This is a genomic window from Flavobacterium sp. (genome assembly GCF_032153895.1).
Taxonomy (GTDB): domain Bacteria; phylum Bacteroidota; class Bacteroidia; order Flavobacteriales; family Flavobacteriaceae; genus Flavobacterium.
In genome coordinates, this window is the sequence record NZ_JALDYN010000009.1 from 1 (window position 1) to 56,843 (window position 56,843).

Annotated in this window: 60 protein-coding genes (1 of these 60 running past the window's edge); 21 read left to right on the forward strand and 39 right to left on the reverse strand. The window is 39.4% G+C overall.

All coding sequences use genetic code 11. From position 1 onward, the window contains the following. The 4 genes from RUH60_RS05115 to recA all read right to left on the reverse strand — a co-directional run. On the reverse strand, positions 1 to 1,187 hold a 1,187-nt coding region (locus RUH60_RS05115; RefSeq protein WP_313806091.1), incomplete at its 3' end, for a hypothetical protein. Then, on the reverse strand, positions 1,184 to 1,729 hold the full coding sequence (locus tag RUH60_RS05120; protein ID WP_313806093.1) for a sigma-70 family RNA polymerase sigma factor: 546 nt from the start codon (positions 1,727 to 1,729) through the stop codon (positions 1,184 to 1,186). The genes RUH60_RS05115 and RUH60_RS05120, both read right to left, overlap by 4 nt. Positions 1,730 to 1,741: 12 nt before the next feature. Then, entirely contained in the window at positions 1,742 to 2,158 is a 417-nt protein-coding gene (locus RUH60_RS05125) for a hypothetical protein (protein WP_313806095.1), read from the reverse strand. Positions 2,159 to 2,256: 98 nt separating this feature from the next. Beyond that, the gene (gene recA / locus RUH60_RS05130; protein ID WP_313806097.1) at positions 2,257 to 3,261 is read right to left on the reverse strand and encodes a recombinase RecA; all 1,005 of its coding nucleotides are present in this window, start codon (positions 3,259 to 3,261) and stop codon (positions 2,257 to 2,259) included. A 190-nt stretch (positions 3,262 to 3,451) separates the two neighbouring features. On the opposite strand from recA, the gene RUH60_RS05135 reads away from it, so the two are divergent. From RUH60_RS05135 to RUH60_RS05170, 8 genes are all read left to right on the forward strand, one after another. Beyond that, entirely contained in the window at positions 3,452 to 4,819 is a 1,368-nt protein-coding gene (locus RUH60_RS05135) for a rhodanese-related sulfurtransferase (RefSeq protein ID WP_313806099.1), read from the forward strand. 194 nt (positions 4,820 to 5,013) lie between these two features. Then, positions 5,014 to 6,357, forward strand: coding sequence for a regulatory iron-sulfur-containing complex subunit RicT (locus RUH60_RS05140; protein WP_313806101.1), 1,344 nt, complete (start codon positions 5,014 to 5,016; stop codon positions 6,355 to 6,357). Then, positions 6,332 to 6,832, forward strand: coding sequence for a gliding motility lipoprotein GldH (locus RUH60_RS05145; protein ID WP_313806103.1), 501 nt, complete (start codon positions 6,332 to 6,334; stop codon positions 6,830 to 6,832). The genes RUH60_RS05140 and RUH60_RS05145 overlap by 26 nt, the downstream gene beginning before the upstream one ends. 2 nt (positions 6,833 to 6,834) lie before the next feature. Further along, the gene (locus tag RUH60_RS05150; RefSeq protein WP_313806105.1) at positions 6,835 to 9,132 is read left to right on the forward strand and encodes a PBP1A family penicillin-binding protein; all 2,298 of its coding nucleotides are present in this window, start codon (positions 6,835 to 6,837) and stop codon (positions 9,130 to 9,132) included. Between the two features lie 29 nt (positions 9,133 to 9,161). Next, positions 9,162 to 9,863, forward strand: coding sequence for a CoA transferase subunit A (locus tag RUH60_RS05155; protein WP_313806107.1), 702 nt, complete (start codon positions 9,162 to 9,164; stop codon positions 9,861 to 9,863). A gap of 2 nt (positions 9,864 to 9,865) precedes the next feature. Next, complete coding sequence (locus tag RUH60_RS05160) at positions 9,866 to 10,525, forward strand: CoA transferase subunit B (protein WP_313806109.1); 660 nt, start codon at positions 9,866 to 9,868, stop codon at positions 10,523 to 10,525. Positions 10,526 to 10,540: 15 nt separating this feature from the next. Then, positions 10,541 to 11,560: a polysaccharide pyruvyl transferase family protein gene (locus RUH60_RS05165; RefSeq protein ID WP_313806111.1), complete on the forward strand. Its 1,020-nt coding sequence runs from the start codon at positions 10,541 to 10,543 to the stop codon at positions 11,558 to 11,560. 20 nt (positions 11,561 to 11,580) lie between these two features. After that, positions 11,581 to 12,747, forward strand: a complete 1,167-nt coding sequence (locus RUH60_RS05170; protein ID WP_313806113.1) for a class I SAM-dependent rRNA methyltransferase — start codon at positions 11,581 to 11,583, stop codon at positions 12,745 to 12,747. 51 nt (positions 12,748 to 12,798) lie between these two features. Here the strand turns inward: RUH60_RS05170 and RUH60_RS05175 are convergent, their stop codons facing one another. The 15 genes from RUH60_RS05175 to hemA all read right to left on the reverse strand — a co-directional run bounded on the left by RUH60_RS05175 (position 12,799) and on the right by hemA (position 26,758). Further along, positions 12,799 to 14,400 carry a fumarate hydratase gene (locus tag RUH60_RS05175; protein ID WP_313806115.1) on the reverse strand — a complete coding sequence of 534 codons (1,602 nt, stop codon included), beginning with the start codon at positions 14,398 to 14,400 and terminating at the stop codon, positions 12,799 to 12,801. A gap of 129 nt (positions 14,401 to 14,529) precedes the next feature. Continuing rightward, positions 14,530 to 15,669, reverse strand: coding sequence for a DUF6438 domain-containing protein (locus RUH60_RS05180; RefSeq protein WP_313806117.1), 1,140 nt, complete (start codon positions 15,667 to 15,669; stop codon positions 14,530 to 14,532). 21 nt (positions 15,670 to 15,690) lie between these two features. After that, positions 15,691 to 17,130 (reverse strand): nucleoside recognition domain-containing protein, encoded by a 1,440-nt coding sequence (locus tag RUH60_RS05185; protein WP_313806119.1) that lies wholly within the window; start codon positions 17,128 to 17,130, stop codon positions 15,691 to 15,693. Positions 17,131 to 17,190: 60 nt separating this feature from the next. Continuing rightward, complete coding sequence (locus tag RUH60_RS05190) at positions 17,191 to 17,904, reverse strand: 3'-5' exonuclease (RefSeq protein WP_313806121.1); 714 nt, start codon at positions 17,902 to 17,904, stop codon at positions 17,191 to 17,193. 62 nt (positions 17,905 to 17,966) lie between these two features. Continuing rightward, positions 17,967 to 19,124, reverse strand: coding sequence for a serine hydrolase (locus tag RUH60_RS05195; RefSeq protein WP_313806123.1), 1,158 nt, complete (start codon positions 19,122 to 19,124; stop codon positions 17,967 to 17,969). A 161-nt stretch (positions 19,125 to 19,285) separates the two neighbouring features. Beyond that, on the reverse strand, positions 19,286 to 19,756 hold the full coding sequence (locus tag RUH60_RS05200) for a methylated-DNA--[protein]-cysteine S-methyltransferase (RefSeq protein ID WP_313806125.1): 471 nt from the start codon (positions 19,754 to 19,756) through the stop codon (positions 19,286 to 19,288). Between the two features lie 17 nt (positions 19,757 to 19,773). Continuing rightward, complete coding sequence (locus tag RUH60_RS05205) at positions 19,774 to 19,974, reverse strand: helix-turn-helix transcriptional regulator (RefSeq protein ID WP_313806127.1); 201 nt, start codon at positions 19,972 to 19,974, stop codon at positions 19,774 to 19,776. Further along, complete coding sequence (locus RUH60_RS05210) at positions 19,964 to 20,443, reverse strand: hypothetical protein (protein ID WP_313806129.1); 480 nt, start codon at positions 20,441 to 20,443, stop codon at positions 19,964 to 19,966. Before RUH60_RS05210 ends, RUH60_RS05205 begins: the two co-directional genes overlap by 11 nt. 110 nt (positions 20,444 to 20,553) lie before the next feature. Further along, complete coding sequence (locus RUH60_RS05215) at positions 20,554 to 20,940, reverse strand: c-type cytochrome (RefSeq protein WP_313806131.1); 387 nt, start codon at positions 20,938 to 20,940, stop codon at positions 20,554 to 20,556. After that, positions 20,940 to 21,938, reverse strand: a complete 999-nt coding sequence (gene hemB, locus RUH60_RS05220) for a porphobilinogen synthase (RefSeq protein WP_313806133.1) — start codon at positions 21,936 to 21,938, stop codon at positions 20,940 to 20,942. The genes RUH60_RS05215 and hemB overlap by 1 nt, the downstream gene beginning before the upstream one ends. 11 nt (positions 21,939 to 21,949) lie before the next feature. Next, positions 21,950 to 22,852: an oxygen-dependent coproporphyrinogen oxidase gene (hemF, locus tag RUH60_RS05225; RefSeq protein ID WP_313806135.1), complete on the reverse strand. Its 903-nt coding sequence runs from the start codon at positions 22,850 to 22,852 to the stop codon at positions 21,950 to 21,952. 26 nt (positions 22,853 to 22,878) lie between these two features. Next, positions 22,879 to 23,904 carry a uroporphyrinogen decarboxylase gene (gene hemE, locus RUH60_RS05230; RefSeq protein ID WP_313806137.1) on the reverse strand — a complete coding sequence of 342 codons (1,026 nt, stop codon included), beginning with the start codon at positions 23,902 to 23,904 and terminating at the stop codon, positions 22,879 to 22,881. A gap of 16 nt (positions 23,905 to 23,920) precedes the next feature. After that, entirely contained in the window at positions 23,921 to 24,583 is a 663-nt protein-coding gene (locus RUH60_RS05235) for a uroporphyrinogen-III synthase (protein WP_313806139.1), read from the reverse strand. Then, positions 24,583 to 25,506: a hydroxymethylbilane synthase gene (hemC, locus tag RUH60_RS05240; RefSeq protein WP_313806141.1), complete on the reverse strand. Its 924-nt coding sequence runs from the start codon at positions 25,504 to 25,506 to the stop codon at positions 24,583 to 24,585. Before hemC ends, RUH60_RS05235 begins: the two co-directional genes overlap by 1 nt. After that, on the reverse strand, positions 25,499 to 26,758 hold the full coding sequence (gene hemA, locus RUH60_RS05245) for a glutamyl-tRNA reductase (protein WP_313806143.1): 1,260 nt from the start codon (positions 26,756 to 26,758) through the stop codon (positions 25,499 to 25,501). The genes hemC and hemA overlap by 8 nt, the downstream gene beginning before the upstream one ends. A 229-nt stretch (positions 26,759 to 26,987) precedes the next feature. Between hemA and RUH60_RS05250 the strand changes: the two genes are divergently transcribed. Next, a complete protein-coding gene (locus tag RUH60_RS05250) occupies positions 26,988 to 27,854 on the forward strand; it encodes an AraC family transcriptional regulator (protein ID WP_313806145.1) in 867 nt (288 codons plus the stop codon). A gap of 25 nt (positions 27,855 to 27,879) precedes the next feature. On the opposite strand, the gene RUH60_RS05255 is transcribed toward RUH60_RS05250, so the two are convergent. From RUH60_RS05255 to RUH60_RS05265, 3 genes are read right to left on the reverse strand one after another with little or no spacing between them, the layout of a single operon-like run. Next, positions 27,880 to 28,701, reverse strand: a complete 822-nt coding sequence (locus RUH60_RS05255; protein ID WP_313806147.1) for a hypothetical protein — start codon at positions 28,699 to 28,701, stop codon at positions 27,880 to 27,882. A 6-nt stretch (positions 28,702 to 28,707) separates the two neighbouring features. Further along, positions 28,708 to 29,463, reverse strand: a complete 756-nt coding sequence (locus RUH60_RS05260; protein WP_313806148.1) for a hypothetical protein — start codon at positions 29,461 to 29,463, stop codon at positions 28,708 to 28,710. A 12-nt stretch (positions 29,464 to 29,475) separates the two neighbouring features. After that, positions 29,476 to 30,225, reverse strand: coding sequence for a hypothetical protein (locus RUH60_RS05265; protein WP_313806149.1), 750 nt, complete (start codon positions 30,223 to 30,225; stop codon positions 29,476 to 29,478). Positions 30,226 to 30,611: 386 nt separating this feature from the next. Here RUH60_RS05265 and hemH point away from each other — a divergent pair, with 386 nt between their 5' ends. The 5 genes from hemH to gdhA all read left to right on the forward strand — a co-directional run bounded on the left by hemH (position 30,612) and on the right by gdhA (position 35,864). After that, the gene (hemH, locus tag RUH60_RS05270; protein WP_313806151.1) at positions 30,612 to 31,634 is read left to right on the forward strand and encodes a ferrochelatase; all 1,023 of its coding nucleotides are present in this window, start codon (positions 30,612 to 30,614) and stop codon (positions 31,632 to 31,634) included. Beyond that, positions 31,634 to 32,191: a CopD family protein gene (locus RUH60_RS05275; protein WP_313806153.1), complete on the forward strand. Its 558-nt coding sequence runs from the start codon at positions 31,634 to 31,636 to the stop codon at positions 32,189 to 32,191. The genes hemH and RUH60_RS05275 overlap by 1 nt, the downstream gene beginning before the upstream one ends. Continuing rightward, positions 32,192 to 33,664, forward strand: coding sequence for an ATP-binding protein (locus tag RUH60_RS05280; RefSeq protein WP_409559653.1), 1,473 nt, complete (start codon positions 32,192 to 32,194; stop codon positions 33,662 to 33,664). 3 nt (positions 33,665 to 33,667) lie between these two features. After that, positions 33,668 to 34,450 (forward strand): enoyl-CoA hydratase/isomerase family protein, encoded by a 783-nt coding sequence (locus RUH60_RS05285; protein WP_313806155.1) that lies wholly within the window; start codon positions 33,668 to 33,670, stop codon positions 34,448 to 34,450. A 70-nt stretch (positions 34,451 to 34,520) separates the two neighbouring features. Then, positions 34,521 to 35,864 (forward strand): NADP-specific glutamate dehydrogenase, encoded by a 1,344-nt coding sequence (gdhA, locus tag RUH60_RS05290; protein ID WP_313806157.1) that lies wholly within the window; start codon positions 34,521 to 34,523, stop codon positions 35,862 to 35,864. A 90-nt stretch (positions 35,865 to 35,954) separates the two neighbouring features. Here the strand turns inward: gdhA and RUH60_RS05295 are convergent, their stop codons facing one another. Next, positions 35,955 to 36,473, reverse strand: a complete 519-nt coding sequence (locus RUH60_RS05295) for a hypothetical protein (protein WP_313806159.1) — start codon at positions 36,471 to 36,473, stop codon at positions 35,955 to 35,957. Between the two features lie 288 nt (positions 36,474 to 36,761). On the opposite strand from RUH60_RS05295, the gene RUH60_RS05300 reads away from it, so the two are divergent. Then, complete coding sequence (locus RUH60_RS05300; RefSeq protein WP_313806161.1) at positions 36,762 to 37,721, forward strand: hypothetical protein; 960 nt, start codon at positions 36,762 to 36,764, stop codon at positions 37,719 to 37,721. 324 nt (positions 37,722 to 38,045) lie between these two features. Here RUH60_RS05300 and RUH60_RS05305 read toward each other — a convergent pair whose 3' ends face one another. From RUH60_RS05305 to RUH60_RS05330, 6 genes are all read right to left on the reverse strand, one after another. Continuing rightward, a complete protein-coding gene (locus tag RUH60_RS05305) occupies positions 38,046 to 38,690 on the reverse strand; it encodes an HD domain-containing protein (protein ID WP_313806163.1) in 645 nt (214 codons plus the stop codon). Between the two features lie 65 nt (positions 38,691 to 38,755). Further along, on the reverse strand, positions 38,756 to 39,754 hold the full coding sequence (locus RUH60_RS05310) for an acyl-ACP desaturase (RefSeq protein ID WP_313806165.1): 999 nt from the start codon (positions 39,752 to 39,754) through the stop codon (positions 38,756 to 38,758). A gap of 5 nt (positions 39,755 to 39,759) precedes the next feature. After that, a complete protein-coding gene (locus tag RUH60_RS05315; protein ID WP_313806167.1) occupies positions 39,760 to 40,494 on the reverse strand; it encodes a lysophospholipid acyltransferase family protein in 735 nt (244 codons plus the stop codon). Positions 40,495 to 40,582: 88 nt separating this feature from the next. Then, on the reverse strand, positions 40,583 to 40,993 hold the full coding sequence (locus RUH60_RS05320) for a BrxA/BrxB family bacilliredoxin (RefSeq protein ID WP_313806169.1): 411 nt from the start codon (positions 40,991 to 40,993) through the stop codon (positions 40,583 to 40,585). A 70-nt stretch (positions 40,994 to 41,063) separates the two neighbouring features. Then, on the reverse strand, positions 41,064 to 41,534 hold the full coding sequence (locus tag RUH60_RS05325; RefSeq protein ID WP_313806171.1) for a DUF255 domain-containing protein: 471 nt from the start codon (positions 41,532 to 41,534) through the stop codon (positions 41,064 to 41,066). Further along, the gene (locus tag RUH60_RS05330; protein ID WP_313806173.1) at positions 41,534 to 43,798 is read right to left on the reverse strand and encodes a TonB-dependent receptor; all 2,265 of its coding nucleotides are present in this window, start codon (positions 43,796 to 43,798) and stop codon (positions 41,534 to 41,536) included. Before RUH60_RS05330 ends, RUH60_RS05325 begins: the two co-directional genes overlap by 1 nt. A gap of 100 nt (positions 43,799 to 43,898) precedes the next feature. On the opposite strand from RUH60_RS05330, the gene RUH60_RS05335 reads away from it, so the two are divergent. From RUH60_RS05335 to RUH60_RS05345, 3 genes are read left to right on the forward strand one after another with little or no spacing between them, the layout of a single operon-like run. Beyond that, on the forward strand, positions 43,899 to 44,546 hold the full coding sequence (locus RUH60_RS05335; protein WP_313806175.1) for a metal-dependent transcriptional regulator: 648 nt from the start codon (positions 43,899 to 43,901) through the stop codon (positions 44,544 to 44,546). A gap of 1 nt (position 44,547) precedes the next feature. Next, complete coding sequence (locus RUH60_RS05340) at positions 44,548 to 45,366, forward strand: ZIP family metal transporter (protein ID WP_313806177.1); 819 nt, start codon at positions 44,548 to 44,550, stop codon at positions 45,364 to 45,366. 1 nt (position 45,367) lies between these two features. After that, the gene (locus tag RUH60_RS05345; protein ID WP_313806179.1) at positions 45,368 to 45,757 is read left to right on the forward strand and encodes a hypothetical protein; all 390 of its coding nucleotides are present in this window, start codon (positions 45,368 to 45,370) and stop codon (positions 45,755 to 45,757) included. A gap of 129 nt (positions 45,758 to 45,886) precedes the next feature. Here the strand turns inward: RUH60_RS05345 and feoB are convergent, their stop codons facing one another. The 3 genes from feoB to RUH60_RS05365 form a co-directional block, all read right to left on the reverse strand. Beyond that, on the reverse strand, positions 45,887 to 47,989 hold the full coding sequence (gene feoB / locus RUH60_RS05355; RefSeq protein WP_313806181.1) for a ferrous iron transport protein B: 2,103 nt from the start codon (positions 47,987 to 47,989) through the stop codon (positions 45,887 to 45,889). After that, positions 47,986 to 48,228, reverse strand: coding sequence for a FeoA family protein (locus tag RUH60_RS05360; protein ID WP_313806183.1), 243 nt, complete (start codon positions 48,226 to 48,228; stop codon positions 47,986 to 47,988). Before RUH60_RS05360 ends, feoB begins: the two co-directional genes overlap by 4 nt. 94 nt (positions 48,229 to 48,322) lie before the next feature. After that, the gene (locus tag RUH60_RS05365; protein ID WP_313806185.1) at positions 48,323 to 49,000 is read right to left on the reverse strand and encodes an SCO family protein; all 678 of its coding nucleotides are present in this window, start codon (positions 48,998 to 49,000) and stop codon (positions 48,323 to 48,325) included. 217 nt (positions 49,001 to 49,217) lie between these two features. Between RUH60_RS05365 and RUH60_RS05370 the strand changes: the two genes are divergently transcribed. Next, on the forward strand, positions 49,218 to 51,275 hold the full coding sequence (locus RUH60_RS05370; RefSeq protein WP_313806186.1) for a M13 family metallopeptidase: 2,058 nt from the start codon (positions 49,218 to 49,220) through the stop codon (positions 51,273 to 51,275). A 39-nt stretch (positions 51,276 to 51,314) separates the two neighbouring features. On the opposite strand, the gene RUH60_RS05375 is transcribed toward RUH60_RS05370, so the two are convergent. The 4 genes from RUH60_RS05375 to RUH60_RS05390 are packed head-to-tail and all read right to left on the reverse strand — an operon-like array spanning position 51,315 to position 54,011. Continuing rightward, entirely contained in the window at positions 51,315 to 52,175 is an 861-nt protein-coding gene (locus tag RUH60_RS05375) for an EamA family transporter (protein ID WP_313806247.1), read from the reverse strand. A 58-nt stretch (positions 52,176 to 52,233) separates the two neighbouring features. Continuing rightward, a complete protein-coding gene (locus tag RUH60_RS05380; RefSeq protein ID WP_313806187.1) occupies positions 52,234 to 53,055 on the reverse strand; it encodes an SDR family NAD(P)-dependent oxidoreductase in 822 nt (273 codons plus the stop codon). Beyond that, entirely contained in the window at positions 53,048 to 53,653 is a 606-nt protein-coding gene (locus tag RUH60_RS05385; protein WP_313806189.1) for an NUMOD4 domain-containing protein, read from the reverse strand. Before RUH60_RS05385 ends, RUH60_RS05380 begins: the two co-directional genes overlap by 8 nt. Continuing rightward, positions 53,631 to 54,011, reverse strand: coding sequence for a hypothetical protein (locus tag RUH60_RS05390; protein WP_313806191.1), 381 nt, complete (start codon positions 54,009 to 54,011; stop codon positions 53,631 to 53,633). Before RUH60_RS05390 ends, RUH60_RS05385 begins: the two co-directional genes overlap by 23 nt. A 169-nt stretch (positions 54,012 to 54,180) precedes the next feature. Here RUH60_RS05390 and RUH60_RS05395 point away from each other — a divergent pair, with 169 nt between their 5' ends. Both RUH60_RS05395 and RUH60_RS05400 read left to right on the forward strand, forming a co-directional pair. Then, on the forward strand, positions 54,181 to 54,504 hold the full coding sequence (locus RUH60_RS05395; protein ID WP_313806193.1) for a single-stranded DNA-binding protein: 324 nt from the start codon (positions 54,181 to 54,183) through the stop codon (positions 54,502 to 54,504). 1 nt (position 54,505) lies between these two features. Continuing rightward, on the forward strand, positions 54,506 to 54,967 hold the full coding sequence (locus RUH60_RS05400) for an HRDC domain-containing protein (protein WP_313806195.1): 462 nt from the start codon (positions 54,506 to 54,508) through the stop codon (positions 54,965 to 54,967). A 37-nt stretch (positions 54,968 to 55,004) separates the two neighbouring features. Here the strand turns inward: RUH60_RS05400 and RUH60_RS05405 are convergent, their stop codons facing one another. The 3 genes in view from RUH60_RS05405 to RUH60_RS05415 are tightly spaced (at most 2 nt apart) and all read right to left on the reverse strand, a layout consistent with a single transcriptional unit that may run on beyond the window. After that, entirely contained in the window at positions 55,005 to 55,907 is a 903-nt protein-coding gene (locus RUH60_RS05405; protein ID WP_313806197.1) for a histone deacetylase, read from the reverse strand. Continuing rightward, entirely contained in the window at positions 55,908 to 56,534 is a 627-nt protein-coding gene (locus tag RUH60_RS05410) for a chloramphenicol acetyltransferase (RefSeq protein WP_313806199.1), read from the reverse strand. Between the two features lie 2 nt (positions 56,535 to 56,536). Further along, on the reverse strand, positions 56,537 to 56,843 hold the 3' end of the coding sequence (locus RUH60_RS05415) for an HAD family hydrolase (RefSeq protein WP_313806200.1). The gene runs 383 nt beyond the window's last position; only the last 307 of its 690 coding nucleotides appear in the window; its start codon lies off the right edge, out of view; the stop codon is at positions 56,537 to 56,539.

Below are 56,843 nucleotides of genomic sequence, written 5' to 3' on the forward strand. Positions count from 1 at the left end.
CCCATGCCGTAGCTGAAAGTGGTTTTGTAATTTCTGCTGTTGTTGTCAAATTGACTGTCTAAAGTCGAATTGCTTCCACTGGCACCCATGAAAACAGGAGTTGCTTTGGAACTGACAACCCATTTGCTGTTTGTTGTTGCTTTACTGTCTTCTTTCTTGTTTTTTTCTTCTTTTTCTTTCAAAAGCTTGTCCAACGGGTTTTCTTTCCCGTTAGCTAACTGCGAAGAATCTACAGTTGTAATACCAAGGGTTTTAGGTAAAGTCGATTTCTTAAGTAATTTTTCGTCTTTTACAATTACTGCCGATTGATTGTTTGCGAAAACTGGATTGCTTTTGTTCGGATTTTTTGCCTGAATGCCTCGGTCGGATAAATTGCTGTAACGCTCTTTGCCCACTTCAAAGGCAACTTTTGATTTGTTGTTTTGATATAATAAATCGGCACTGTTTTCTTTCACAAGTTCCGAAGTGTTTTTAGCGTCAGAATTTGTATTTGCAATGCCATTGTTGTTCGCGGCAGCAATTTTTTCTTCAGCAGTTGCATTGTTAAGGATAGACGGATTTCCAGTATTGGTAATCGTTGTTTTTTCACTTACAGAAGTTACGCTGTTAGTAGTGTTAATCGTATTGTTTTCTTTTAAGTTGGCAGAAGATTGTACTGCTTTTTTTCTTTCAACAGAAGCTGTTGCTTGTTGTGAAGAAGGGTTGTTTAAATTTGTTCCTTTCCAACTGTTTTTAATATTGTTTTCAGAAGAAGTTGTCTTTTCTGAAGCTGTAATTTCGTTTAGTTGTTTTTTAGAAACGATAGTATTGTTTGATTCTTCGCTGTTAACTAAAGAATTGTTGTTTTGAGAATTAAGTTGATTTTCTAAAACAGAAGAGTTCGTTGTAGAATTTATAGTTTCAGTTTTGCTTTTAGTTTCTGAAGCCACTCCGTCTGTTGTATCGATTGATTTGTTTTTAGGATTGAATAAATAACTGTTTCCTACCGAAAAACCAATAAGGAAAACAGCGGCAACGCCGCAAACTTTTAACCATAACGGCAAAAGAACCGGTTCTTTTTTTCCTTCTTCTTCTTCTTCTTTATTCATCTGACGTTGAATGTTCGCCCAAATTTTATCGGACGGAGCAGCTTCAAAGTCTTTGAATTTTTCCTGAAAGAGTCTGTCTATGTCTTGTCTTTCGCTCATTTCGCTGTTGGAAGTTTATGATTTGCTTGTTGTGTTTCTATTTTATCTTTTAAAATCATTCGGGCTCGTGCCAAATTCGATTTTGAAGTTCCGATGGTAATGTTCAACATTTCTGAAATTTCTTTATGCGAGTAATCGTCTATAACATAAAGGTTGAAAACAAGCCGATACCGGTCGGGCAATTGTTGAATGATATTAATCAGATAATCCATTGAAACGGATTCCTCATCCACTTCAACCATCGGGACATCAGGAATATTCTCGTGTACTATCTCAAAAACACCTTCGGTCCTATACTTTTGCAACACATTGTTAATGACTACCCTTTTCGCCCAGCCTTCAAAAGACCCTTTAAACTGAAACTGATGGATTTTATCAAAAATCAATAAGAATCCGTCTTGTAAATTATCTTCTGCTTCAACCTGATTTCGGGAATACTTCAAACAAACTCCAAATAATTTAGGTGCAAGCAATCTGTATAGCTGCTCCTGAGCAACTACATTTTTGTCTTGACAGCCATGTATTATTTGTTCAATTCCCAAATCGGTTAATGGTTATGGTTGTACAATAATATCATAGGTGAGAAAAATATCTTCACCATTATCGTCTTTCCCTTGCCAGAATTTGAAGGTGTATTCTCCTGCAGTTTCCGGTTTGAAATTAAGGGTTTGTACTGCTATATTATCTACTGTTAAAGGTTCACAACCGTTATTAGTGTAGATTATTGATTCTATAGCAACAGTCCTGATGTTACCGGTCTTATCATAGTAAAAACTATTGAAAGCATGACAACTTGTCGGTCTGATAAATTTTATTTCAATTGGATTTTCCTTGTTCGCTTTGAATGATTCAGGCATTACAACTTGATTTACCGGTAACAACTCATAGCTCACATCTTCTTTACCATCGTCTAAAGAACAAGAAGATAAGGTAAAAACAAGACCAATTAATATATAAAATAAATTCTTCATGTGGTACTTATAACGTCTTCATTTCTTAAAAGATACAAAAAATTAAAAAGGTTGCGTTGTAGATAAAAAAAACCCGAAAAAATATTCGGGTTTGTAAATTAAGCATTTTGCTGTTTGATATGTTCTTTGATGTTTTGTTCCAATTCGTCCATCAATTCCGGATTGTCTTTAATCAACGCTTTCACGGCATCACGACCTTGTCCTAATTTGGTATCACCGTAGCTGAACCAAGAACCGCTTTTTTTGATGATTTCAAATTCCACTGCCAAATCTAAAACTTCACCGGTTTTTGAAATTCCTTCGCCGTACATAATGTCAAATTCTGCCGTACGGAAAGGTGGCGCCACTTTATTTTTAACGATTTTCACTTTCGTACGGTTACCCAATACGCTTTCACCGTCTTTAATTTGAGTCGATTTACGAATATCGATACGAACGGAAGCATAAAACTTCAACGCATTACCTCCGGTAGTCGTTTCCGGATTTCCGAACATTACCCCGATTTTCTCACGCAATTGGTTGATGAAGAAAACAGTACAGTTCGTTTTATTAATAGTAGCGGTTAATTTTCGAAGTGCTTGTGACATCAAACGCGCGTGTAATCCCATTTTGGAATCACCCATTTCGCCTTCAATTTCGCTTTTCGGTGTTAAAGCAGCAACCGAGTCAATTACTACCAAATCAATCGCTCCCGAACGGATTAGGTTCTCGGCAATTTCCAACGCCTGTTCTCCGTTGTCCGGTTGTGAAATGATTAAGTTGTCGATATCAACTCCTAATTTTTGCGCATAAAAACGGTCGAAAGCATGTTCTGCATCGATAAAGGCAGCTAAGCCTCCCGCTTTTTGAGCTTCAGCAATGGCGTGTAAGGTTAAGGTGGTTTTACCCGAAGATTCCGGTCCGTAAATTTCTATGATTCTTCCGCGTGGATAGCCGTTAACGCCAAGCGCTAAATCTACTCCTAAGGAACCCGACGGAATAGCGTCTACTTCTTCTACTGCAGCATCACCCAACTTCATTACGGTACCTTTTCCGTAGGTTTTATCCAACTTGTCTAAGGTTAATTGTAAGGCTTTTAATTTTGCTTCTTTCTCTGAACTCATGGTTTATATTTTTTGCTAAAAATACTGCTTTTTTTTGAGTTTGAACAAAGTTGTTAGTAACTCGACAAAATATTTTTAACCAACTGATAGTCAATAGATTTTGAAATTATTTTAAAAGATGTACCTTTGCCCCGAATTCTTCCAATTAGAGTTCGAAACTTATTGTAAATTCTCACTTAACGTTTATAGCATGCAACTGTATAACACCTTAAGCGCAGAAGAAAGAAAAGAGCTAATCGACCAAGCCGGTCAGCAGCGTTTGACTTTGTCTTTCTACCAGTACGCGCATATTGAAGACCCTCAACAATTTCGTAACGATTTATTTGTAGCCTGGAATAAGCTGGATGCGCTTGGCCGTACCTACGTGGCTAAAGAAGGGATTAATGCGCAAATGTCTGTCCCTGCTGAAAATTTCGAAGCTTTCCGCGATACATTAGAAGCTTACGATTTCATGAAAGGAATCCGATTGAATGTAGCGGTAGAACACGACGACCATTCTTTTTTAAAGCTAACGGTAAAAGTTCGTAATAAAATTGTAGCTGATGGTTTGAACGATGCCACTTTCGACGTTACCAACAAAGGTGTTCACTTGGATGCTAAAGGTTTCAACGCCATTTTAGACGATCCAAATACGATAGTGGTAGATTTCAGAAACCATTACGAAAGTGAAGTTGGGCATTTCCGAGGCGCGATTACACCGGATGTGGAAACTTTCCGCGAATCCTTACCGATTATCAACGAACAACTGAAAGATTTCAAAGAAGATAAAAACCTGGTGATGTATTGTACCGGAGGTATCCGTTGCGAAAAAGCTTCGGCGTATTTCAAACACCAAGGCTTCAAAAACGTGTACCAGTTAGAAGGCGGCATCATCAACTATGCTAAACAAATCAAGGAAGAAGGTTTGGAAAGCAAGTTCATCGGAAAGAATTTCGTATTCGATCACCGTTTGGGGGAAAGAATTACCAACGATATCATTGCGCAGTGCCATCAATGTGGAAAACCATGTGATAATCATACGAATTGCGCGAACGATGCTTGTCATTTGTTATTCATTCAGTGTGACGAATGTGCTGAGAAAATGGAGCATTGTTGTTCCGACGACTGTCAGGAAACTATACACTTGTCATTGGTAGAGCAAATTCAGAAACGCAAAGGTATTCAGGTTGGGAATAAAATCTTCCGCAAAGGAAAATCGGAATCGCTTAAATTTAAAAAATCGGGCGTTTTAGAAGGGATTTCTTTAGCCATTGCCACCGATGAGGAAGCGCCGAAAAACATCCGTCAGCGCATCAAAACCAAAAAAACGATTTTAGGAACTGCGGAACATTATTTCACAAAAGCCGGTGTGGCGCAGTTTTCACTAACCCACAACGAAATTAAAATCGGAGACAAAATTTTAATCGCCGGACCAACCACCGGAAATCAGGAGTTGATTGTAGAAGCCATGCGTGTTAACGGACAGGAAAATGCTGTTGCCACAAAAGGGGATAAAATTACGTTTGCCGTACCTTTCCGAGTTCGTTTATCGGATAAATTATATAAGATTTTAGACTAATCGTCGTTCTAAAATACTAATACTAAACCTGCTGCGTTTTGATAATGGAGCAGGTTTTTTTGTTTGCAAAATTTAAGACGATTACAACTTTTCAGATTGTAGCATTGCAATTAAAAAATGCTATCTTTACACACAAAACTTAATTACGAACAAAGTAGTTCGCTCTGGCGGACGACCACTATATATTCAAATTTATGGCATGTACCAACTGTTCAACGGGTTCCAAGGACGGAACACCGCGCGGATGTAAAAATAACGGGACTTGCGGCACCGATAGCTGCAATAAATTAACGGTTTTCGATTGGCTTTCCAACATGAATTTGCCGGGAGGACAAGAGCCTTTCGACTGTGTGGAAGTGCGTTTCAAAAACGGAAGAAAAGAATTTTACCGCAACACCGAAAAATTAACGTTGTCCATTGGTGACATTGTTGCTACGGAAGCTTCTCCGGGACACGACGTCGGAATTGTTACTTTAACAGGGGAATTGGTAAAAGTTCAGATGAAGAAAAAAGCGGTCAATCCGGAAGGCGAAGTGCCGAAAGTATACCGCAAAGCTTCCCAAAAAGACATCGACATCTGGAGCGAAGCCCGCGACAAGGAAGAACCGATGAAAGTGCGTGCACGTGAAATTGCGATTGCATTAAAACTGGAAATGAAAATTTCCGACATCGAATTTCAAGGCGATGCATCGAAAGCGACGTTTTATTATACAGCGAATGACCGTGTCGATTTCCGTCAGTTGATTAAGGATTTTGCGAAAGAATTCAGCATCCGTATTGAAATGAAACAGGTTGGTTTCCGTCAGGAAGCAGCGCGTTTAGGCGGAATTGGATCTTGCGGACGCGAATTGTGTTGTTCGACCTGGTTAACCGATTTCAGAAGTGTGAATACTTCGGCAGCGCGTTATCAGCAATTATCCTTAAATCCACAGAAATTAGCCGGACAATGCGGTAAACTGAAATGTTGTTTGAACTACGAATTGGATACCTATTTGGATGCTTTAAAAGGTTTTCCGGAAATGGACACCAAATTGTACACTGAAAAAGGGGATGCGGTTTGTCAAAAATTAGACATTTTCAAAGGCTTAATGTGGTTTGCGTATACTGATAATTTTGCGCATTGGCATACGTTGAAAGTTGATCAGGTGAAAGAAATTGTAGCCTTGAACAAAGAGAAGAAAAAGGTTGCTTCGCTGGAAGATTTTGCTGTGGAAGATACACCATCAGCAGAAAAGAATTTTCAAAATGTGGTAGGACAGGACAGTTTAACCCGTTTCGATCAGCCGAAGAAAAAGAAACGTCCGAACAACAATAAAAAACGTACCGGCGCCACAGTGGAAAAATCGGATAAACCGGAAAGACCGCAAAACGATAAAACCGCAAGGGCAGAAAGACCGGAACGTAGAGAGCGACCGGAAAAGACAGAACCAAAAGATACAACAGGAGCAGCTTCATCTGACGCTCCAAAACGAAACAAAAAGAGATACAAACCGAACCGTAACCGACCTTCGAATGACAACAACACGCCTAAAGAATAGCGGATTTTTATTTGCTTTAGCAGTTTCGATATCGTTGTTTTCTTGTGATAAGAAACGAGTTTTTGACGAGTATCGCGAAATCGATGGTTCTTGGCATCAAAAGCAAAAAATTGCCTTTACGTTTGAACAACAGGACACCGTTACGAAGTACAATATGTTTGTCAACGTTCGGAACAATAACGATTATCCGTTTAACAATTTGTTTCTGATTGTATCGATGCTGCAGCCCGATGGGGTTACCAAAGTGGATACCTTAGAATACCAAATGGCAAATCCGGATGGAAGTTTAATGGGTGACGGTTTTTCCGATGTAAAGGAAAGCAAGTTATGGTACAAAGAAAAAGCGAAATTTTCCAAACCCGGAAAGTATGTCGTAAGCATCGAACAAGCAGTTCGTGAAACCGGAAAAGTTGCCGGAATGGAACAACTGCCGGGTATTTCAGAAATAGGTTTTAGAATAGAAAACACAAAATAACAATGGCTCAAATCAACAACAAAAAAGACGACTTTTCACCTTACGTTAAGAAGTTTTGGAAACTGTTTTTTTACTGCTTTGGCGGGGTAATTTTATTTTTCCTTTTTGCTTCATGGGGTTTATTCGGTTCCATGCCGTCGTTTGATGAATTGGAGAATCCGAATTCCAATGTGGCAACGGAAATTATTTCTTCAGATGGCGTTACCATCGGTAAATTCTATCTTCAAAACCGAACTCCTGTAAAATACGCAGAGTTACCAGATCATTTGGTAAAAGCCTTAATCGCAACGGAAGACGAGCGTTTTTATGAGCATTCCGGAATCGACACCAAAGGAACATTACGTGCCGCTTTAAGTTTGGGAAGTAGCGGAGGAGCGAGTACGCTTACCCAGCAGCTGGCGAAAAATCTTTTCCATGGCGAAGGTTCTAAATTTATTTTGTTCCGTATTGTTCAGAAAGCCAAAGAATGGATTATCGCTACCAAATTGGAGCGTCAGTATACCAAACAGGAAATCATTGCGCACTATTTCAACACCGTTGATTTTGTTAGTAACGCGTATGGGATTCGTTCGGCTTCCCGAGTGTATTTTAACAAAGAGCCTAAAGATTTGAGCATTGAAGAAGGCGCTGTTTTAGTAGGAATGCTTAAAGCACCTTCGACTTATAATCCTAAGCGAAATCCTGAAAATTCAAAACGCAGAAGAAATGTCGTTTTAGGACAAATGGTGAAGAATGGATTTTTGGAAGAAAGCAAAAAAAACCAATTAGAAGATAAACCGATAAAATTAGATTTTGTTGCAGAAAGCCACATCGAAGGAACTGCAACCTATTTTCGTGAATATCTGCGTGATTTCTTGAAAAAATGGGTGAAGGAAAATCCTAAAAAAGATGGCGATGGCGAATATGATATTTACCGTGATGGTTTAAAAATTTACACGACGATTGATTCCCGTATGCAACAATATGCGGAAGAAGCCGTAGCCGATCATTTGGCGAATTTACAGCAGGAATTCAACAAGCGTTCCAAAGACAATCCGAATGCACCCTTCTTAGGAATCACACCGGAAGAAACCAAACTGATTATTACCCGCGCGATGAAAAATTCGGAGCGTTGGCGCATTATGAAGGAGAAAGGTTTCGACGAAGATAAAATTGTCAAATCGTTCCAAGTGCCTTCAAAAATGACCATCTTTACCTGGAAAGGGGAAAAAGATACGTTGATGACACCACATGATTCCATCATCTATTACAAACACTTTTTGCAAACCGGTATGATGGCGATGGAGCCGCAAACTGGTCATGTAAGAGCTTGGGTTGGAGGGATTAATTACAAACACTTCCAGTACGATCACGTTGGGCAGGGAGCGCGTCAGGTAGGTTCTACTTTTAAACCGTTTTTATATGCAACAGCGATTGAGCAGTTAAAAATGTCACCTTGTGATTCGATTTACGATTCCCCTTTCACGATGCCAAAAGGGCGTTATGGAATTGACGCTGATTGGTCTCCTAAAAACTCCACCGGCAATTACCGTGGAATGGTTAATCTGAAATCCGCTTTAGCGAACTCTATCAATACGGTTTCGGCAAAATTGATTGACAAAGTAGGACCAGATGCCGTAGTGGATATGACTAAAAAGTTAGGTGTAACTTCGGATATTCCCGTTCAGCCGTCCATTGCTTTAGGAGCTGTAGATATTACGGTTGAGCAAATGGTGGCAGCATTCAGTACGTTTGCCAATCAAGGGATTTATATGAAACCGCAGGTTATTGAAAAAATCGTCGATAAAAACGGAGTTGTTGTTTACCAGCCAACACCGGAATCTAGAGATGTGATGAGTAAAGACGTAGCGTATACCATGATTAAGTTAATGGAAGGCGTTACCGAATACGGAACGGGTTCCCGTTTACGTTGGGGAAGCGCACCGGAATCAGCACGAGTAACAGGCGTGCCCTATAATTTAAGAAATCCGATAGCCGGTAAAACAGGAACATCCCAAAACAATTCTGATGGTTGGTTTATTGGTATGGTGCCGAATTTAGCGGCCGGGGTATGGGTCGGTAATGAAGACCGAGCCGCGCATTTCAAACAAACCAATATGGGACAGGGAGCAACGATGGCCTTACCGATTTGGGGTATTTTTATGAAGAAATGTTATGAAGACAAATCCTTGAATGTTTCTCAGAAACCTTTTGAAAAACCAGAGAATTTCAACGTAAAAGTAGATTGCTGGACACCGAGAAAGGCAGTTGTAGATTCCACAAAAGTGGATGAACCAACTACAGAAGAATTTGATTTTTAAACGATAACAAACACAAACTAAATTAATAAATGATTACCCGAAAAGTAAATAACGTACAAGAAGCGTTAGACGGAATTCAGGACGGAATGACCATCATGTTGGGTGGTTTCGGACTGAGCGGAATTCCCGAAAACAGTATAGCCGAATTAGTTCGCAAAGGGACGACCAATCTAACCTGTATTTCCAACAATGCCGGAGTAGACGACTTCGGACTAGGGCTATTGCTTCAAAAACGTCAGATTAAAAAAATGATTTCTTCCTACGTTGGAGAAAACGCCGAATTCGAACGTCAGATGTTGAGCGGTGAATTGGAAGTGGAATTAACACCACAAGGAACGTTAGCCGAAAAATGCCGCGCTGCACAAGCCGGAATTCCAGCATTTTTTACACCTGCTGGATACGGAACCGAAGTAGCCGAAGGTAAAGAAGTACGTGAATTCAATGGTAAAATGCACATCATGGAATTGGCGTACCAAGCGGATTTTGCCATCGTAAAAGCATGGAAAGGCGACGAAGCCGGAAACCTTATTTTCAAAGGAACTGCGCGTAATTTCAATGCACCAATGGCAGGGGCTGGAAAAATAACGATTGCTGAGGTAGAAGAATTGGTGCCAGCCGGGACTTTAGATCCGAACCAAATTCACATTCCGGGAATTATGGTCAACCGTATTTTCCAAGGTGAGAAATTTGAGAAACGAATTGAACAACGAACCGTAAGACAAAGAAGTTAATCATGGCCTTAGATAAAAATCAGATTGCAAAACGTATTGCCAAAGAAGTAAAAGATGGCTACTACGTGAATTTAGGAATTGGGATTCCAACTTTGGTGGCTAACTTTGTCCGTGAAGATATTTCTGTGGAATTTCAATCCGAGAACGGTGTTTTAGGCATGGGGCCTTTCCCGTTTGAAGGAGAGGAAGATGCTGACATCATCAACGCTGGAAAACAAACCATTACCACTTTACCAGGTGCAAGTTTCTTTGATTCAGCATTCAGTTTTGGAATGATTCGCGCTCAAAAAGTAGATTTAACGATTTTAGGAGCGATGGAAGTTTCCGAAAACGGTGACATTGCCAACTGGAAAATTCCAGGAAAAATGGTAAAAGGAATGGGCGGTGCGATGGATTTGGTAGCTTCTGCGGAAAATATCATCGTAGCTATGATGCACGTGAACAAAGCCGGAGAATCCAAAATCCTTAAACAATGTACACTACCGTTAACCGGAGTAGGCTGTGTCAAAAAAGTAGTAACCGAATTGGCTGTTTTAGAAGTAACACCAAAAGGCTTTAAACTTTTAGAAAGAGCACCAGGTGTTTCGGTTGAAGATGTTATTCAAGCTACAGAAGCCGAATTAATCATCGAAGGCGATATTCCAGAAATGGCAATTAATTAAACAAAAAGTAAAAATATGAGAGAAGGTTTAATGACAATTGAGTTTACAGACGGACGTTTGAATATTGGAGATTATGTTCAAAGTATCGCTGCAAAACAGTTTTTAAAGGATAAAAACAATTTTGTTTACGTTGACAGAGAGCATTTGGACAGTTACGATGGGGAAGAACTTAAGTTGATTTTCAACGGTTGGTTTTTGATGCGTCCGGAAAACTTTCCGCCTTCTCCAAAAATTAAGCCTATTATCGTTTCACATCATTTGAATGTTACGGTTCAGAACAAATTCGACAATAATCCAAAAGTACTTGCTTTCTACAAAGCAAATGAACCTGTAGGATGTCGTGATTTTTTCACTCTTGATTTTATGAAAAAACATGGAATCGAGGCTTATTATACGGGTTGTTTGACTTTGACATTGGGTAACACATACAGCTCAGATGAAAACTCAGACAAAGTGTATTTTGTAGATCCGCGTTATAAGAAGCACAAAGGATTTGCCGCAAAAACAGAAACAATTCTTATCGCGCTTTCTAAATACAACACTATCAATACGATTCGTAAGCGCTTTAAGAAAGAGAACAATTGGAAAAGTTGGTATAAAACGGTTCAGTTTTATAAATCATATTCTCAAATTTTTACAGATGAGGTATTGATGAATGCTGAATATGTAAAACATTTTATTCCGGCAAAACAGTTTAAAAACGAAGACGAAATATTTGCTTTTGGAGAGGATTTATTACGCAAATATGCTAAAGCTAATTATGTGGTAACGTCTAGAATTCACTGTGCTTTGCCAAGTGTATCTATGGGAACTCCAACACTTTATATTGATATTCCGGATGACAATGATGTAAGCGATTGCAGATTGAACGGAATTAAGGAGTATTTCCATGTGGTTGAAAATCATAAAGGAAAATTAAGTACTGGTTTATTAGCACAGAATGAAAAATTTCAATGGAAAGTAAATTTTGAAAACAAGAAAGATTTTATTCCAATTAAAGAAAACTTAGAGCGAATTGTTCGAGAAAGAATGTAATTTCTGAACAGATATTAAATATGAGTTATCCGAAAGTAATTTTAAAACCGGGAAAAGAAAAATCAGTACAACGTCGTCACCCTTGGGTTTTTAGCGGAGCCGTTTACGGTGTAAGCCAGGAGTTGAACGATGGGGAAATGGTTGATGTGGTGGATGCCAATAACAAACATTTAGCAACCGGATATTTCAGTGATCGCGGCAGTATTGTGGTGCGTATTCTGACTTTCGGAAAAGAAGAGTTTAATGCGAATTTCTGGGCTGATAAACTACAATCCGCTTGGGCATTGCGTTTGAAATTGTTAAAACTGGAAGAAACCAATGCTTTCCGTTTAATTCACGGAGAAGGCGACGGAATTCCAGGCTTAATCATCGATTATTACGATAAAAACTGGGTCTTGCAAGCGCATTCTTCCGGAATTTATTTTCAGATGGAACAAATTGCCGAAGCCATTAAAAATACTTTCAAAGACAATTGCGAAACAATTTATTGCAAAAGTTCAGGAACGTTACCGAATACCGGAAAAGATTATTTTTTACATGGCGACAAACCTGAAACCGTAGCCAAAGAGAACAATATTTTATTCGCTGTAAACTGGGTGGAAGGCCAAAAAACAGGCTTCTTTTTAGACCAACGCGACAACCGAAAATTATTGGCACAATACGCACATGGCAAAAGAGTTTTGAATACGTTTTGCTATACAGGAGGTTTTTCGATTTATGCGATGAGCGCCGGAGCGGAATTGGTAACTTCAGTGGATATTTCTGAAAAAGCAGTAGCCTTAGCCGAACGCAACATGGAATTGAACTTCGACGATTGCAACCACGAAGCTGTAGCGTCTGATGTGTTTGATTTCCTGAAAGAGCACAACCAACAATACGATTTGATTGTTTTAGATCCGCCGGCTTTTGCTAAAAGTATCAAAAGCAAACATACCGCAACGCAAGCCTACAAACGTTTGAACATCGCTGGGTTGAAAGCTTTAGCTCCAAAAGGGATCTTGTTTACGTTTTCGTGCTCGCAAGTAATCGACGATGTGTTGTTTTACAATACGATTGCAGCAGCAGCCATTGAGACCGGAAGAAATATTCGCGTGTTACACAAATTATCGCAAGGACCTGATCATCCGACAAACATTTACCATCCGGAAGGACATTATCTTAAAGGATTAGTGCTATATGTAGAATAAAAAAAGACCGTCAATTTAGACGGTCTTTTCTTTTATAGTAACTAGTTCGGATTACAAATTCTCGAAAAAATCATTCCCTTTATCATCGGTAATAATAAACGCCGGGAAATCTTTGATGGTGATTTTTCGAACGGCTTCCATACCTAATTCCTCAAAATCAACGACTTCTACGGAAAGGATATTTTCTTTGGCTAAGATGGCAGCTGGTCCACCAATCGAACCTAAGTAGAAACCGCCGTATTTGTTACAAGCATTGGTTACTGCTTTGCTTCGGTTTCCTTTGGCCAACATAATCATGCTTCCGCCAGCCGCTTGGAACTCATCCACATACACGTCCATACGTCCGGCTGTGGTGGGTCCGAAACTTCCCGATGGCATGCCTTCCGGAGTTTTTGCTGGCCCTGCGTAATACACAGGATGATTTTTAAAGTACTCCGGCATCGGTTTTCCGGCATCCAATAATTCTTTAATTTTTGCGTGGGCGATGTCACGGGCTACAATCAAGGTTCCGTTTAATTTCAAGCGCGTTTTGATTGGGTATTTGGTCAATTCGGCTAAAACTTCTGCCATTGGACGGTTCAAATCGATGGTAATCGGTTCTTCCAGATGCGGAGCCGTTTCCGGTAAGAATTGCTTCGGATTGGTTTCCAATTGTTCCACAAAAATACCATCTTTTGTAATTTTTCCTTTGATGTTTCTATCGGCCGAACACGAAACGCCCATCCCAACCGGACAAGAAGCAGCGTGACGCGGCAAACGAATCACACGAACATCATGCGTTAAATATTTTCCGCCAAATTGCGCTCCGATGTGGCTTTCCTGGCAAATTTGCTGTACGCGTTTTTCCCATTCCAAATCACGGAAGGCCTGACCAGCCATGTTTCCGGAAGTAGGTAAATGGTCGTAATAACCTGCAGAGGCTTTCTTAACAGCAGCCAAATTTGCTTCCGCAGAAGTACCGCCAATTACGATGGCTAAGTGATACGGAGGACACGCCGAAGTTCCCAAATCCATGATGCGCTCGCGAACGAATTCGTCCAAGGATTTTTCGTTCAACAACGATTTGGTTTTCTGATATAAGAACGTTTTATTCGCAGAACCTCCACCTTTTGCTAAGAACAAGAATTCATATGAATTTCCTTTTTTAGCATAAATATCGATTTGCGCCGGTAAGTTTGAGCCCGAGTTTTTCTCCTCGAACATCGAAATCGGAACAATCTGCGAATAACGTAAATTTCTTTTTTGGTAGGTATTGAAAATTCCTTTGGATAAGGCTTCACCATCATCGGCACCGGTGTACACGCTTTCGCCTTTTTTGGCCATAACAATGGCAGTTCCCGTATCTTGGCACGAAGGCAATTGTCCGTCTACAGCAACTACAGCATTCTGTAATAAATTATAGGCTACGAAACGGTCGTTGTCAGTCGCTTCTGGATCGTCAATGATGTTTCTTAACTTTTGTAGATGGGAAGAACGCAACATAAAGGAAACGTCATTCATCGCTTCTTCGGCTAATAATTCCAAGGCTTTCGGATCAACGGTAAGTATTTCACGGTCACCTAATTGTTCAACTTTTACGTAATCGGAAGTGATTTTTCGGTATTGCGTATCGTCATTTAAAATCGGATACGGGTCTTGGTATAGAAAGTCCATGGTTTAGTAATTTTTTGGAGCGTAAATTTAATGAAACTAATTGAAGACTGAAAACGTGATTGTCTGATTCGCTTCGATATAGAATGAATCTAATTTAGATTGCAAAAGGATTTACAATTTAAGTAATGATTACTCTATACGCTTCTGGGTAATAATTGGATTTTGTTCAATGAAATTATAACCTAAATCGACAGTCGTGGTTGTGTTGTCTAAATAGTTTATTTTATAGTGTCGACCATCTGTAAAGATGTTTTTAATTTTTCCTTCTTTATATACAAACTGTGGTTCAATAAAAGTAAGACGGTATTTTTCTGTAAATGATGTCTGAGTTTTTTTAGCTCGGTTTAAACAAATTTGCAAATAGGAAAACTCTGAATCATTTAATCTGTAATTAATCTTGTTGTTTTTAAATCCGCCCATTTTCAGTTCAGCATCAAAAAGATTGTCTTCAAGATTGTTGACTTCAGCCTTTTGGTATAAATAACTTAATTCTTCCATAGCTAATAACAGATCAATCGGGGCGCTTTCTGCATAATCTCTAATTGTCTTGATTATTTTTCCATTTTTTAGGAAAGAAATAGAAGTAGATTTTGAACAGGTTACAGGCTTAAAATAGTTGTTGTTTAGTGATTTAATATCAACTTTTGAAAAATCATGAAATATTTTAGAAACAGTAGTTCCGTTCAGTTTACAGTAAAAATTTTCATTAATGGTATTGTGCTGTTCTCCCGTAAAAATAAAATCTCCATTTTTATGAAGGTATGTTGAATTTATTGGGCATGAGCCAAAACAAGCGCCATTTTCAACCACAATCGCATCATAGTCTGAAAAATTATGGTTGAATATCTGAGGTACCTTCTTTTTTAAAAGATATTTCCGTTTTTCAGTATCTTGAATAATTAATTCAGTAGCGTTAAAATTTACTATTGTTAACGTGTCTAAATCATTATTCGTTAAATCTTGATAAACTAGCAGATTGTTTTTAAAAGTGTACTTGGTTTCATTTCCTAAGTAATAAAATGATCGAACAAAATCTGTTTTGCTGGCGCGCAAAGAAACAAAATGGTAAAAGCCTTGTTTGAATTTAATATTTCCGCCTTTTAAAATCTCAAAACTTAGATTAGACACGTAATGATTAGGATACTCTTTCAGTCTTTCTGACGGAAGTTCTTTGTCAAAATACCAATTCCCATACAAATCATTTTCTTCATTTTTAGAACATGAAAAAAGCATAAGAATAAGTAAAACACAAAAAAATGATTTAGCCATAAAACGTTTAACGAAATCAGATTAAAAAAACCAACTCGCCACAAAAATAGCCGTCAAAACACAAATCAGATCCACCAAAAGCATCATCCAAAGGGTGTAACGGGTATCTTTAATGTTTACGGAACCGAAATAAACGGCAATTACATAAAATGTCGTTTCGGCACTGCATTGGAAGATACAGCTCAAACGTCCGGCGAAGGAATCCGGGCCATAAGTACGCATCGCATCAATCATAAAACCTCGGGAACCACCTGATGAAAACGGTCGTAACAAAGCTACCGGTAACGAATCGATAATTTCTTTGCCAACACCTAAATGTGAAAAGATGAAAGCAATCCCTTGTCCGATTAATTCAAATAAACCACTGTTTCGGAATAGTGAAATCGCTACTAGCATTCCCATCACATAAGGGAAAATCATTACACCGGTTTTTAATCCGTTATTGGCACCTACGACAAAAGTGTCGAACATATTGGTGTTTTTTAGGGTAAATTTCTTTTCGTTAATGAAAGAAAAAACTAAAGTGAATCCGATAATCGCTAACAATAAAACTCCGGATAAATTGGCAGTAAAATAATTTTTCCCGATTAAATCCAAGGTGTTTACATAAAACAGTAAACCGATGATGGCTCCGATTAATCCCATCAGTCCGGCAATTAACGAAGCACTTTTAAAGTTGATGCGTTGTTTGATTCCCACCAAAATAAATGCTGCTATGGTTCCCACGAAAGACGTAATGATACAAGGCAACATCACATCGGCAGGATTGGCAGCGTTTTCAGCAGCGCGATACCCAATGATAGAAGTCGGAATCAACGTTAAACCTGCTGCGTGTAAGGTCATGAACATGATTTGCGCATCGCTAGCTTTGTCTTTATCCGGATTGATCTCTTGCAGTTTTTCCATGGCTTTTAGTCCGAATGGTGTCGCCGCAGAATCGAGTCCGAGGAAGTTCGCCGCAAAATTCAACGTCATATACGAAATCGATTCGTGGTTTTTAGGAATCGAAGGGAAAATTTTAGCAAAAGCCGGACTTAAATAGCTTGCCAGTTTTTCGGAAGCACCTGAAATAATCAATAGCTCCATGATACCACAGAAGAAGGCTAAATAGGCAATCAACGGAATAATCAAATCGAGCAAACTGCTTTTCGCCATCGGTAACAAACCATCAGCTTGTTGTTTGCCGCTGTAGATTTTTACAGTCTGTTTGTTGTAGATATACGTGGTATCGGCATCGGTGGTTACTTTGTCTACTATAAATTCTTTACTTTCCGCTGCCTGCAAACTGTCCTGAACAAATTTCGGAACATCGTTTAAATATTTCTCCCCAATTAAAAGAGGTTCACCTTGCTTACCGTTCAACACATAATCGATGGAATAGTATTGGTTGGTAAACAAACCCGCAATGATGAAGGTGATGGAACAAACGAAGATAACGAGCCAGAATCTGCTTAATACCATAGGTCATATTTTTCGTAAATGTAAGTAATTCACCGAAAAGAACACAACGATTCGCAAAAGTTACACGTGAATGATTTCTTCTTCAATCAGTAACGCTTCCCGTCGGAATTTTAAGAAAATCTGAGCCACCGCAATCACGTCTTTTTCGCAATACGTAATGATGCGGTCGATGTCTTTGTCGATGTAGAAAACTTTGCCCACTTCGCTGCCGTCGATGTCGTCTTTCGGGGAAGGAATTCCTAAAACGTTGGTCAGTAGTTTTAAGGAAGTAAAGGTTTTGTAATCACCGAATTTCCACAATTCCATAGTGTCCAGATGCGGAACTTCCCAAGGTTTTTTCCCAAATAAATTCAGTTTTTGAGGAATTGGAATGCCGTGAATCAGCATTCTTCTGGCGATAAACGGAAAGTCAAATTCTTTGGCATTATGACCGCACAAAATATGTTGCGGGTGCGCAAAATGGTTGTTGAGTAGATTGGAGAAATCTTTCAGGATTTTAGTTTCTTCTCCAAAAAAAGAAGTCACCCGAAAATGGCGAATGTCACTTTTCAAGGTAAAATACCCCACCGAAATACAGATGATTTTTCCGAATTCTGCCCAAATTCCGGCGCGTTCGTAAAATTCTTCCGGAGTAAAATCGTCTTTTCTTTGGTATTGCGTTTTGGTCGCGAAAAGTTCCTGTTTGCTTGCGTCTAATTCGCTGAAGTTTTCAATTTCAGGCACCGTTTCGATGTCCAGAAAGAGGATGTTGTCAAGGCTAATCTTTTCTATCATTGGTATGGCTTCGATTAAAAATAATTTCGTTTATATATGAAAAGTATTACAAATAAAATAATTTATTTTCTCTTTTCCAACATTTTATAAGCTTCGTTGAAATACACATATAAATCATCACTGTGCGGATCGGTTTCGGTTTGTAAGCCTTTGATGTGACCCAAGCGAACGATTATTACATTGTCTTCCGGTACGACAATCACAAATTGTCCCAAATGACCGCGCATGTAAAATAATTTTTTGCCGTTGATTTTATGTAACCAGAAGCCATAGCCGTATTCCGGACTTGCAGCAAATCTCGGTTGAATCGATTTTGCGACAAATGTACTGTCAAGGATCTGCTTCCCGTTCCACTTTCCGAAATCGCGGTACAATTTTCCGAAACGGGCAAAATCACGCGCGTTACTGGCGATACAACAATAGGCTTTCTCGATGCCATCGGGTTCGTGGTCTAACTGCCAAAGTGCTTCGTTTTCAGCGCCCATTGGTTGCCAGAAATTTTTGGAAACATAATCTGATAAATATTCTCCGGTAGCTTTTTCGATACACATCGCCAATAATTGTGTCGATCCGCTTAAATAGGTGAACGATTGCCCTGGTTTTTCTTTTACGTCTAAGCCTAAAATTACTTTCTTTAAATCGTCGTCAAAATAGGCGCGGGTTACAATGGAAAACGGACTGTAGTATTTCTCGTCCCAACTTAGTCCGGAAGCCATCGACGATAAATCGCCTACGGTTACTTCTTTGGCAAATTCGCCTTTCAGTTCCGGGAAAAAATCGGTTACTTTTTGGTCTAAACTTTTGATTTTGCCTTCCATAATCGCTTTTCCTAAAGCTGCCGAAACCACACTTTTGGCCATCGAAAACGAATTCGATTTGGAATTTTTACCATAACCATCAAAATAACTTTCATGCCAAATGCTGTCGTTTTTGATGATGAGGTAAGCTACCGTTTGTAATTCTTTATGGGTTTTTGTTAATTCATCTGTAGCGGGAACGGAGTTGTAATCTTTGGCAATCGCCCAAGGCTGCGCGGTTCCTTTTTTGATTTCGCGGTTCGGAAAATGGGTATAATCGTCTAAAAAAGCCGTAGTGTAGCCTCTGAAATAAATCGTTCGAACGGCGCGAAGTAAGTAATCGACATCGAAAATGTACATCAGGATGATGATTCCGGCGAAAATAATCAGGAACCATTTTAGAAAACTTTTTAGGAATTTCATAGGCTGTGTTTTAAACTGCGAGTTGCACGAATTTACACAAATTCAGCTTATGTTTTGGATTTTTTTGAAGCGATTGGTTCGGGAATTTTTGGTTTCCATGTTCCTGCTATCCGCACTACAAGGTAGTTGCTGCTATCAGGGCTAGACGGTTAGCCATAGTATTAAAACAAACTTTGTTGCTTCTCCGGACTTTCATGTTCCAACAGCCACTTCTTTCTCCATAAACCACCGGCATAACCGGTAAGTGAGCCATCGGAACCAATAACGCGATGACAGGGAACCACAATCCAAAGCGGGTTTTTTCCATTGGCGGAAGCTACGGCGCGAATCGCTTTCACATCGCCTAATTTTTTGGACAAATCCATATAAGAAGTGGTTTTCCCGTACGGAATTTCCAAAAGCGCTTTCCATACTTTTTGCTGAAAATCGGTGCCTTTCGGGTTCATCGGAAAATTGAACGTAGTGCGTTTACCTTCGAAGTATTCCTGTAATTGTTTTACGGCATCTTTCAGTTCCAAAGGAATTTCAGTTGAAATTTCCCCTTCCTGAAGAATGGAAATCACTGAAACGCCCAATTCATCACCTTTGATTTTGGCAGTTCCTAATGGTGTATTGATAAAAACCGTTTGCATCTGATAAAGATAGCAAATTAGTCGTCGGCTTCCAATTCAAAAATGTCGTTTACGGATTTTTCGAACAACTTTGCCATCTTTAAAGCCAATACCGTAGAAGGTACATATTTCCCGGCTTCGATTGCGTTGATGGTTTGTCGGCTCACCCCGATTTTTTCGGCTAATTCCGCTTGTGTTAGATTAGCAATGGCGCGCTGTACTTTTACATTATTCTTCATCGTTTGCCAATTTAGTAGATTTATACAACATCCAATGAAAACGGATGATAAAGAAAAGCAATAAAGTAAACATGTTGTACATCATGACATTCAAGAACGGCAATCCGTAAATAAAAAGAATACAAAAAGCTAAAACACCATAATTAACATATGTTGCCCAAACCAAACTTTCCAATCTGATTTTAGCAACCATTTCGTCTTCCACTTTCTCTTTGGAAAAGGCAAAAACCAAACCGCTTACGATAAAAAGCAACATGGTTATTTCATCAAGAATGTTGTTGGTCGCCCAACTGAAATAGAAAGGCCCTTTAAAACCTTCGTCGTTCATTAAAGCAAAAACTTTGGCTTGCAGTTGAACCGCTTCGTTGTCGTTAAAGTTCAAAACAAAAATCAGCCCAACAATAGAAAGTAGCCAAAGAATAAGGCTTGGTTTTTTAAGCGCATTCGGAAATAAAAAGTTCGTTTTCATGATGATTGATTTTAAATGATTGTATCAAATGTAAAATAAAATTTCCATAATGACAAATAAACTTTACATTTTGTAAAACAAAAAAGTCATCCGAAGACGACTTGAATGTGTTATTTTTTTGAAAAACTAAGAATATACGTTTCCAAAGCTTTCAACTCTTCTTCCGGAAGGTTTTTGGTGATAGCGAAATTGGTTTTCATCACACTGTATTGTGTCGGATCTACAATTGGACCGCTTTTTTCAGTTAAGAAATCGGTAATGCTGGCGTCTTTTTCTTTGTAGATTTTAGCAATATCAGCGATGCTCGGGCCAATTACTTTTTGGTCGGGTTTGTGACAAGAGTAGCACATGCCTTTACCGTCGAAAACTTCTTTACCAAGTTCCAGTGTAACTTCTTCCGGTGATTTTTTGATTTCCGGATATAAAGCGGCTTTTTCTTCTTCTTTTTTGCAGGCAACAAGGACAAGAGCAGCCAGCGGTAACACTATTTTTTTCATTATTTCTTGTTCAATAAAATCGCAGCTTCTTTAGCAAAATAAGTGGAAATTAAACTCGCTCCGGCACGTTTGATGCACATTAACTGCTCCATCATGATTTTGTCGTGGTCGAGCCAACCTCTTTCTGAAGCGGCTTTAATCATCGCATATTCTCCTGATACGTGGAAAACCGTCACCGGAACATCCACAGCATCTTTTACTTCCCGAACAATGTCCAAATAAGCAATTCCGGGTTTCACCATCACCATATCGGCACCTTCTTCCACATCCCATAAAGCTTCTTTCACGGCTTCGATACGATTGGCGTAATCCATTTGGTAGGTTTTTTTGTCTTTCGGTACTTCGACATCCGCTTCTTTTGGCGCAGAATCTAACGCATCTCGGAACGGTCCGTAAAACGCTGAAGCATATTTCGCCGAATAACTCATGATGCCTACATTATGGAAACCTGCAGCGTCCAAACCTTGGCGTAAACGTAGAACTCTTCCATCCATCATGTCGCTTGGTGCTACAAAATCGGCTCCGGCTTGTGCGTGGGAAACCGCCATTTTTACCAAAGCATCGTTGGTTGCATCATTGGCCACATCGCCGTTTTCGATAATCCCGTCATGTCCGTAAATTGAATAAGGATCTAAGGCTACATCGGGCATTACAATCATTTCCGGACAAGCGGTTTTGATGGCGCGAATGGCTTGTTGCATCAGTCCGTTTGGATTCCAGGCTTCTTTTCCGGTGTTGTCTTTTAAATTATCGTTTACCTTTACATAGATATTCACGGCGCGAATGCCTAAAGCAAACAATTCTTTCACTTCTTCCACGGTCAAATCTATCGAGCGACGGAAAATACCAGGCATCGATGGAATTTCCACTTTCACGTTTTCCCCTTCTGCGATGAACATCGGGAACATGAAATCTGCAGGACTTAAACTGGTTTCACGTACCAAACTTCTAATAGATTCGTTGACGCGTAATCTTCGGCCTCTGTGTAATGGATACATAGCTTTTATTTTTAAATCCAATCAATAGGATTGGCTAATACTTTAATCAATTTTTCTTCTTGGCTTCCGGCTTCCGGATGATGGTCGTACACCCATTGCACATGCGGTGGTAAGCTCATCAAAATCGATTCGATTCTTCCGTTGGTTTTTAAGCCGAATAAGGTGCCTTTGTCGTGTACCAAATTGAATTCCACATAACGGCCACGACGGATTTCCTGCCAAGTTCGGTTGGCTTCGGTATACGGTAAATCTTTTCTTTTTTCAACAATTGGAAGATAAGCTTGCAGGAACGAATTGCCAACTTCGGTTACAAAATTGTACCAATCCTGCATTTTCATCGTGTCGGTTTCCTTCAGATAGTCGAAAAATAAACCACCTATACCGCGCGCTTCATTTCGGTGTGCGTTCCAAAAATACTCGTCGCATTTCTTTTTATAGTTCGGATAGAATTCCGGATGGTGTTTGTCGCAAGCGGTTTTACAAGTCTGATGGAAATGTTTCGCGTCTTCTTCAAACAAATAATACGGCGTTAAATCCTGACCACCGCCAAACCATTGGTTGATGATGGTTCCGTTTTCATCATACATTTCAAAATAGCGCCAATTCGCGTGAACTGTCGGCACCATTGGGTTTTTCGGATGAAGCACCAAACTCAGACCGCAGGCAAAGAAATCAGCTTTGCCTACACCAAACATTTTTTGCATAGTGTCGGGTAATTTTCCGTGAACGGCAGAAATATTTACACCACCTTTTTCGAAGACGTTGCCGTTTTCAATCACACGCGTTCTTCCGCCGCCCCCTTCGGGACGATTCCATAAATCTTCACGGAATTTGGCTGAACCGTCCACATCTTCCAAACCTTTGCAGATTTGGTCTTGCAGATTTTGGATATAGGAATAAAATTGGTCTTTCATTACTGCTAACTGAATACTGCGACTGCCTACTGATTATACTCCTTCACCGCTTCAACAAACGCTTTCGCATGATCCACCGGAATGTTCGGTAAAATTCCGTGACCAAGGTTTACGATGTATTTGTCTTTTCCGAATTCGTCAATCATTTCGTGTACCATTTTTTTGATGGTTGGGATTGGGGATAACAAACGGCTCGGATCAAAGTTTCCTTGAAGGGTAATATTTCCTCCGGTTAAATAACGCGCGTTTCTTGGTGAACACGTCCAGTCCACACCCAAAGCTGAGGCTTTTGATTTCGACATTTCGTTTAACGCAAACCAACATCCTTTTCCGAAAACGATAACTTCCGTTTCTTCGGCTAAGGCTTCCACGATTTGGTTGATGTATTTCCAAGAGAATTCCTGATAATCGGTTGGCGATAACATTCCGCCCCACGAATCGAAAATCTGAACGGCATTCACTCCTGATTTTACTTTTTCTTTTAAATATAAGATAGTCGTATCGGTAATTTTTTGCAATAAAGTGTGTGCAGCAACCGGATTTGAAAAGCAGAAACCTTTCGCGGTGTCAAAACTTTTCGAACCTTTTCCTTCCACGGCATAACAGAAAATCGTCCAAGGCGAACCTGCGAATCCGATAAGTGGAACTTCGTCATTCAGCATTTCTTTGGTCAATTTGATAGCATCCATCACGTAACCTAAACTTTCTTCGATATTCGGGATGAATACTTTTTCCACTTGCTCCATCGTTCGGATTGGATCCGGAATAATTGGGCCTAAATTGTCTTTCAATTCCACGTGAATGCCCATCGCTCTCGGAACTACTAAAATATCGGAGAACAAAATTGCCGCATCCGGTTTTACAATACGAATGGGTTGTACGGTGATTTCAGCAGCCAATTCCGGAGTTTCGCAACGGGTGAAAAAATCGTATTTGTCGCGCAACGCACGGAATTCGGGTAAATATCTTCCTGCCTGACGCATCATCCATACGGGTGGACGCTCAACAGTTTCTCCTTTTAAAGCTCTTAGAAATAGGTCGTTCTTTATCATTTTTTTTAGCTTTTTGCTATTTAAATTCGTTGATGCATTGAATAATCGTATTCTCAATCGTAGGCGAGTTTGCGATTATGATATTTTTAATTCCCGATTGGCTTGCTGCTTCTGCTGTGGTGTTTCCGATACAAAAAGCGATTTCCTTGGTAATTGTATTCTGTTTCAGATAACTCTCCACGCCCGATGGACTGAAAAACAAAATGCCATCCGGTTTGGTGTCTATCTTTTGTGGGGTTAAAATGGTTTCGTATACCGTGATTTCATTAAAAACCACTTCGGCTTCGGTTAAAGCATCCGGTAAGGTGTCTCGGCGTAAATTTCCACTAAAAAAAGTGTACTTGTTGTTGCCATAAACCAGTGTGATGATTTCCGCTAAATCTTCGGCATAACCGGTATAAGCAATTACGTTGAAACCATTAGCTTCCAGTAAGTTTTTGGTTTTGATGCCAACGCAGAAAACGTCTTTGGTTTTCAGTTCATCGATTTTTGGATGTTTCAACACACTTTCCACACCGTTTTGACTGCTGAAAATTAAAGTGTCGTGAACGTTTTTTAGCTGAAAATCAACTGGTTTTGTAGTGATGAAATCGGCTTCGACCACAGCAAATCCGGCATTCAAAAGGTATTGCTTCTGATTGCTCAATAATTTTTTAGTGGATACGATGCGGATGCTCATTATTTTTTCAGTTTCGATTTGATATCGGCCATTAACTCTGTTCCGCCGTTGTCTAAAATTTCTTTAGCACAGTTGAAGCCTAATTTTTTCCATTCGGAAATATCAAAAGCGCGTTTGATTTCTAATTTTTGTTGTCCGTCAATGGAGAACAAAACCCCGTGAAAATCGATAGTGTCGTTGTTTTCGTCGTATTTCGCCAAAGCGCCAATCGGAGCCGTACAGCCACCTTCCAAGGTTCTTAAAAACTGGCGTTCAATATAGGTGCAGATTTCGGTTTCAATATGGTTCAACTGACTTAAAGCGTCTAGGGCAAATTCGTCATTTTCCATTGCCACAACCATCATCGCGCCTTGAGCCGGTGCCGGAATCATCCAATCCAAATCGATATAATTTTCCGGTTTTAGGTTGATGCGTTCCAAACCAGCTGCTGCGAAAACTGCTCCGTTCCAATCATTATCCTGTAATTTCTGCATGCGGGTGTTCACGTTGCCGCGTAAATCAACTACATTATGTTGCGGGTATTTGTTTAACCATTGCGCTTGACGGCGTAAACTTCCGGTAGCGATGGTTCCTTCGGAATTTAGAAAATCCAAATTGCCTTTGTGAACCAAAATATCAAGTACGTTGGCTCTTTCCAAAACCGCCGCTTGAACAATACCTTGCGGTAAAGCTGTCGGCACATCTTTCATGGAGTGAACCGCAATGTCGATTTCGCCTTTTAACATAGCGACATCTAAGGTTTTGGTGAAAATCCCGGTGATACCTAATTCGTATAAAGGCTTGTCTAAGATGAGGTCGCCGGTAGATTTTACGGCTACTATTTTGGTGGAATACCCTAATTGCTGTAATTGGTACTGAACAGTATGGGCCTGCCAAAGCGCCAATTCGCTGTCGCGGGTTCCGATGCGGATGGTTTTAGTCATTTTTTACGGTTTCTATCTGGAAGATTTTCTCAATCCATTGGATGCTTTCGTCCACTACGGTGTTGTCGTCTTTCAGATGATTGGCAAAATGGTTGGTGATTTTCTGAATGATGCGGTTGCTGATTAATTCAGCTTGCTCTTCATCAAAATTGCTGATTTTTTTGCGCTGTGCCGTCAGCTCTTTATCCTTAATCGTATTCAGTTTTTCTTTTAAAGCGTGAATGGTCGGGGCAAATTTTCTGGCTTTGGTCCAGCTGATGAATTCGTCTTTGATTTCATCGATAATGGCTTCTGCGGCCGGAATGTGTTTTTTACGGTTTTCCAAAGTCTCGTCGGTCATTTGGGATAAATGATCCATATGCACCAAGGTGACTCCTTCAATACTTTGCACGTTTTCGTTCACGTTCTTCGGAATCGACAAATCTAAAATCAACAAGGGTTTTTTCAGATTCAAAATTGCTTTGTCAATAGTTGGGTTTTGCGCTCCTGTTGCCACTACCAAAACATCTGCTTTCTGAATTTCGGCTTCTAAATTAGCGTAATCTTTTACGATTAAGTTGAATTTTCCGGCAATTTTTTCAGCTTTATCCTTAGTTCGGTTGATTAAAGTGATGTGGTCGTTCTTGGTGTGTTTTACCAAGTTTTCACAGGTATTTCTTCCGATTTTACCAGTTCCGAACAGTAAAATATTTTTATTGGAAATGTCTTCCACATTGCGCATGATGTACTGCACCGCCGCAAAAGAAACCGAAGTGGCTCCCGAAGAAATCTCCGTTTCGTTTTTGATGCGTTTACTGGCCTGAATGACTGCATTGGTCAAACGTTCCATGTAGTTGTTGGCCAATTCAGCATTTTTACTTTCGATAAAACCGTTTTTCAACTGGCTGATGATTTCGAAATCGCCTAAAATCTGACTGTCCAAACCAGTTCCCACGCGAAACATGTGGTGAATAGCGTCTGCGTTTTTATGTACGTACGCAACTTGTTGGAAATCTTCCAAAGTTCCCTGCGAATTGTCGCATAGTAATTTGATTAACTGAAACGGATGTTGGGCAAAACCGTATATTTCCGTTCGGTTACAGGTTGAAGTTACCAGTAAACTATCTATCTCGTTAGCTTTCGCTTGCTGTAATAAGTTGGTTTTCGCCTCATGGTCAAGGCTAAATTTTCCTCTAATCTCGGCGTCTGCTTTCTTATAGCTCAATCCAACAACGTAAAATGTAGCAGGCTTTGATATAGTATTGTTTTCCATTTTTTCACTTTTTACTAAAAGTTCCACAAAAGTAAGGGCTGCACTTTTATAAAAATAACGCTAGAAGTTCTTTTTATGTCGCTCAGGGTTATTTTTAAATGAATTTGGCTTTTAAGCGTTATTTCTTTTAAATTTGTATGAAAATCAAGGCTTCAACTGATTTTTATTTAGAGTGATTCTAAATAGATTTGTAATTTTGCTTTAAAGTTATATACGAAAAAATACCGCTATGGGTTCTACAGAAGAGATAAAAATTGAAGAAGATTTCATACTGTTGCGTTTTCAAAACGATTCGGATGACACGGTACGTTTTGAACGTCAGGTACATACCGGGCTGATTCAGTTTCATTTTGGGTTGAAAGGCGATGCTAAATTTATCTTCAATCAAGGAAACTATGCTTTGGAACTGAAGGAGGAAAAATCGCTGCTGTTGTACAATCCGCAGAAAGAGTTGCCGTTACAAATGGAAATCGCTCCCAAATCGTGGGTTATTACCGTTTTGGTATCTATTAAAAAATTTCACGGCTTATTTTCGGAACAAGCGGAACATATACCATTTTTGAGCGATGAGAACAAGGACAAAAAGTATTACGGAGAAGAAAATATCAGTCCGTCGATGGCGATTGTGTTGAACCAAATGTTTCATTACTCTTTGAATCCGTCGATTAAGAATATGTATTACAAAGGCAAAGGTTATGAATTGCTGAGTTTGTTTTTCAACCGCAATGAAGACCCGAATGCGGAGCAATGCCCGTTTTTAATTGATGAAGAAAATGTTCAGAAACTCAAAAAAGCCAAAGAAATTGTTATTGCCAACATGGCCGAACCGCCTGGTTTACAGGAATTGGCCGATGAAGTTGGGTTAACGCTTAAGAAGCTGAAAATGGGTTTCAAACAAATTTATGGGGATACCGTTTACGGTTTCCTGTTTGATTATAAAATGGAACACGCCCGACGTTTGTTGGATTCCGGTTCGTATAATGTGAACGAAGTCGGGCTGAAAATCGGATACAGTACGGCGAGTCATTTTATCGCAGCGTTTAAAAAGAAATTCGGAACCACACCTAAAAAGTATTTATTAGAGAAAAGTGCATAAAAAAGCGGTCATCTGACCGCTTTTTTTAATTATAGTAGTGTGCTATGATTTGTACTTCGTCGTTTCCGGTGCCGAGATACATTTTATGAGCGCCTGTTCCACCAGCATCACTAATGGCTAATTGTGCGGAAAACATAGGGCAATAAGTTCCTGCCGGGAGCTTTATATAGTCTGTTCCGGTAATGTGGTAATTTTCCATTTCACCTCTGGTAGCATCATTGTTAACATAATATTGTCCGGAAATGCCTAATCCCCCACCTAAAGTTGAGGTTCCAGCATCAATCTGAAAGGAACCACCAATTGGGTTTCCGTCGAGGTCTGTAGTTACTACAGGACCAGTATAGCTATTCTGTCTGAAGTAAAGCAGGGTTTGAACAATTCTGGCATAACCGTCACTCATACGGTTGCTGCCATTCTTTTCAATAAGATAAGAAACTGCATAATTAATCTCCAAAATGGCAGGTCGGGTTAGGGTAAAAGTAGAATTAGGAATATCTCTTGGAATACCGGCAAAATCATACCCGCTTCCATATCCGTGCTGCGTAATCATGTTTCCGGAATTGTCTTTGGTGTCATTAAGATAGTTTTCAGCATCGAAAAGCAGTTCAATATCGCTTTTTTCGGTTCCGAGTACCAAATCGCCATTGGCATTAATAAATACCCGGCTAACATTACCCGGACCCAAATTGTTAACATTGTTAGGATAACTAAGCCCGTCGATTTTAACAGTCGAAGCGGCTCCTCCTACGTGCAACCCTTGCTGAGGATTAGATGTTTTAATTCCTACCTGAGCAAAAATTATGAAAGGAATACATATAAGTGCTATTGAAAAAGTATAGTTTCTCATGATGTCTTAATTATAGATTCGTATTTTAAGTAAATCCTGTACACCACCAAAGCCAACACTGGTGTATTTGCTTACCCCGTCAATGGTTTCTGCAAAAAAATACAGCGCATGGTTTCCGGCTGGTATTGTACTGTATCCATGACCATTGGTATAAGCATATCCTAAAATTCCTTGGTCATCTGATGAGTAGGACTGTGCATTTAAACCATATTTTTTTGATAATTCAGAGGCACTTAGCCCGTTATTGTTGATATCAATGCAAAAATATATTTTATAAACGCGTGCCGAAATGTCGTTAAAAGCTGTTTGAGAAATATTTAAATCTGTTCTTGAAAGCAATGCAGAAATGCTGTATTTTACTTCAATCAAGGCAGAAGAAGGTGAACTGAAATCAATTTTTGCCAGTTGTCCACTAGTTCTCGTGGTGGTCGTAGGATTGTTGATTATAACACCTTTATTTGTTGCTCCGTCAGGAATAAAATTATTTTGGGACAATAAAAAATTCAGTGGCGCAATTGTACCACCAGGGCCACTTCCGTTAGCAGCCGAAGGTGTAATGGTAATATCCCCTGTATTTGTTACATACGCATGTGAAGGTTTAACACCGTCATTATGTACAGGAGAATTAACCGCATCAAGACTTTGAATTCTAATAGTAGAAGTATTGCCGGCAACATGTAAATCTGCTGCTGGATTTGCTGTTCCAATCCCAACTTGTGCATTCAGCAAAAATGGGAAAACGAGTAAGATGAACTTTTTCATGGTATTTGAGTATTAGTACAATCGCATAAATATGGAATCCGTATCTATAGCGAGTCTTACATATGTTGCTAATGAAGGTAAGTTGGAAGAAACTTCGGCTTTAAATCGTAACGTGTGGGTTCCCGGCGTCAATTGAATATAAGTGGTGCTCGAGTTGAAAAGTTGCCCTGTTGCGCCAATTCGATCGGTTGAAAGAAAGGGTAACGGGTTGTTGATGTTACGATTCAAGTAAGACTTGGATGCTTGTCCGTACTTTCTGGTACCGCCATTAAGGGTGTAAAAGGTAGAAACTCTTCGGGCTCCGCCGTCACGAATCATTGTAAGCGGCGCATCGGTTTGAAATACTTCAAAACTTAAACTGTATTTTACTTCCAGAATGGCATTTCGTGTAACGGTGATAGTATAAGTAAAAAAATTGGTTTCATTTTTACCGTCAGCATCTGCTGCTGTGAGCTTTATTGTAGAAGTTGGAATAGCAGTATTGTCGTAAGCATCAGTACCGTCGCTATTAGCGAAGGGCTGCATGTTTAAGGTAAGAAAACCATTGCTGTCAACATAAAGCGGATAAGTTGCGGTAGGTTGGAGATTGCCACCATTATAAGGATTGTTGTCTTTGTCCAGACTTTCAACCCTGAGTGTTCCAACACTTTTGTCTAAATCCAACTTTTGCTGTGGGTTGGATGTTCCGATACCTACGAAGCCAGACTGAGCTTGTAGAATACTGTAGGTAAAAAATGCAATTAACGAGTAGATTTTTTTCATGCATTTAAGGTTTAGAGATTTGTACTCTTTTTTTGTTCAAAATGTAATTCAGTAATAGCCACAGTTACCTTCATAATTTTGCATCATAGAGAACATACTCATCCAAAGAATGCAATATTGTTTTTGGTAAACTTTTTCAAAACAAAAAATAGCGTGAATTCATTCTTACAAAACGTTAACCCTGGAATGAAATCGTTTGCGTATTTCTTATTTGAAACTAAATTTATTGCTAAAAAATTCAAACATTATTCAGAAAAGATGAATATTCTTTAAAGTGACGAATAATTTCGACGAGATGCAGAAAAGAAGCTGTGTAAGAATGGAAATTGAAGCAACCGCAAATTAAATTGCCGATAATTGTCTTACCTTTGGAAAAAATTACAAAAATGAAGGGAGTTTTACTGGTCAATTTAGGTTCTCCAGACAGTCCAAATCCTAAGGATGTTAAGCCATATTTAGACGAATTTTTAATGGACAAATACGTAATCGATGTACCGTATTGGTTGCGTGCCTTATTGGTTAGGGGTATTATTCTTAGAAAACGTCCTGAAAATTCTGCTGAAGCCTACCAAAAAATTTGGTGGGAAGAAGGTTCTCCGTTAATTGTACTTTCCAAGAGAATGTATGAAAAAGTAGCGCAAAAAGTTAGCCTTCCTGTTTCCTTAGCCATGCGTTACGGCAAACCTTCCATCGAAACCGGCTTACAGGAATTGTATGACAAAGGCGTTCGCGACGTGTTGCTGTTTCCGATGTATCCGCAATATGCGATGGCTTCGACTTTGACGATTTTAGTGTTGGCCGAAGAAATCCGCAAGAAGAAATTTCCAGACATGAAGATTACCGATGTTCCGGCATTTTATAACAAACCCGATTACATCAAAGTGCTTTCGGATTCCATGAAAAAACATTTAGGTGATTTTGAATACGATAAATTGGTGTTTTCCTACCACGGTATCCCGGAACGTCATGTGCGTAAAACCGATGCGACCAAAAAACATAAAACGTTTGTAACCGATAAAATGTGTTGCGAAGTAGGAACTCCTGAAGCTGAATTCTGTTACCGAACCCACTGCTACGAAACCACCCGTTTGGTCGTGGAGCAATTGCAAATTCCGGAAGACAAATATTATGTAACCTTTCAATCGCGTTTGGCAGGTGATAAATGGTTAGAACCGTATACCGATGTGGTCATTAACGATTATCCGAAACAAGGCGTTAAAAAAATAGCGGTGGTAACTCCAGCTTTCGTAACCGATTGTTTAGAAACTTTGGAAGAAATCGCCATGCGCGCCAACGAAGAATTCATCGAAAACGGCGGCGAGCAGTTTTTAACCATTCCGTGTTTGAACGACGACGACCACTGGTGTGACGTGGTAGCCAACTGGATTAACGACTGGCAAAATAAGTAATGGACGCGTATTATAACTACATAAAATCCCTGCATTTAATCTTTGTGATTACCTGGTTCGCCGGACTGTTTTACATCGTTCGGTTGTTTGTGTATCATGCAGAAGCCAAAGCTAAATCGGAACCCGAACAAAGTATTTTGGTAAAACAATACCAATTGATGAGTTATCGGTTGTGGTACATCATCACTTGGCCTTCTGCAATACTAGCTAGTATTTTTGCCTTTTGGATGCTTTTCGGAACGACATTGGGCAACGCTTGGTTAAAAATGTCCTGGATGCACGTTAAATTAGGTTTTGTTTTTCTATTGTATTTGTATCACTGGAAATGCCATCAGCTATTCAAACAATTGCAACGCGATGAGGTTAAACATTCATCCTCTTTTTTCCGACTGTGGAATGAAGGCGCGACCATCATATTATTCGCTGTAGTTTTCCTGGTGATTTTAAAAGACGCCCTCAATTGGATTTATGGTGTGGTTGGAATCGTTTTATTTTCCGTACTTTTAATGATAGGTTATAAATTGTACAAAAAAATACGCGAGAAAAACCAAAGCTAAATGGCGAATGGCTTTAAAATAACGCAGTTGTCCCTTCGGTTAAGAATTTTCCTTTCGATGATTTTCTTAACACTGATTGCTTCCGTATTAATTGCGGCGGTTTCCATTTATCAGTTTAGAAAAGAAGCCCGCGACTACCATCAGGATCGTTTGGAACGCAAGGAAGATGCGATTACCGAACACATCAACTTTATTTTATCGACTACTACTTATCCGCTAACGACTGAAAATCTTCCGCTTATTTTCAAAGACAAGATTTACGAGCTGGCGAACATTCACAGTCTGGAAATTAATATGTACGATTTGAACGGAAAACTGCTCATTTCGTCCAAAGGGGCTTTTTCGGTGGATAAAGCTGCGAAACCCATTCAGCCGATTATTTTAAAAATCATTCAGTCCAGCCCAAGCAAACGTTTTGTCGATTTGCAGATGGTAGAAGGGCAAAAATACCGCTCGGCCTACAGTTATCTGAAAGATACCAAATTCAAACCGCTCGGGATTATCAACTTACCCTATGTGGAAGAAACCAGTTTTTATGAAAACGAGGTAAAAAATTTCCTGATGCGTTTTAGTCAGGTTTATGGTTTTATGCTCTTGATTTCGTTTGTGATTGCCTATTTCTTATCGAGTTACATTACCAAATCATTGCAGACGATTAGTGAAAAACTACAACAAACCCAGTTTTACAAGAAAAACGAAAAAATACAACTTGAATCGACCAGTAAAGAAATCAATTCCCTGATATCGGCGTACAATGCGATGGTCGATAAACTCGAAGAAAGTGCTGCTTTATTGGCGCAAAGTGAACGGGAAGAAGCCTGGCGCGAAATGGCCAAACAAGTAGCGCACGAAATTAAAAATCCGCTTACGCCAATGCGTTTGACTGTGCAGAGTTTCCAACGGAAATTCGATCCGAACGATCCGAACGTGAAACAGAAAATGGACGATTATTCCAAAACGCTGATTCAACAAATCGACACGATGAGTTCGGTAGCTTCGGCTTTCTCCAATTTTGCTTCGTTGCCGGCTCAACAGAATGAAACCCTTAATATTGTGTATGTGGTCCAATTGGCGTTGGAAATTTTTACAGAAGACTACATCCAATTTGAAGCTTCGGAACCGGAAATCATCACCAAAATTGATCGTACGCAACTTATCCGTATCATTACCAATTTGGTTAAAAACGCTATTCAGGCGATACCGGAAGAGCATCCGAATCCGAGGGTTGAGGTAAACGTATTCCGCGAAGGCGACAATGCAAAAATTACGGTAAAAGACAATGGCAAAGGCATCAGTATTGAAAATAAAAATCGTATTTTCGAACCCAAGTTTACCACCAAAACCAGCGGCATGGGCTTAGGGTTGGGAATTATCAAGAATATCGTGGAGAGTTACCACGGCACCATTAATTTTGAAAGCGAATTGGAAATCGGAACAGAATTTACTGTGACACTTCCTATCATCAACACATAAATCATGGCATACGAAAACATTTTAATCGAGAAAGAAAACGGCATTTCGGTAATCACGATCAACCGACCAACCAAATTAAATGCGTTAAACAAAGCAACTATTGAAGAATTACATCAAGCCTTCAAAGCAGAAGATGCGGATGCTCAAACGAAAGTAATCATCATCACCGGAAGCGGAGAAAAAGCCTTTGTAGCCGGAGCTGATATTTCAGAGTTTGCAAGCTTTTCAGTAAATCAAGGCGCAGAATTAGCCGCAAAAGGACAGGAATTGTTGTTCGATTTCGTTCAGAATTTATCCACACCGGTAATTGCAGCGGTAAACGGTTTTGCGTTAGGCGGCGGATTGGAATTGGCGATGGCAGCACACTTCAGAGTAGCGTCAGACAATGCTAAAATGGGCTTACCGGAAGTTACCCTTGGCGTAATTCCTGGATACGGCGGAACGCAGCGTTTGCCACAATTGGTAGGGAAAGGCCGTGCGATGGAAATGATTATGACTGCCGGCATGGTAGATGCCAACACCGCCTTGAACTACGGTTTGGTAAACCACGTAGTACCGCAGGAAGAATTACTTGGTTTGGCGAAAGACATCGCAGGTAAAATTGCTAAAAATTCGAGCGTGGCGATTGCTCAGGCAATCAAAGTCATCAACGACAATTATGTGGATGGCGTGAACGGATTCCAGTCGGAAATCAAAGCGTTTGGCGAATGTTTCGGAACGGAAGACTTTAAAGAAGGAACCACTGCTTTCCTTGAAAAACGAAAAGCAGCATTTCCCGGAAAATAATATTAAGCGAGCCAAACGGTTCGCTTTTTTTGTATCTTTATGGGAATCAACACACTAAAACTATTGTATTATGTCCAAAAAAGTAGAAGATTTCCTGGCTACCGTTACTCAAAAAAATCCCAACGAACCTGAATTTCTACAAGCGGTTCATGAAGTAGCCGAAGCCGTAATTCCCTTCATCGATAAAAATCCGAAATACAAAAATAAAATGCTCCTGGAGCGTATGGCTGAGCCCGAACGTGTCGTGATGTTTCGCGTGGCGTGGCTAGACGACAAAGCACAAACTCAACTCAATCGCGGTTACCGTATCCAGATGAATTCTGCGATTGGTCCGTACAAAGGCGGCTTGCGTTTTCACCCGTCTGTAAACCTGAGTATTTTAAAATTTTTAGCGTTCGAGCAAGTTTTCAAAAACAGTTTGACGACTTTACCGATGGGAGGTGGAAAAGGGGGTTCCGATTTCGATCCGAAAGGCAAATCCGATACCGAAATTATGCGTTTTTGTCAAGCCTTCATGACTGAGTTGGCCCGCCATATTGGTAACGATACCGATGTGCCGGCCGGAGATATTGGCGTAGGTGGACGTGAAGTTGGCTATATGTTCGGACAATACAAAAAACTCCGCAACGAGTTTACGGGCGTTTTAACTGGAAAGGGAATTTCTTATGGTGGTTCGTTAATCCGTCCTGAAGCAACTGGTTATGGTTGTGTGTATTTTGCACAGAGCATGTTGGCTACCCGAGGCGATAGTTTTGAAGGTAAAATTGTCGTGGTTTCCGGTTCGGGAAATGTAGCGCAATATGCGGCGGAAAAAGCCCGTCAGTTAGGCGGTAAAGTCGTAACCCTTTCCGATTCTTCCGGTTATATTTATGATGCGGATGGTATTGACGCCAAAAAACTGGCCTTCGTCATGGAACTGAAAAACGAGCGTTACGGGCGTATCAGTGAATATGTGAAACAATATCCGAAAGCGAAATTTGTGGCAGGTAAAACGCCATGGGAAGTAAAATGTGCTATTGCGTTGCCCTGTGCTACCCAAAACGAACTCGGTGGTGCCGATGCTAAAAAACTAACCGATAACGGTTGTATCGCCGTAGCAGAAGGCGCTAACATGCCTTGTACTCCGGAAGCGGTTTTTGCATTCCACAATAAAAAAATTCTGTTTGCACCAGGTAAAGCTTCAAATGCGGGTGGTGTGGCTACTTCAGGTTTGGAAATGTCACAGAACTCGCTTCGTCTAAGCTGGTCTTCGGATGAGGTAGACGAACGCTTGAAACGCATCATGCATGACATACACGAATCATGCGTGAAATACGGCGCGGATAAAAATGGTTATATCGATTATGTAAAAGGCGCAAACATTGCCGGCTTTGTGAAAGTAGCGGATGCGATGCTGGCGCAGGGGGTGGTGTAGTGGGCAGTATTCAGTGTTCAGTGAGCAGTCGCGGTTTGCAGTATAAAAGTTTCGCGGGTATTGGTTTGACTGATGCCCGCTTTTTGTTTCTTATTTTTCTTTCAATTGCTGTTCCATTTCCAACTTTTGCATTTCAAAGGTTTTCTTTTGCAGTTGGAGTTGTTCCAGTTTGAAGCTGTTGTGTCGGTTTAGGGTTGCTTTTGCTCGCGCTTGAATACTCTGTAACAAGTCTTCAGATACAGCGTACTCTTTTTGATTCGCTAAAAAAGTTACAGCTTTTAAAGCCGCAAAACTTTCCAATCGATGGTTTTCCAGAATCGCTATTTTCTTTTCAGTGCGGAGTAGTTTCAAATGCACATTTTGCAGTTCACGTTTTAATTTTTCTTTCGTTTTGGCTTGTTCTACTTGTAGGAGTTGTTCGATTTCGTTAGTATTCACGTCTTTTTGTACCGCATGAAGTAAAGGCGCAAGTTGTTGAAGGGCTTTAGTAGGAAGCCCTCGTTTATTGGATTTAAACATCGACCACTGGCTAGCGGTAATGTCTAATACCAGAGCCATTTCTTCCTGTGTTAATCCCAGTAAATTCTTTAGTGTTGTCTTGTCCTGCATCTGTGCTAAGCTTTTTTAATTTTTAAGAATAACACAAAAAGTGTGCTAATCTTTTTTTAAAATTGAGTTTAACACAGAAAGTGTGTTGATTTTTTGAAAAATAAAATTTTAGCACAAGTTCGCGTTTATGAACTTTTTGAAATATCACTAAATTTAGTGATTGTGTAGGTAAAGTTTTATGGGTATGTTTGATGAATTGAAAAAATGATTTTTTAAAGCTAATTGTTGTTTAGAAAATAGTGATACTATAAATTTTATATTTAGTGATTTATTTAAAAATTTAATGAAATGGGAAAAATAACCAATGAGGAGAATAACTGGATTAAGGTTAATAAATGGCTTAAAAGAAATTTAACGTGGGTTTATTTTACTATTGCGATAGTTTTTATTCTTTTCCCAAATACAGACTATTCACCATTTATTGATAAATGGAATAATATACTCCAAAAAATTGGTTTTGTAGGATTAACTTCAGGAGTTTTTGCAAGTGTATTGAAATCAATTCAGTTTACAGGGCTATTTCAAGAAGAGCTGACTAAAATTATTTCAGGAACCGAATTTTTAAATAACAGAAAAGATTTGCCAGATCTGTGGAAAAAAATTTCTAAATCAATTTACGCTCAAAAGTTCCCTGAGATAAGTGATTTACTCGAAGATAGAATATTAACTACATATTTCCCAATGGACAGAAATCATTATAATGAAGATTTGATTGTTTCTATTGTTATTCATGATATTAATGATGATTTTATTATTAATTATACACAAACAATTGAATACAACGCTATTTTAGATAATGAAAAAAATGAATCTTACATAGTCTATACTGACACAATTAAGGATGAACAAAAAGTGACCGAGAAAAACGAGTTGTTATCTTTTAAAGTTGATGGCATAGAGATTGATAAGGAAAAGTGTAGAACAGTAAAAGAAGAGGAAGGAAAAATTAAATATATACATAGAGTTCCTATAAGCGGTAAAAAGAAATTTAAAGTTTTTTTAAAAGTTAAAAACACATATTCTTTAAAAGGCGAGAATGTTAAGTTGTTAAGATTTAATACAATAACTAAAAATGTAGATGTAACCGTTTCATATAATAAAGATATAGATGTTTCGTTCTTTAATGTTGGTGTTGTTAATGATTTTGAACCAATACATACAGATATGTTGAACACATTAAGTAGAAGACATAGAGATGATTTAATATTGCCTAGACAAGGATTTGGTTTAAGTTTTAACAAAAGATAATAATCTAATACAGTTTTAAGTTATATATTTGTATTACACAATCATTCAATTATATCAATAAAATAAATTTATCATGAGAACAAAAAAGAAAATTATTAATGGTAGTGACGGACTTGTAGGTTAGTAAATTTTTTATAATAAAAAAAGCTGAATAATTGTTATTCAGCTTTTTTGTTTTATAGCCTCGATAGCGCGGATTTGCAATCCGTGCCCACAAAGAAAAGAACACAAACCACAACCCAAAAAGTTGTAGTTTTCTTTTTAAACTACTCGAAAACACAAACTGCTCACTGCAAACTGAATACTGAACACTGCAACTACCACCTACAACTCCCCATTCCATTCCCCATAAAACTGCGCCAAAAACCCTTCCATATAAGCATGACGTTGTTCGGCAATCTGCTTCCCGGTTTCGGTATTCATTTTGTCTTTCAGCAACAGTAGTTTTTCGTAAAAATGGTTTAGAGTCGGCGCTGCGGAATTTTTATATTCTTCCTTGCTCATAGTCAGGTTCGGTTGAATTTCCGGATTGTACAACGGGCGGTTTTTAAAGCCGCCATAATTAAAGGTTCTTGCAATACCAATGGCGCCCAACGCATCCAAACGATCGGCATCTTGTACGATGTCTAATTCTGTCGAGGTAAATTTCTTTTCAAAATTTCCGCCTTTAAACGATATGTTTTCGATAATCGCAATCACATGCAAAATCACTTCTTCCGAAACGCCTTGGCTTTCTAAAAAAGTACGCGCGGTTTTCGGACCAATCTGTTCGTCGCCACCATGAAATTTGCTGTCGGCAATGTCGTGCAACAAAGCACCGAGTTGTACCACCGTCAAATCACAAGTTTCGCCTTTGGCAATTAAAAGCGCATTTTTGTACACACGCTCGATGTGAAACCAGTCGTGGCCGCCTTCGGCATCGTGCAGTTGTTGTTTAACGAATTGGATGGTGTTGTCGATTAAAGTCATACAAATATGGCGGTAAAAAAATCCTTTCGTTGCGGAAAGGATTGGTATGTTGTGTAATTTTTAAATTATTTTATCAAAGCCGGCTGCACCCATTTGAAGATTTTTTCTTCGGCCGGAACGACCATACGCTCCGCAATTCGCGTCATACGGTCTGGTAATTTTACTAAATAATCGCGGGCTTTTTCGGCTTCGTCAGTAAGGTTGCCAATTTTCTCGATTTCCCAACGGTTGATTAATTTCTGTAAAATTTCCACATAATCCATCGAAGTATACACCCCAATACGCTGTGCCGATTCCGAGAATTTTTCAAAAGCAGTACCGATGCTCTCCCCAGACTCCCGAATCAAATGTGCCGGCATGGTGATTTTCTTTTTCATCATGTATTGAAACGCCAACATCATTTCGCTCGGATCGACTTTGAAGATGCGGTCCACAAATTCTGAATAAGCGTGATGGTGACGCATTTCATCTCCAGCAATCAGTTTACAGATTTTCGACAATTTATGATCGCCGAATTTCTTCGCCAATTGCGCTACACGGTTATGAGAAACATAAGTAGCCAATTCCTGAAAACTGGTAAATACGAAATTTTTATACGGATCGCGATCGGTTCCAGGGTCAAAACCATCATTAATTAAATGTTGCGTAGTGATTTCCATTTCGCGCATATTGACACGTCCGGACAAATACAAGTATTTGTTCAGTAAATCACCGTGACGGTTTTCTTCACCAGTCCAGTGGCGTAACCATTTCGCCCAGCCGTTATCGCCGTTAGGACCTTTTTGGTTTACACCTTCTACGTCCATTAACCAGGTTTCGTAGGTAGGTAAGGCTTCTTCGGTGATGGTGTCACCTACTAAAACTACCCAAAAATCATAGGGTAATTCTTTGGCAATTTCACGCAATTCGGTTACTTCGTCTAAAAAAGTTTCCTTTTCAGAATTGGGTAACAAATCAGTGGGCTGCCATATTTTTTCGACAGGAATCAGGTAGTTTTCTACAAAAGTGTCAATGTTCTTTTCCAAAAACTGCATCACTTCCAAACGTACATTCTGTATTGACATAATCTTTAGTTTTTAATTCCTTCTACTACGGCTTTTTCGGTTTTCTCCATTAACTCGGGGAATGAAAAATCTTTAATCGCCATAGGTTCGTGAATGGTAAATTGTAATCGGTTGCCTAAACCCATCGGAAATTGTCCGTAACGAACCATTTTCCAGGAGTTGTTAATCGAAATCGGAACGACATAGGCTGAAGGCGCATATTTGCATAAAATCTTCAGACCGTTTTCCGAAAATCGCTTTGGTTCCCCCGTTTTGCTTCGCGTTCCTTCCGGAAAAATGACAGCAGCACGGCGGTGTTTTTCTATATATTCGCCCAAACTTTTGATAGCCGGCAAGGCTTGTTTAGGGTCTTTTCTATCAATTAAAACGGAACCGCCATGGCGTAAATTGTACGACACACTCGGAATTCCTTTTCCTAACTCTTTCTTACTTACAAATTTAGGATGAAATCTTCGTAAATACCAGATAATCCCAACAATATCGTAAAGGCTCTGATGATTCGCCACGAAAATTATCGGAACACCTTTAGGGATGCGGTTAGCATTTTGCACATGGTAGGTTGTTCCTAAAAGATTGGTGCATTTGGTTAAGCAGAAATTCAGGTAATCGACACTTTTTTTATGTGCCTGATACCCGAACAAGTTCAAACATATCCACTGAATCGGATGAAAAATCACCAAGCACAAGCCAAAGGCCAGGTAGTAGATGATTGATATGGGGTAGGATATGATTTTTTGCATTATTCGTAATAAAGCGCAAATATAAGGTTATAAAATAATAAAACCACCAGGAAAGTGGCGGTTTTATTGTATGCTAGCATAGTATCGCTTAGCAGAATTCGTTGTATGCGTCCATTAAATTTTCGGCGATTAGCTCTGCCGGACGACCTTCAATATGATGACGTTCTAACATGTGAACCAACTCTCCGTTTTTGAACAAAGCCATACTTGGTGATGATGGTGGAAAAGGAAACATGTGCTGACGGGCTGCATCAACCGCATCTTTATCGACACCGGCAAATACCGTTACCAAATTGTCTGGTTTCTTAGCACCGGCTAAACTCATTTTAGCTCCCGGACGTGCATTTCTTGCCGCACAACCGCAAACTGAGTTTACCACTACTAAGGTTGTTCCTTCTTTTGCCAAAGCAGTTTCTACCGCATCAGCACTATATAATTCTTGAAAACCTGCGTCGGATAACTCTGCGCGCATCGGTTTAACCATTTCTTCTGGATACATAATTTTAATTTCTAAAGATTAACGTGAGGCAAATTTACAAAGTAAAATCCAATTATCTGTTACAATCTTGTTAACGAAACGTGGCGGCTTCTTTGAGCAAACCAATCATGGTTTTGGCATCGGTATATTCGCTGATTTGCAATAGGATGGTGTTGTTTTTGTCTAAGATGGAAAAGGTCGGATAGGTTAATGAACCGTCGATGGTAGCCAATTCTTCCGCCAGTTCATGCACGCCCGAATTTTGTCCTTTCGGTTTGAATTTGAACGTTTTGTTTTTAAACGTAATCGGTGTTTTTTGTTCGGCGTTCAATTCCACGAAATAAAAGTTTTCGTTTAAAAGACTGATAACTTCCGAATTTTTAAACGTCGAATTTTCCATCATCTTGCAGTATTTGCACCACGAGGTATGCACGAACACAAAAATCGGTTTTGGGTTTTGCTGTTCTAATTTTTCAGCTTCGGAAAAAGTATAGGTTTTCAGTTGCGCGAATCCGGAGAAGGCGCAGAAGAAAAGCAGCAGTAGGACTATTTTTTTCTTCATTATTTAAAAGTATATCGGATGCCAAAAAAACTTCGGATTCCTTGGTTGGGACCATACACATAACCGGGGTCGAAAGTTAATGCATACGGATTGTAATACTGACTGTTAGTGTCGTTTACCTGCATAACGCTGCCGTCGGGGTTATATTGTACATTTTCATCAAAAGGATCGTTGGCTCGGGCAATGATAAACGGATTCCCTTTGTTTGGAGTCCAATTTAATAAATTTTTGATTCCACCGTAAAATTCAAAGTTTTTTATTTTGTTGTAGGTGAATTGAATGTTTTGAATGCTCCAGGTTGGCGAATAATCTTTTCTCGGATCTAAATCACCCAAAGTTGGCAAACGCATTGGTCCGTAAACGTTTCCGGTGTAATCAATATCCAAAAACCAATCTTTGATGCGGTACGAAATCGCCCAGGTTCCTGTAAATTTTTCGGTAAGCATCTGACGGGTTTTTTCGCCGTTTTCGGTTTTGGCCACATCCATCAAAGTTCCGCCTAGAATTACTTTTAAACCATTTTGAAAGACCGCATCCACATTCAAGCTAATCCCTTGCGTTACCGAATAACCGTCTAAATTTTTATAGATGATTTTGTTCGGATCGGTGTCATAATCCGGAATAATCGAATTGGTAAAATAGGTATACCAAGCAGTTGCTTCTACACCGATATAATCACCGTTATCCGTATAGAATTTTTTTAACAGATTCAAATTAGCATTGTACGAGCGTTCCGGTTCCAAATCTTCCAGTACTTCCACATCGCGGGAACCGGTTAAAGCGGCATGTTCTTCGGTAAACAAATTCACTACACGGAAACCTGTTCCGGCATTGAACCGAAAAATGGTTCTGTCGTCGATTTTCCATTTGTGTGCCAAACGCGGCGTTAAAATGTTGCCGTGACGGTTGTTGTAATCGTAACGCAAGCCTAAAAGCAAGCTGTGTTTTTCAGCAAGTTTGATTTCATCCTGGGCAAACAAACTCGGAATCCAGGTTTTGTCTGAAGTTGCAGTTGCCGGCGTGTTGTCGTTGTAAAACTGATAGCGAATTGCCGTTCCGAAAAGCAAATCGTGATTACCGATTTTTTTGTCCCAAGTCAGTTGTCCGAAGCCGATTTTTTGTTGCGCCAGATACGGCGTGTTCCCATACACAGAATTTTGGTCGTGGTCGGTATAAGAAAACGTAAACAACATTTTTTCAGCTACCGGAAGTTCATACGAGCCTAACAATTCGTAACGTTTGGTGTAAATACTTTCACCATAAACCTCACTTCCGCCGCGGTATTTTTTCTCCCATTGCATTTCGCCGCCCCAACGGTCTTCGTAAAAGAAACGTCCGGCCATCGAGAACAATTTATTGCTTTTGCGGTTAAAATTCCACTTCTGAAAAACAGAGATTCGGTCTTGTAACGTCACATCCGTAAAATTATCATGGTTGTTGTCAATCGGGTTGCTGTAATTGAAATAGTTTACACCGGTTAGCAACGATATGGATTTACCCAAATTGGCTTTAAATCCTAAATCCACATTGGCTTCGCCCCAGCTGGTTGAAAACGCATCTGCAGAAAGAACCGGAGCACTTTTCGGGTTTTTGGTAATGATGTTGATTAAACCGCCGACAGCTTCACTTCCGTACAATGATGAAGCCGGTCCTTTGACTACTTCCACGCGTTCCAAAAGCGAATTTGGAATTCCGGATAAACCGTAGACCGTCGATAATCCGCTTACAATCGGCATCCCATCGATTAAAACCAAAGTATATGGTCCTTCCAAACCATTGATGTGAATATCGCCCGTGTTACAAACGTTGCAGTTCAATTGCGGACGAACTCCGTTTACATTTTGTAGGGCTTCAAAAATGTTGGCTGTTGGATTTTTTTTGAAGAAAGTTGGTTTGTAAACTTCTACCGGAACTGGGCTTTCCAGGCGATTTACTGCTTTTAAGGTTCCGGTTACGACCAATTCATCTAAAGTGTTGTCGGCTTTTAAATCGAAGTTGCGGATTAGCTCCAAAGAATCAGTAACAGCAATTCGGCGTTGTTGACTTTTAAATCCCGCGAAAGATACTTTTAATTGATACTCGCCTTTCGGAACAGCTTGCAATTCAAAGTTTCCTAAACTGTCTGTTATCACGCCAAATTTTGTTTTTGCGAGAGAAACCGATGCGTATTCTAATGGAGCGCCTTCGGCAGTAATTTTTCCTTTAATAGCGGTTTGACCTGAAACGGAAACACAAAAGAATAGTATTAAAATTAGATATTTCACAATTTAAAATTATATATAATCGAAATTAAAATTTAGACAAAACTAAAAAATTATTTTAAATTAAAAAAATTTGTATTTTTGGAAATGTAAAAAACAAGTGATGACTTATTCGGAAGAAAATTATCTGAAAGCAATTTACCATCTGTCGCAAGCACAAAAACAAGGCGTGAGTACCAATGCCATTGCTGCTTTGATTGAAAGTAAAGCCTCGTCCGTAACCGATATGATTAAAAAATTAGCCGATAAAGATTTGGTTAATTATCAGAAATACCAAGGCGTTCGCTTAACCGATAAAGGCTTGATGGCTGCTAAAATGATTGTGCGCAAACACCGCTTGTGGGAAGTTTTTTTGGTAGAGAAATTAGATTTTACCTGGGATGAAGTACACGACGTAGCGGAAGAATTGGAACATATCAAATCCGAAAAACTCATCAACAAACTCGATGCTTTTCTTGGCTTTCCAACGGAAGATCCGCATGGTGATCCGATTCCTGACAAAAACGGAAACATAGTCAAAGTAGACAAACAATTGTTATCGGATTTCGAAGTCGGGCAAACCGGAATTTGTGTTGGGGTGAAAGATTCGTCATCCAGCTTTTTACAGTATCTGGACAAGCACCAAATTTCGTTAGGAACTACCATCCGAATCACCGATAAGGAAAGTTTTGACAACACACTTCAAATCGAAGTAGACGGTAAAACCGTAATCATATCCCATAAAATAGCCTCTAATTTATACATCAAATAATATGTTTGAAAGCATAGTTCAGTATTTCGAAAGTATCGACCCGATTTTAGCCGCTTTATATGCGACACTTTTTACTTGGTTTTTAACGGCTTTGGGTGCTGCTTTTGTTTTTCTTTTTAAAACTCTTAATAGAACGGTTCTCGATGGCATGTTAGGTTTTACCGGAGGAGTCATGGTGGCGGCCAGTTTCTGGAGTTTGTTGGCACCGGCCATCGAAATGAGTGAAGGAGAAGGTTTTGTGAAAGTGCTTCCAGCTGCAGTTGGCTTTTTGCTTGGAGCCTTATTTCTTTTCGGATTGGACAAAATTCTACCCCATCTGCATATCAATTTTAAAGAAACCGAAGGTATAAAATCGCCTTGGCAGCGTACGACTTTATTAGTTTTAGCCATTACGATGCACAACATTCCCGAAGGCTTGGCAGTAGGAGTTTTGTTTGGCGGAGTCGCAGCAGGAATCCCGGAAGCATCCATAGCCGGAGCTTTAACTTTAGCCATCGGAATCGGAATCCAGAATTTCCCGGAAGGAATTGCTGTAGCCATGCCGTTGCGCAGAATGGGGATGAGCCGAAGAAAAAGTTTTATGTACGGACAATCTTCCGCTTTGGTAGAACCGATTGCCGGGGTTATGGGAGCATTGGCAGTAACTTTTTTTACGCCGATTTTGCCGTATGCGCTTGCTTTTGCTGCTGGAGCGATGATTTTTGTGGTGGTGGAAGAAGTAATTCCGGAAACACAACAGGATAAAAATACCGATATTGCCACACTTGGCTTTATTTTTGGTTTTATAGTAATGATGACTTTAGACGTAGCACTAGGATAATATGAAAACACTTTTTTACGCACTGATAGCCGGAATAGTACTAAGCTGTGCCGGAACGAAAAACCCGAATGAAATCGACCAAAAACTGGATGGTAAATCGGGCAAACAGGTTGTTTTGGTAAAAGTTCTTAATGATTCCCGCTGTCCGGAAGGCGTTCAGTGTGTTTGGGCGGGCGAAGTAACTATTGAAGTTGCGGTTTATGACAACAAAACCTTAAGCGAACAAACGCAATTTACCTTAAACCCACAATCTGCTGAATCGGTAAAGGCTTGGTTTGAAATGCATTTGCCTACAACGGATGAGAAATTAAAAGGGGTGAGTGTGGCTCCGTATCCGAAAGAAGGCGTAACTATCAATCCGGATGATTATACGATAGTGTTGAAATATTAATGACAGCCACAGTCGGAATCGTTGCCGCAATTTTTGTCTTTTTTCTTTTTTCCGAAGAACTTCTTCCAAAGAAAAGCGACGGCAAATCCCAACAGTAAATACGCAATTATTTCCTGAAAACTAATCATTTTACGACAGCGTTTGATAAGCGATTAAACTGGCGACATAGGCAAATCCACTCATAAAAAGTAGCTGAACAACCGTCCAAAACCAGGAATTGGTTTCTTTTTTAGTAATCGCTAAAGTCGAAATACACTGCATCGCAAAAGCATAAAACAACAATAAGGAAACTCCTGTGGCAAAATTGAAGATTTTTTGTCCGCTAACCGGATGGACTTCTGCAGCCATTTTGTTTTTAATGGTGGTTTCTTCTTCGGCATGACTTCCTACACTGTAAATCGTAGCTAAAGTACCCACGAAAACTTCACGCGCGGCAAACGAACTTACTACGGCAATTCCAATTTTCCAGTCGTATCCTAAAGGTTTGATGACCGGTTCAATGGATTTTCCAAGAATTCCGATATAAGAATTTTCCAGTTTGTACGAAGCGATTAGATCTTCTTTTTCTCCGGATATTTCGTTGTTCTGCAATTGGGCTTCGACTATGGCTTCAGCATTTTTGAAAGTATGGCTCGGACCATGTGAACCCAAAAACCACAAGATTACCGATAAGGCCAAGATGATTTTACCGGCGCCAAAGACAAACGATTTGGTTTTTTCCACTACATTAATACCAACATTTTTCCATAACGGAACTTTGTAACTCGGCATTTCTACCACAAAATAAGATTTCGATTTGATCTTCAAAACTTTGTTTAGAATGTACGCGGAAAATATCGCCATTCCAAAACCAAGCATGTACAACAGCATCAAAGTCAAGCCCTGTAAATTGAAAATACCTAAAACTCTTTTATCGGGAATAATTAAGGAAATTAAAATTGCATACACCGGTAAACGCGCCGAACAAGTCGTAAACGGCGTAACCAAAATGGTAATCAAACGTTCTTTCCAATCTTCAATATTTCGGGCAGCCATAATCGCCGGAATGGCACAAGCCGTTCCCGAAATTAAGGGCACGACACTTTTTCCGCTTAAACCGAAACGACGCATGATTTTGTCCATCAAAAATACAACACGACTCATATAGCCGCTTTCTTCCAACACCGAAATGAACAGGAATAAAAAAGCAATCTGCGGAATAAAAATTACAATACCGCCCAAGCCTGGGATTATACCTTCGGCAATCAAATCGGTTAAAATTCCTGCCGGCAAATGCGTTTTAGCTAAGGAACTTAAAGTCGCAAAACTGCTATCAATAAAATCCATCGGGATGCTCGACCAATCAAAAATCGACTGGAAAATCAACATCAGTATTCCGAAGAAAATCAAATAACCGAAAACTTTATGCGTGAGAATTCGATCTAGTTTTTCTCGGACATCGGTTGCCTTACTTTTGTCAACTTTATAACCAACTTTTAAGGTTTCGTTAATGAACTGATAGCGTTTTATGGTTTCTTTTTGCTGCAAGCGTTTCAATTCGGCTGCGGGTTTGGCAAACGAATTTTGTTCTATTTGTTCACGGTGGATGTTCGCGAAATTCACATCCTGCGTAATCACCAACCATAATTTGTACAATAATTGGTTAGGAAAAGCTTTGCGAAGACTGTTGAAATAATCTGTATCAATGCTTGAAGCGTTCAAACACGGTTCGATTAGTAATTCTTTATAATTGATTAGGAGTTTTTTCAACTCGGTAATTCCGGTTTTCTTTCGGGAACTGACTAAAGCAATCTTCGTTTTCAATTGCGCTTCCAGATGCGGAATATCCAGCGTAATTCCTTTGGCTTCCATACGGTCGCTCATGTTGATGACCAGAATTGTAGGGATTTCCAAGTCTTTGATTTGCGTGAACAACAGTAAATTACGTTTCAAATTTTCCACTTCGGAAACCACTACGGCAACATCCGGAAAATCTTTGTCGTTTTTGTTCATCAAAAGTTCAATCACCACACTTTCGTCCATCGAACTGGCGTTCAAACTGTAGGTTCCGGGTAAATCGAGTATGGTAGCTTTAGTGTATTCTGAAAGTTTAGCGTGACCGGTTTTTTTCTCTACGGTAATACCAGGATAGTTTCCTACTTGCTGGTTAAGGCCGGTCAGTTCGTTAAAAACAGAGGTCTTCCCAACATTCGGATTTCCGATTAAAGCAACTTTGATAGTATTGTGCATCATAAAGCAGTTTCTTTTATGATGGAAATTTTGATTTCTTTAGCCGTTTCAATCCGAATAGCAACATGGCTGTCGTTCAGATTAATATACAACGGATCACCAAAAGGCGCCACCTGAAGTAATTCCACTTCATTGCCGGGCAAGCAACCCATTTCCAGTAATTTCAAGGGAATGATATCGACATTGAAATCTTCAATGATGGCTTTTTGTCCGAGTTGTAACTGATCTAAGGTAGAAATCAAAACTTATTTAGATTGAATTTAGATTGCAAAAGTAAGGAATATAATTTTGGATTGACGGACAAAAATCAATTTTACAAAACTTTATGATTTTCGCTTACTTTTCGTCTTCTACCAGGAAATTGATGTCTTCTAGAAGGCGTTCCATGTCTTCTTTCTTGGTACCATCGTAAAATCCGCGAACACGTCGTTTGCTGTCAACCAAAACAAAATTTTCGGTGTGTACCATGTCGTACATTTCGGAAGGATTACCGGTTTTAACAGCTAAATATGATTTTCGCGCGATGTAGTAAATGTCTTTTTTGTCACCGGTGACCAAGTTCCATTTACTGTCAATAACGCCTTTTTCCTGAGCATATTTTTTTAAAACGGGAACACTGTCGATATCAGGAGTTACGGAATGTGAAAGTAACAAGACTTTCGGGTTGTCTTTAATTTGCGATTGCAGCCAACTCATGTTGTCGGTCATCATCGGGCAGATGGTTTGACAGGTGGTAAAGAAAAAATCGGCCACATAAATTTTACCTTCATACTCTTTTTGGGTAATGGTTTTTCCATTCTGATTGGTAAAAGTAAAATCAGCGATATGATGTTGACTTTTATTCGCAACATGCTGAATCGTAGAATCTACTAATTCCGGATTAACCATAGAAGGCGTATACACCGGTAATGTTTTTTTAGGTTTCAATGCCGAATAAAACAAAGCGATGATAATGGCAGATAAAATCCCCAAAACAATAAAAAACGGAATGTATTTTTTAAAAAACGAGAGCATGATTTTTAATTTTGGCAAAGGTACAATTCCAAATTGGTTTACATCTGGTATAGTTTGATTAAGAAGTGTTAAAAAAGAGAAATGCTAGCTTAGATTTTCTATTTTTGAGATTCTGGTGTAACAAAAGTAAAAGAGGTTATACCAATTTGAAAGTGAATAACATAACAAATGTTTGACGATTATTTTGTAACCGTCAAAAAACCAAAATAAAGTACGTATGAAAAAAAACATGGTTGCAGCAGGTTCGCTTGCCGTTTTTTCGCTGTTGAGTTTTGAGGTTTCAGCCCAACAGGCAAAATCTAAGAATCCAGGTGTGGATGTTAATTTAATGGACAAATCCGTAAAACCGGGCGATGATTTCTTCCGATATGTAAACGGAACCTGGTATGACAAGACTGAAATTCCAGCTGATAAAACCCGTTGGGGTAGTTTTGACGAATTGCGTCAGAACACGGATAAAGATGCTTTGGCGATTTTGAAAGAAGCAGCTGCAAATAAGAATTTAGATCCGAAATCTGATCAGGCAAAAGCGGTAAATGTGTACAAAACGTATATGGATACGATTTCCAGAAACAAGTTGGGAATTACGCCTTTAAAACCGTATTTGGCTAAAATTAATGCAATTAAATCGGTTGCTGATGTCAATAAATTATTGATGGAAATGGAATCGCAAGGAGGATTAGGGTTTTATGGTGTTGGAGTAGGTCCTGATGCGAAAAACAGTAACCGAAATGTAGTAAACGTAGGGTTGGGAAGCTTAGGATTACCGGATCGAGATTATTATGTTTCCGATGACAAAGATTCGAAAGAAAAACGCGAAAAATACGTGTTGCACGTAGCACGCATGCTTCAGTTTTTAGGAATTAAACCGGCAGCAGCTAAAATTCAGGCTGAAAAAGTGTTGGCTTTGGAAACGGAAATGGCTCGCCCACGTTTAGACCGTGTTGAACGTCGTGACCGAAGAAAAACCTACAACCCAATGACGGTAGCTGATTTGCAAAAATTGACACCATCGGTAAACTGGAATGGGTATTTAGAAGGTGTTGGTATCGGTAAAATTGATTCCTTAATTGTATCGCAACCGAAGTATATGACGGCTTTAGAAACCATTTTCAAAGACAATAAAGTTGAAGACTGGAAAGCTTACATGCGTTGGACGTTAATCAACAAATCGACGGGTGTTTTAACCACAGATATCGAAACTGCTAACTGGGAATTTTACAGCAAAACTTTGACCGGAGCTTTAAAACAACGTCCGCGTGAGGAAAGAGCATTACAAGTGGTTAACGGAACCGTTGGTGAAGCTTTAGGAAAATTATATGTAGAGAAAAAATTCCCTGCTGAAGCGAAAGCGAAAGCGAAAGCAATGATTGATAACGTATTCCTAGCGTTCGAAAACCGTATCAACAATTTACCTTGGATGACGCCGGCAACACGTAAAGGTGCTATAGAGAAATTAAGAAAATCTACCGTTAAAATCGGATATCCGGACAAATGGAAAGATTACTCTAAATTGGTCATTAAGTCGAAAGAAGAAGGTGGAAACTACTTCGAAAACATGAAAAATGTTGCCCGTTGGGGTCATGCTGAAAATATTGCAGAATTGCATAAACCAGTAGACAAAACCAAATGGGGAATGTCACCACAAACCGTAAATGCGTACTACAACCCATCGTATAACGAAATCGTTTTCCCGGCTGCGATTTTACAACCGCCTTTCTATGATTATAAAGCGGATGACGCGGTAAACTATGGTGGAATTGGAGCGGTAATCGGTCACGAAATTTCACACGGTTTTGACGATTCGGGTTCACGTTACAACGCTGACGGAAACTTAGTGAACTGGTGGACAGAAGACGATTTAAAACAATTCACAGGTTTAGGTGGTGCTTTAGCGGCACAGTATAGTGCTTTAGAACCACTTCCGGGAACTTTTGTGGATGGCAAGTTTACGTTAGGAGAGAACATTGGGGATTTAGGTGGTGTGAACGCGGCTTATGACGGTTTGCAAATCGCACTTCAAAAGACTGGTCGTCCAGCAAACATTGACGGATTTACTCCAGAACAGCGTTTCTTCATTTCATGGGCGACGATTTGGCGTTCGAAAATGCGTGATGAAGCTATCAAAAATCAGGTGAAAACCGATCCGCATTCACCAGGAATGTATCGTGCATACGTACCATTACAAAATGTGGAATCCTTTTATCAGGCATTTGATATTAAAGAAGGACAGAAATTGTATATAAAACCCGAGAACCGAGTAAAAATTTGGTAAGCGGCAACAAGATAAGGCTCTAAGCGAAAGTTTGGAGCCTTATTTTTTTCGAATCGCTTTGTTGACCAAAAAGAGGCCGATTAAGGTAACCAAACCACCAATTCCAATCATAATCGTTAAGGGTTCTTCAAAAATAAATGAACCGAGAACCACCGCCACAATCGGATTGATGTAGGCATAAACACTACTCACTTCGGCAGGTAAATGTTGCAGCGCGTAAATAAAAGCGATAAAGGTAAACACCGAGCCAAATACCACTAAATAGGCAATCGACCACCAAGATTCGGAAGGGATTTCCGTCAACGGAACTGAACTGCTTGTTGCTCCGCTGTATGCGAACAGCAAAATACTGGAAAGCAACATCTGTAATCCCAAACTAAAGTACGGATTAAAACTAGCTGCTTTTTTCTTGGTATATAAACTGCCAAAAGCCCAGGTTAAGGTAGCCAAAACGGATAAGAAGATACCGAATTGAAAATCAGGTTTCAGGAAATCTGCTAGATAATCGTAAAAAATCAGACAAACACCTCCAAAACTGATGACCATTCCTATAATTGCCCATTTGGAAATCCGTTCACCTTTAAAAAAATTGATGATGACAATCCAAAGTGGAAACATTGCTCCAATAATGGCACCCAAGCCGCTGGAAATAAATTTAACGCCCCAAGTACTCAAACCGTTGCTCAGTACAAAATTTAAGATACTGAGAATGATGATGGTTTTCCACTGCCTGCCTTTGGGCCAAACCTCCTTTTTGTAGAGAAAATAGGCAATATAAATTCCCGCAGCAATAAATTGACGGATAGCCGCCAACTGCAACGCGGGCATATGTTTAACACCTTCTTTGGATGCCAGCCAGGTCGTTCCCCAAAAAAAACTAACCCAAATCAAAGCAACCATCGGTAAACCAATCGTTTGTAATTGATTTTTTGTGGAAGTATGTAGTTTCTTGAGCACGTTAAAAATCGGTTTTGGAAAACGTATAATGGAGCTTTTGAATCAGTTTTTCTGAAGAAATTGTTTTTCCAACAGAAGGTTTTTCATGCGTAAAGATAGGTAAAGGCAATTGCATTTCTTTCGCTTTTTGCTGATAATAGTTTTCCCGATTTGGATGGATTGGCGCAACGGCGTTGAAAACTTCTCCCCAACAATTTTCGGATAGTATTTTTTCGATAGCACCGATGCAGTCTTCAAGATGAATCAGATTGATAGGTGCTTCCGGATTTTCAAGATTTGTTTTTCCGGCCAGATAGTTTATCGGATGACGGTCTAAGCCGACCAATCCGCCAAATCGCAAAACGGTTGTTTTGAAATAGCTGTTGTTTAATAGCAATTGTTCCGATTGCAATAACACATTCGATTCCATTTCCGAAGACTCAAAAACATAACCTTCCGTTACTTTGTTGTTGTAAGAAACTACATCAGGATACACCGAAATGGAACTGATGAAAAGGACTTTTTCAACCGTACTTTTCTCAATATAAGGAAGAAGAAAAGCTAGTTTAGCGGGAAAAGTATCTGAAGTTGGCTCTTTTGCTTTTGGCGGAACCGTGATAATCAGCACATCGGTGTTTTTTAGAAATGTATCAATCTCGCCTTCAATTTTATTTTCATTAAGGATTAGCTGAAACGGAATGATTTTTTTCTGGCTAAACCAATCGATTTTTGCAGAAGAAGTAGTGGAGCCTTTTACTGAAAATCCTTTAGCAATAAGACTTTCGGCTAACGGAATTCCTAACCATCCACAACCTAAAATCGCAATGGATTGTTGCTTATTCATCTGCTTTTTTAGTCGGAACATCCACTTTGATATGCCCCCAATTTTCGCCGGATTTGATACGATACAACTGCATTTCGCTAACGCCAAATTGTTTGGCTAAAATGCGCATACGGGTTTTTCGGTTGGGATCTAACAATATCTTTTTCAGACGGATAACGGTGGTTTCGGTTAGTTTTCGACCATCGGATTTGATGTTATGAGCGATTGTTCTTTTTCTTCCAACAGCAACGTGAGGACTTTTTCGGTAGTGGTCCATTTTTTCTTCATAAGTTACCCATTTCAGGTTTGACGCTCTGTCATTATCTCTTGTGAAATCCAGATGGATGACATATTCCTGATTTTCAGCTGTTTTAGGAACGAAAAAATCGGCTACAAGTTTATACAACATATAATAATCAGAACTTTTTACACCTTCTTTCTGTCTGTCTAACCGCATAAGACGATAGCCGTCTGCAAGCGCTCCTTTTAAAAGAACGCCATCGGAAATATCTTCTGTAAAACTCATTAAGCGCCCCATATTGGAAATGGCGTAGCGTTTTTTTCGATTCCCTTTTACTTCAAATTCTTTAAAAACTTCATTCGGATAATATCGTATCATTCGCAACAGGATAAGTTTCTTTTTCTGTTAATGCGAGCCAGTCATTTTCCAAAAAACAATAACCCTGATTGTACAGAAAATAATAAACAGTTCCATTCTTATCAGCACACGATGAGGTGAAAAACGCAAAGTCGAAGCCTTTCAGAAGTAAATTGTTTCGGGTTGTTTTGGAATTCTTGTGCTGGTTCAGCTCTAACAAAATTCGGTAATTTTTTCTTAACTTGTTATTAATGTTGCGAATAAGATTGGTAGAATCCTTATTTTGTTTGTTGTTGTAAGAATTTCTGCAACTGTCTCCGCAAAATTTCTTGTCTTCCCGACCAAAAACTCTATCTCGACACTCTAAACACAATTTCATAGGGTAAAGGCATATAGTTAAACAATGGCAAATACAATTCAAAAATAAAAATATTTCTTACAAAAAACTAAAATAAACGACAGTAAACGTTTAATAACCGACTAACTTATTTGCAACGGCCAATTTTGCACTATCGAAACCAAATAAATAATTAATTAAAGTAAATGCCATGAAAAACAAAGTACAATTGATTGGAAACGTGGGTCAGGATCCGGAAGTTAAAACTGTAAACGGAGACCGAAAAGTAGCAAATTTCACATTAGCTACTAATGAATACTACTACAACGACAAAGGCGAAAAAGTAGAGCAAACCGAATGGCACCGAGTGACTGCCTGGGGTAAAGTTGCCGAAATCATCGAAAAATTTGTCGAAAAAGGCAAAGAAATCGCCATTGACGGAAAACTCACGTACCGAAATTACGACGACAAAGACGGGAATAAGCGTTATGTGACGGAAATTGTTGCTAACGAGATTTTGCTTTTAGGGAAGTAAAATGAACATTCAGCTTTTTACGTTGCGTACACAGCCTGAATTTTTTTCTTCCGATCAAAAACTGCTCAACGATTTTCTTAACACAATTGTTTATGTAAAATCCTCGGAACATTTTGTAGCTACAGAGACAGAAGCGCCCCATTGGTCAATTCTAATCCATTTCGAGCCTTGCGAGGTTAAATCGGGTGGTGTTAAAGTAATCAAAGAAAAGGTTAAAGCGGTTGAAGAAACTGACTTAACACCGGGTGCGGAGTATATTCTGGAATGTCTAAAAGACTGGCGAAATTTAAAAGCCAAGGAGTTAATGGTTCCGGCGTATTTGATTTGTAGTAATGCAACATTGGTTAACGTAGCGTTTCATCAACCTTCAACTCTTGATGAACTTAAAAAAATCAAAGGCTTTGGAGAAGCAAAAGTACAGCAGTTTGGTGAAGCCATTATAGCTTTGCTGAATACTGTTTAGGTTTGTAGGCCACCGGTTTATGCCGGTGGTTTTGTTTTTAACCGTAAATCGAATTGGCGGCTCTATAGGTAGCGGCATGTGCTTCGATTATTGTTTTAATTTCAGGGGAATAGCCACCGCCCATACTCACTTGAACCGGAATTTCAAATTGACTGCATAAGGAGAAAACAAATTCATCTCTTTTTTTACAGCCCTCGAGTGAACAGCTTAACTTGCCTAATTTATCTGTAGCGAGGATATCCACACCACTGAGGTAAAAAATAAAATCCGGTTGTTGGTTTTCAATAAGATAAGGCAGTGTGTTATGGAGTAGTTCTAAAAATTTAGCATCTTCAGTATGGTCATGCAATTCAATATCCAGATCGGATTTTTCCTTTTTGAAGGGATAATTCGATTTTCCGTGCATCGAGAAAGTAAATACATTCGGATTGTTCTGAAATATTTCTGCCGTTCCGTTGCCTTGATGGACATCCAAATCCACAATCAGTATCTTTTTGGCTAGTTTTTCGTTGAGTAGATATTGAGCCGCCACAGCCTGATCGTTTAACAGGCAAAAAGCCTCACCGCGATTGGAATAGGCGTGATGCGTTCCGCCGGCTATATTAAAGGCGATACCGGTTTGTAATGCTTTTTCTGCGCCAAGAATGGTGCCTTGGGTCAAGCGCAATTCCCGTTCCACCAATTCCGCAGAAAGTGGGAAGCCGATTTTTCGCACCGCTCGAGCATCAAGTGTTAGCTTTAGCAAAGCATCAACATAATCTTTCTCATGAACAGCATAAACATGTTTTAAATCGGGAAGTTCGGGTTCAAAGAAAGCTGCTTCGGAAACAATCCCTTCATGAATCAGTTGTTGCGGTAACAACTCGTATTTAATCATAGGAAACCGATGGCCTTCCGGTAACGGATGCTTGTAAATCGGATGATAAGCAATCGGAAACATTTAGGAATTCATCAGGTTTTGAAACGTTTCTGCAAATTGCCCCACATGAAAACCATCAACCAAACCGTGATGCACATGAATCGACATCGGCATGGTTTTTTTTCCATTTCCTTCCGTCATTTTACCAAAAGAAATTTTTGGGCAACTGTCTGGAAATTTGAAATGTCTCGCGTGCGACAACGAAGTGAAATCCAGCCAAGGAATGGAGGAAAAGTGGATCAAATTGTACAAACCATCAAAATCTCGGGTAATTAAACCAGGTGTGTTTTGAATGCGTTCAATTTCTTCCAACGATTTTTGACTGAAAAGATTCAGCTCTTCAAAGTATTCCATAAACGAAAACCCGAAAGTCGTATCCTCCCGCATAATGGTCGCGGAAACATTAATTTTGTCATAAACAACGACTTCATTTTCGATAATTCGATACCGGAAATTTTCTATCGCATTGACCGCAGCTAAGGTTTTGTGCAAATAATAAATGAAAAAAGAAACCCCTTTTTCTTTGGCTTTTTCGTAGGCAACGGAACAGTCAATAGTGATGGTCACACCATAAAAAGGTTCGTCAAATTGACTGAAAAATTCAAAATGGGTTTTACGATTCCAAGTGTTGAGGTCTAACTTTTTCATGGTTAATATAGAATCGGTAAAACTTCTGTTATTTTTTCAATCGAATAGAAATTCGGATGGACAATTTCATGATCGATGCGTTCGTGTGCCCAAGTCGTGTGAAACGGAACATGGACAGCATAACCGCCAATATTTAACACCGGCAACACATCTGATTTTAAGGAATTACCAATCATGAAAAATTCAGAAGGTTCAATTTCCAAACGTTTCAAAAGTTTTTCATAGTTGACTTCCTGTTTGTCGGCCATTACTTCAATATGGTGAAAATAAGGGCCTAAACCCGAATCATGCAGTTTGCGTTGCTGGTCT

Excerpts from the sequence above, each read along its gene's own strand:
- RUH60_RS05125 (WP_313806095.1), bottom strand. The coding sequence starts at position 2,158 with ATGAAGAATTTATTTTATATATTAATTGGTCTTGTTTTTACCTTATCT.
- recA (WP_313806097.1), bottom strand. The coding sequence starts at position 3,261 with ATGAGTTCAGAGAAAGAAGCAAAATTAAAAGCCTTACAATTAACCTTA.
- RUH60_RS05135 (WP_313806099.1), top strand. The coding sequence starts at position 3,452 with ATGCAACTGTATAACACCTTAAGCGCAGAAGAAAGAAAAGAGCTAATC.
- RUH60_RS05140 (WP_313806101.1), top strand. The coding sequence starts at position 5,014 with ATGGCATGTACCAACTGTTCAACGGGTTCCAAGGACGGAACACCGCGC.
- RUH60_RS05145 (WP_313806103.1), top strand. The coding sequence starts at position 6,332 with ATGACAACAACACGCCTAAAGAATAGCGGATTTTTATTTGCTTTAGCA.
- RUH60_RS05150 (WP_313806105.1), top strand. The coding sequence starts at position 6,835 with ATGGCTCAAATCAACAACAAAAAAGACGACTTTTCACCTTACGTTAAG.
- RUH60_RS05155 (WP_313806107.1), top strand. The coding sequence starts at position 9,162 with ATGATTACCCGAAAAGTAAATAACGTACAAGAAGCGTTAGACGGAATT.
- RUH60_RS05160 (WP_313806109.1), top strand. The coding sequence starts at position 9,866 with ATGGCCTTAGATAAAAATCAGATTGCAAAACGTATTGCCAAAGAAGTA.
- RUH60_RS05165 (WP_313806111.1), top strand. The coding sequence starts at position 10,541 with ATGAGAGAAGGTTTAATGACAATTGAGTTTACAGACGGACGTTTGAAT.
- RUH60_RS05170 (WP_313806113.1), top strand. The coding sequence starts at position 11,581 with ATGAGTTATCCGAAAGTAATTTTAAAACCGGGAAAAGAAAAATCAGTA.
- RUH60_RS05175 (WP_313806115.1), bottom strand. The coding sequence starts at position 14,400 with ATGGACTTTCTATACCAAGACCCGTATCCGATTTTAAATGACGATACG.
- RUH60_RS05180 (WP_313806117.1), bottom strand. The coding sequence starts at position 15,669 with ATGGCTAAATCATTTTTTTGTGTTTTACTTATTCTTATGCTTTTTTCA.
- RUH60_RS05185 (WP_313806119.1), bottom strand. The coding sequence starts at position 17,130 with ATGGTATTAAGCAGATTCTGGCTCGTTATCTTCGTTTGTTCCATCACC.
- RUH60_RS05190 (WP_313806121.1), bottom strand. The coding sequence starts at position 17,904 with ATGATAGAAAAGATTAGCCTTGACAACATCCTCTTTCTGGACATCGAA.
- RUH60_RS05195 (WP_313806123.1), bottom strand. The coding sequence starts at position 19,124 with ATGAAATTCCTAAAAAGTTTTCTAAAATGGTTCCTGATTATTTTCGCC.
- RUH60_RS05200 (WP_313806125.1), bottom strand. The coding sequence starts at position 19,756 with ATGCAAACGGTTTTTATCAATACACCATTAGGAACTGCCAAAATCAAA.
- RUH60_RS05205 (WP_313806127.1), bottom strand. The coding sequence starts at position 19,974 with ATGAAGAATAATGTAAAAGTACAGCGCGCCATTGCTAATCTAACACAA.
- RUH60_RS05210 (WP_313806129.1), bottom strand. The coding sequence starts at position 20,443 with ATGAAAACGAACTTTTTATTTCCGAATGCGCTTAAAAAACCAAGCCTT.
- RUH60_RS05215 (WP_313806131.1), bottom strand. The coding sequence starts at position 20,940 with ATGAAAAAAATAGTGTTACCGCTGGCTGCTCTTGTCCTTGTTGCCTGC.
- hemB (WP_313806133.1), bottom strand. The coding sequence starts at position 21,938 with ATGTATCCATTACACAGAGGCCGAAGATTACGCGTCAACGAATCTATT.
- hemF (WP_313806135.1), bottom strand. The coding sequence starts at position 22,852 with ATGAAAGACCAATTTTATTCCTATATCCAAAATCTGCAAGACCAAATC.
- hemE (WP_313806137.1), bottom strand. The coding sequence starts at position 23,904 with ATGATAAAGAACGACCTATTTCTAAGAGCTTTAAAAGGAGAAACTGTT.
- RUH60_RS05235 (WP_313806139.1), bottom strand. The coding sequence starts at position 24,583 with ATGAGCATCCGCATCGTATCCACTAAAAAATTATTGAGCAATCAGAAG.
- hemC (WP_313806141.1), bottom strand. The coding sequence starts at position 25,506 with ATGACTAAAACCATCCGCATCGGAACCCGCGACAGCGAATTGGCGCTT.
- hemA (WP_313806143.1), bottom strand. The coding sequence starts at position 26,758 with ATGGAAAACAATACTATATCAAAGCCTGCTACATTTTACGTTGTTGGA.
- RUH60_RS05250 (WP_313806145.1), top strand. The coding sequence starts at position 26,988 with ATGGGTTCTACAGAAGAGATAAAAATTGAAGAAGATTTCATACTGTTG.
- RUH60_RS05255 (WP_313806147.1), bottom strand. The coding sequence starts at position 28,701 with ATGAGAAACTATACTTTTTCAATAGCACTTATATGTATTCCTTTCATA.
- RUH60_RS05260 (WP_313806148.1), bottom strand. The coding sequence starts at position 29,463 with ATGAAAAAGTTCATCTTACTCGTTTTCCCATTTTTGCTGAATGCACAA.
- RUH60_RS05265 (WP_313806149.1), bottom strand. The coding sequence starts at position 30,225 with ATGAAAAAAATCTACTCGTTAATTGCATTTTTTACCTACAGTATTCTA.
- hemH (WP_313806151.1), top strand. The coding sequence starts at position 30,612 with ATGAAGGGAGTTTTACTGGTCAATTTAGGTTCTCCAGACAGTCCAAAT.
- RUH60_RS05275 (WP_313806153.1), top strand. The coding sequence starts at position 31,634 with ATGGACGCGTATTATAACTACATAAAATCCCTGCATTTAATCTTTGTG.
- RUH60_RS05280 (WP_409559653.1), top strand. The coding sequence starts at position 32,192 with ATGGCGAATGGCTTTAAAATAACGCAGTTGTCCCTTCGGTTAAGAATT.
- RUH60_RS05285 (WP_313806155.1), top strand. The coding sequence starts at position 33,668 with ATGGCATACGAAAACATTTTAATCGAGAAAGAAAACGGCATTTCGGTA.
- gdhA (WP_313806157.1), top strand. The coding sequence starts at position 34,521 with ATGTCCAAAAAAGTAGAAGATTTCCTGGCTACCGTTACTCAAAAAAAT.
- RUH60_RS05295 (WP_313806159.1), bottom strand. The coding sequence starts at position 36,473 with ATGCAGGACAAGACAACACTAAAGAATTTACTGGGATTAACACAGGAA.
- RUH60_RS05300 (WP_313806161.1), top strand. The coding sequence starts at position 36,762 with ATGGGAAAAATAACCAATGAGGAGAATAACTGGATTAAGGTTAATAAA.
- RUH60_RS05305 (WP_313806163.1), bottom strand. The coding sequence starts at position 38,690 with ATGACTTTAATCGACAACACCATCCAATTCGTTAAACAACAACTGCAC.
- RUH60_RS05310 (WP_313806165.1), bottom strand. The coding sequence starts at position 39,754 with ATGTCAATACAGAATGTACGTTTGGAAGTGATGCAGTTTTTGGAAAAG.
- RUH60_RS05315 (WP_313806167.1), bottom strand. The coding sequence starts at position 40,494 with ATGCAAAAAATCATATCCTACCCCATATCAATCATCTACTACCTGGCC.
- RUH60_RS05320 (WP_313806169.1), bottom strand. The coding sequence starts at position 40,993 with ATGTATCCAGAAGAAATGGTTAAACCGATGCGCGCAGAGTTATCCGAC.
- RUH60_RS05325 (WP_313806171.1), bottom strand. The coding sequence starts at position 41,534 with ATGAAGAAAAAAATAGTCCTACTGCTGCTTTTCTTCTGCGCCTTCTCC.
- RUH60_RS05335 (WP_313806175.1), top strand. The coding sequence starts at position 43,899 with ATGACTTATTCGGAAGAAAATTATCTGAAAGCAATTTACCATCTGTCG.
- RUH60_RS05340 (WP_313806177.1), top strand. The coding sequence starts at position 44,548 with ATGTTTGAAAGCATAGTTCAGTATTTCGAAAGTATCGACCCGATTTTA.
- RUH60_RS05345 (WP_313806179.1), top strand. The coding sequence starts at position 45,368 with ATGAAAACACTTTTTTACGCACTGATAGCCGGAATAGTACTAAGCTGT.
- feoB (WP_313806181.1), bottom strand. The coding sequence starts at position 47,989 with ATGATGCACAATACTATCAAAGTTGCTTTAATCGGAAATCCGAATGTT.
- RUH60_RS05365 (WP_313806185.1), bottom strand. The coding sequence starts at position 49,000 with ATGCTCTCGTTTTTTAAAAAATACATTCCGTTTTTTATTGTTTTGGGG.
- RUH60_RS05370 (WP_313806186.1), top strand. The coding sequence starts at position 49,218 with ATGAAAAAAAACATGGTTGCAGCAGGTTCGCTTGCCGTTTTTTCGCTG.
- RUH60_RS05375 (WP_313806247.1), bottom strand. The coding sequence starts at position 52,175 with ATGGTTGCTTTGATTTGGGTTAGTTTTTTTTGGGGAACGACCTGGCTG.
- RUH60_RS05380 (WP_313806187.1), bottom strand. The coding sequence starts at position 53,055 with ATGAATAAGCAACAATCCATTGCGATTTTAGGTTGTGGATGGTTAGGA.
- RUH60_RS05385 (WP_313806189.1), bottom strand. The coding sequence starts at position 53,653 with ATGATACGATATTATCCGAATGAAGTTTTTAAAGAATTTGAAGTAAAA.
- RUH60_RS05390 (WP_313806191.1), bottom strand. The coding sequence starts at position 54,011 with ATGAAATTGTGTTTAGAGTGTCGAGATAGAGTTTTTGGTCGGGAAGAC.
- RUH60_RS05395 (WP_313806193.1), top strand. The coding sequence starts at position 54,181 with ATGAAAAACAAAGTACAATTGATTGGAAACGTGGGTCAGGATCCGGAA.
- RUH60_RS05400 (WP_313806195.1), top strand. The coding sequence starts at position 54,506 with ATGAACATTCAGCTTTTTACGTTGCGTACACAGCCTGAATTTTTTTCT.
- RUH60_RS05405 (WP_313806197.1), bottom strand. The coding sequence starts at position 55,907 with ATGTTTCCGATTGCTTATCATCCGATTTACAAGCATCCGTTACCGGAA.
- RUH60_RS05410 (WP_313806199.1), bottom strand. The coding sequence starts at position 56,534 with ATGAAAAAGTTAGACCTCAACACTTGGAATCGTAAAACCCATTTTGAA.